Consider the following 57,671-nt stretch of genomic DNA (forward strand, 5'->3'; position numbering starts at 1 on the left):
CCTCTTGGTCAAGGATTTGCCAACGCCGTTGGTATGGCTTTGGCTGAGTTTTTGTTGGCTAAAGAGTTTAATTCCCCTGAATTTAGCATTATTAATCATAGAACATATGTTTTTTTGGGTGATGGTTGCTTGATGGAGGGAGTATCCCATGAAGCAGCTTCTTTGGCCGGTATTTTCGGTTTGAATAAGCTTGTTGCTTTTTGGGATGATAATGGTATTTCTATCGATGGTTCTGTTGATGGATGGTTTATCGAGGATGTTGTAAAACGTTTCGAATCATACGGATGGTTAGTGATTTCAGGTGTTGATGGACATAACTATGAAGATATAGACAAGGCCATCTGTAAAGCACTTCAAGAGCAACATAAGCCTGTTTTGATTTGTTGTCGTACAAAAATAGGTACAGGTAGTCCTAATAAATCAGGGTCAGCAAATGTTCATGGATCACCACTTGGAAAAGATGAGGTTGAGCAGGTTCGTTTACAGTTGTCCTGGCCGTATGAGCCCTTTTTTATCCCAGAAGATATATATAAAGAATGGGATGCAACAGAAAAAGGGTCTAATTACAATTCATCCTGGAAGGAAATTTTTTCAAAGTACCAAGACGTATATCCTGAAAAAATGAAAGAATTGTCTCGACGTTTGCAGGGAGCACTTCCTGATTCGTTTTCAGATTGGGTTGATTCTTTTTTTGCCACCGCTCAGAAAGATGAAAAACAACTCTCAACTCGCAAGGCTAGTAATCTTTTTATTAATGGATGGGTTCATCGCTTGCCAGAAATGATAGGCGGTTCAGCTGATTTAACTCCTTCTAATTTGACAAATTGGTCTGAATCAAAACCAGTGCAGTATCAAACCCCTGGGCGCTATATTCACTACGGAGTGCGAGAGTTTGGTATGGTGGCCATTATGAGTGGCATTTCATTACATGGGGGATACTTGCCATTCGGAGGAACATTCTTAACTTTCTCAGATTATGCAAGAAATGCTATTCGTATGGCGGCTATGATGAACCTTAGGTGTATTTATGTATTTACACATGATTCGATAGGTTTGGGGGAAGATGGTCCCACGCACCAACCGATAGAACATATTGAGTCATTAAGGTTGATTCCAAACATGATGGTGTGGAGACCTTGTGATTATTCAGAAACAGTTGCGGCATGGGCATTTGCTCTTTCCAATCATGGTCCTACTGCTCTTATACTTAGTCGTCAGAATACTCCACCTGTAGCGATGAATTCTTCATATCCTAATTTATGTTGCGGTGCGTACATTTTGTCAGAAGGATCTAAAAAACCAGATGTTATACTTATTGCTACAGGTACGGAGGTGCCTATAGTTTTAGAAGCGCAATCTATTTTGGCAACTCGTCAGATTGTGGCACGAGTTGTTTCTATGCCATCGACAACGGTTTTTGACAGGCAAACAAAGAGTTATCGTGATTTTGTTTTGACACCAGGAATTCCTTGTGTTTCATTGGAGGCAGGAGTGACTCGTGGTTGGTACCGGTATTTTAGTGGCCCTGGGCTTGCGATAGGTATCGATCACTTTGGTGCCTCTGCTCCGTGTCAGATTTTATATGAGGTTTTTGGTTTGACTGCGTTGAGAGTTGCTGATGATGCTTGTGATTTGCTTGATTCAATAGAGAAAAGATTTTGAAAGAGATGAGTTATGAGTAAAATACGAGTTGCTATTAACGGATACGGTCGTATAGGTAGAAATGTATTAAAATCACATTTCGAATACCTTAAGTATCCAGATATTGAAATAGTTGCTGTTAACGATCCATCAGTGCCGTTAGCAGCGGATATATTGACACGGTATGATTCAGTTCATGGAAAGTTTAACAAAGAAGTTTACTGGGCCAGAGATTCAGTTCTTAATGTGGACGGACGAGATATTCAATTTTTTTCTAATCGTGATCCGCTGTTATTGCCTTGGGGAGACTGGGATATAGATGTAGTATTCGAATGTACTGGTCATTTTACTTCCTATGAATTAGCTTCTAAGCATCTTCAATCAGGGGCAAAGAAGGTGTTAATTTCCGCTCCTGCAGGGAAGGATGTAGATGCTACTGTGGTGTTTGGTGTAAATCACAATGTTATCAGGTCTGATCATACTGTTATTTCGTGCGCATCTTGTACAACTAATTGCCTTGCTGCAATGGTTTTTCCAATTAATCAGCAATTTGGTATTAAGTCAGGATTAATGACAACCATACATTCTTATACTAACGACCAGCTTTTGAATGATGGCTCTCACAAAGATTTTCGTCGTGCTCGTGCCGCTGTTATGTCAATGATTCCTACTAAAACAGGTGCTGCCGTTTCAGTAGGGTTAGTTATCCCTGAATTAGATGGAAAGCTAGATGGATGTTCTGTGCGGGTTCCTACCCCAAATGTGTCATTGGTAGATTTAACCTTCGTGTCAGAAGAATATTTGACGGAAGGAAAGATATTTGACTGCATTAAGCAAGCAGCAGATAGCTCTATGTCTTCCGTGTTGAGCTACATTAGTGAGCCCTTGGTGTCAATAGATTTTGTACATGACACATCGTCGTGTATATTCGATTCTGGTCTGACCAAGATAGTTTCTGGAAACTGCGCTAAAATTTTCGGTTGGTATGATAATGAATGGGGATTTTGTAACCGAATGTTGGATACTACCCACTATTGGCTTACGCTATAGCTTAAGCCACGTGCTTACATGCTTGTTGTCTTGGTCGCTGATCTCTATCTTGCGACTTCCAAACTTAGCTGGAGATGGCAACCAGGTAATCGTTCCAGTCCTTAGTAATCCCTGCCTGACAAAATGTACCGTTGATTTTTGCCCTACCTTTACACGAGATGTGATTTCGGAAAATGATTGTTTCGTACACTCCAGTTCATCTATTGCAATGATTTTGTCGCCACTACTAATGCCAGCTGTTATTGCGCTGCTGTTATCAATGACCATGTCTACTATTAGATTTTGGTCTGAAGTAAAGGTTGTTCCCCAGTAAGGTATGGTTTCTTCAGTTTGATCTGCTTGGTATTTGATTCCCATCCTATTGAAAATAGTCTCCCATTCTGCATAGTTATGGTGGTGAATAAGGTTACTAACTACGGAATAGACGTCAATTCCAGTGATATTGTGGATAAAGCTATACCAACTGTTTTCTGATATTTTACAACAGTTGTCAGCGTGATGGTGATTCCACAACTCCCTTAGTACATTGTCCAAACTGTAACGACCGTTCGATTCCAAGATTAAAAAACAGTCGGTATACAGTGCAATTAACTCTCCCTTATCATAATAGCTAACTTGGGAATTAAGCCTGTTTTCTGTTGGACGATAATACTTTGTCCATGCATCAAAGCTTGATTCAGATGCTGTCTGTTGATTGTATCCCTCATAAGATTCAACTGATTGAATCTTATTTGCTATGGATTGAAGATAATGCTTAATAGGCAATAATCCTGATCTAACTAATACTAAATCTCCATAGTATGATGTCAGTCCCTCAAATAACCACAATAGAGAGGTGTATTGCTCTCTATCTAAGTCATATGTCATAAATTCTTTGGGTTTGAAAAATTTTATCCACCACGTGTGGAAGTGTTCGTGGCTACACAATGATAAAAAGTCAATGTAGCTACTACTATCTGATCTATCAACAAGAGTGTTTTGTAAGCTTCTATGGGGGCAAATTAAAGATGTACTTCGACGGTGTTCTAGTCCCCCCATTAGCTTGTCTGAGGCAATTACTAGAAATTGATACTGGTTAACTATCTTTGGTAACGAACCAAAGATATCTTTTTGGGTCGTAATTATTTTGGATAGATCCCTAATTAATGGTTCCGGGTTTATCCGTGTAGTGGGGGTAATAGACATGTGATAGATTTTTTCATCTACTTCCCAAGAGAATCTGCTTAGATTTCCCATTAACATGGGGTGATCAATAAGTTCATCATAATTATCTGCAATCCACGTGTTTTCTTCTTGGTGAGCAGTCATGGCTGTTGCACATTCCCAGTTATCGTTGTGTTTTTTCCATCTAACGATATGAGTACAATTTTCTTGCCGCAATACCCGGACAAAAGCAGCTGGTCCAGATATGTGCGCAAATTGTTCTTCTAATATGCACGTACGAACCGACCAATCCCAAGCATAAATAGTGTATGAAAATACTATTTTATCTTTTGGACAGCAGCTAACGTACCAACTGTTCTTATTTACAAATCGTAATGTTTTCTCTTCACCATTGACTGTTACATGTTTGTTAACAATATGTCTAGAATAGTCTCTTATCATGTATGAACCGGGAGCCCATACAGGAAGACTGAAAGCAGCAATTTTCTCGACAGCATTGCATGTTACTGAAATGCAGATATAATTTTTCTTAGCTTCTGAAAACGAAACTGTGTATTCAACCATTATGAGATCTCATCTAGCCATGCCATTTGTATAACCTCCAAAATTTTTTCGTTGCAATCTCTACCTTCAGGATCAAAGCCATCTAATTCTAAAACCATTTTCCTAAGCCTGGTAAAACTTAGGCTTAGTGGATCAATATCAGGGTAATGTTTGTGTAAAGAAATGGCTATGTCTTCAATATCTGTCCAATTCATAATATATTAGTCCTTGTTCTCCTTAGCATGGTTGATAGTATACCTAGGAATTTCAACAATAATGTTCTTATCGCTTATCATTGCTTGACATGATAAGCGTGAATCCATATCAGTTCCCCAAGCCCTATCCAATAGGTCATCTTCAATTTCACTCGGTGGATTAAGGCTATTTATTCCCTCCCGAACCCATACATGGCAAGTTGTGCATGCGCAGCATTTTTCGCAAGCATGTTCTATTTCTATGTTATTTTTTAACAAAGCGTCACATATCGATATGCCAGGATCAATTTCAAAACACTCGCCTTCCGGGCAAAGATCCTCATGAGGTAATATAATTACTCGCGGCATTGTCTATCCTTGTTCGTATCCATGTTTGTGCTTATGTTTCCTTGGCTATAATGTTCAGTTGTTCAACTTCTTTGGATAATGTGTTTATGTCTATTTCTTCTAAGTCATTTGTATCCAGATAGTTCTTTAATAAATTGCTTTGTGCAGTAATGCGATCAACCAGATCTTTATTTTTTTCAGTTTTGCTTATGTTTTGCAGGAATCTATCAACGGATTGAATCAAGATTTGTGCTTCCATTTTTTTTTCAATCTTGTGTTTGATAATAATATCTTTTTCAATTATCTCAGATGAGATCTTATCTTCACCTGCAGATTCCAGCTCATTAGTCCAGACAGTTTCAAGATGTTCTACATGATCAGAATCTATTGACTCAGCAGTAACTGACAATAATCCATCAACATCGATTTGAAAGATTACCCTTATACGTATAGATCCAGCAATTTTAGGAGGTAACCCATTCAAATTAAATGAACCTATCGTGTGACAGTCTTCTGCACGATTACGTTCACCTTGCAGAACCTTTAAGGTAAATCCCGTCTGGCCATCCTTAAAGGTAGTAAAAATTTCTTCTTTAGTTGTTGGTAAGGGAGTATGTTTGGGTACAATTACCTCCATAAGTCCACCCATGACTTCAATCCCGAGAGAAAGAGGTGTGATGTCTAAAAGAAGAGATTTTTTAGTTTCAGAAGATGCTAGTTGATGAGCCTGTGAAGCAGCTCCTATGGCAACTACGCAGTTAGGATTAACGTCATTCAAAGGATTTTTCCCAAATAAGTTCTTGAGCTCTTTGTAAACAGCCGGCATCATAGTTGCGCCGCCAACTAGTACGATCCCATCTAGATCATCGTATGGTACTCCACTTTGGCGTACCACCGTATTTGATATTGAAATTGTTTTTTGAAGAAGATGGTTAGTAGCTTCCTCGAACTGTTGTCTGCTTATTTTGCCAATTATATTATCTCCAGATGGTGTTAGTAGGGTATATTCTGATTGTGTTTCTGAGGATAACTTTTCCTTTATGGATCGAACCGCTAGACGATAATGAATCCATTCTTTTTGATCTATTTGCTTATGATTACGACACAGAATGTCGAATAAGGTGCGATCAAAATTGTCGCCACCCAAGGTGGGGTTTCCTCCTGTGGCTATGACCTCGAATATATTGTCAGAAAGATGGAGGAGTGATACGTCAAATGTTCCTCCGCCTAGATCATAGATCATAAAGTAGCCATTTTTCTTTTTTTCTAAACCATATGCTATGGCTGCTGCAGTTGGTTCATTAATTAGCCTTAGTACTGGCAATCCAGCGTGATGAGCTGCCAAACGAGTTGCTTGCCTTTGAGTGTTATTAAAGTGAGCTGGTACCGTTATTACAGCTCCCCGTACAGGTTTGTTTAGATGAAACTCGGCTTTTTTCTTTAGTGTTAGAAGAATGTCAGCTGCTATGTCAATGGCCGATTTCTTGCCCGCAGAGGTATTGAACGAAGCGTAAGCTCCAAATTGCTCTTCATTGTAAATAGATTTAATTTCTTGCTTTTGGTCACTACTTAACGGTCCAGTATAGCGTTTGGTTGAGAGAAAAACTCTTTTTTCCGGGTCAGAGATAAATTTTAATGCTTCATGGCCTACAAATGTTTCTTGATCTGTATAACAAACGGCAGAAGGGAGAAGAAGGTTTTTTGCATCGCTGGCGATTACATAAACTCCCCCTGAAGTGCTATAGGTAGCAACTAAAGAATTAGTGGTTCCAAGGTCTATTCCTACGACAGCATACCCGTCAGGGTATGCTAACGAGTCTTCAGGTTCGCTGATTGATATGAGTGATGTCATTTTCTAAGGTCTTTGGGGTAGCATATTGAGATTCTAACTTATTGGGTTTACTGATCAAGTAATTCCGATAACCTTTTTTGAGTCTTGAATAAGAACGACCATTTCATGAAGTTATGGCGTGCGTTTTGCCAATTTTTTGATTTTATGTCTTCGAACAGTGATCTACGAAGATCAAGCTCTTCTTGGTCAATTTCCCTAGATACTTCTTGTTGCTGAGCAACATCACCATGAAATATTTTTTCTTGCTGTTCTATGTGTTTTTCCAAGAAATCAACAGGCACTTGGAGCTCATCTGCTGCAGATGGTAAGGCATCATTTATTGATAATATGTAGTGTACTCTCAAAAAAGGGTCACTAATAACACGATAAGCTTCATTTATATGCGAAGAATACTCTCCCCTTTTATCATCAGAACAAGCACTGTCAGGATGGTGTTCTAGCTGTAGATTATGCCATGCTTTACGTAGATCCTTTATATCAATTTCCGGAGATTCCGGTACCCCAAAAAGCTCAAAGTAATTTTCATCGTTAGACATTGAAGGACTCACCACACCCACAGTAGGATTTGGCATTGGGATTATTAAATTTAAAGCCTTCGTTCAAACCCTCACGAACAAAGTCAATTTCACTCCCATTCAGGTAGTAAATGCTCTTTGCCTGAACAAATATAGCGACATTTCCTATCATCACCTCAGTATCGTCATCACGTTTTTGATCTACATACTCGATCTTGTAAGCATACCCGGAGCAACCCGTTTCCTTAACCCCAAAACGAACACCTATGCCACGACCACGCTTCTCCATGGAGGCCCGAATGTGATTCAAAGCACGATCGGTTAACGATATATCAACCAAATTAGACATAACTAGTCATTTACCACTTTGCTTGACTGCTTGGAGCTATTTTTTTCCTCATAGTTAGCAACAGCCGCACGAATGGCGGCCTCCGCCAGAATGGAACAGTGAATCTTGACTGGCGGCAGGGATAGCTCTTCAGCAATTGACAAATTCTTTATTTTTAATGCTTCGCTTACTGTCTTACCTTTTATCATTTCTGTTACTAATGAAGACGATGCTATGGCAGAACCACAACCAAAGGTTAGGAATTTAGCATCTTCAATGACGTCTCCTGTGCCAACCTTGATTTGCAGCTTCATAACATCACCACAGGATGGAGCACCTACTATTCCGGTCCCCACATCTTTAGTATTTTTGTCAAACGATCCAACATTACGCGGATTTTCATAGTGATCAACGACTTTACTGGAGTACGGCATTTATATATACCTCCATATACTCAAAAACACCTCGTAACACATTCTCCAAGCGTCAACGAAGGGTGACAAATAACCAGTGTTCCTAAAATAACACTAATGAGACGAATCCCAGTCAATAGAGTTAATATCAATACCATTTTTGTACATTTCCCACAACGGGGAGATTGACCTTAGGCGCTCAACAGTTTTTTCTATAGCCGATATAGTATAGTCAACTTCTTCTTCCGTTGTGAAACGACCCGTGGTTATACGTATCGATGAATGTGCTAAATCATCTCCTACTCCTAAAGCCCGCAAAACATAAGAAGGCTCCAAAGAAGATGAGGTACAGGCGGATCCAGATGATACCGCAATGTTTTTTATCCCCATCATGAGCGACTCCCCCTCTACGTAGCCGAAGCTTGCGTTTACGTTGTGGGGGATCCTTTTATCGAGGTCACCATTAATAAATACTCCCTCCATGTTCAAGAAGGCAGTAATCATCTTTTTTTGAAATTTTTGGAGACGCTCTCTTTCATTGGGTGATTCCTGAACTGCTATGCTTGCAGCTTCTCCTATTCCAACTATTTGTGAGACCGGCAAAGTTCCAGATCTCAAACCACGTTCATGGCCACCGCCGTGCATTTGAGGTACTAGACGTACCCTGGGTTCGCGTCGAACATAGAGAACACCAATTCCCTTGGGGCCATAAATTTTGTGTCCAGAAAATGACATGAGGTCAACTTGTAGCTCAGCAAGATTGATCGGAACCCTACCTAATGCTTGCACGGCATCGACATGAAAAATTATGTTGCGCTCTCTACAAATTTTTCCTATTTCAGCAATATCCTGGATAACCCCTATCTCATTGTTTACCATCATGATTGAAACAAGAGAGGTATCTGGCCTAATAGAGCTTTTGAATAGCTCAAGATCAATGACTCCATTTTTCTCTGGTTTTATATACGTTGCCTTAAATCCACCTTTTTCTAGGGCCCGTACGCTATCTAGAACCGCTTTATGTTCAGTTTGGCAAGTTAGAATATGATCTCCACGGCGTTTATAAAATTCTGCCGCCCCTTTTATTGCTAAGTTATTGGACTCGGTAGCCCCGGATGTCCATATGATTTCACGATGGTCTGCACCGATAGACTTAGCAAATTGCTCACGAGCTTCTTCCACAGCAGACTCAGCTACCCACCCATACGAGTGAGATTTACTAGCAGCGTTTCCAAACTTCTCAGTTAGGAATGGCAACATCTTCTCTACAACCCTAGGGTCAATAGGGGTAGTAGCAGAGTAATCCATGTAAATTGGTAACTTCATTGCGGCCCAACTTCCACTATGCGTAATAAGACGGAGCCTATGTTACCCCAAAAAGGTCAAATTCCCAATACTAAATAGTTCTACTAATTAACAAACCAACGTTACCTGTACAGAGGATACTTCGTTTTAGAGGGTTAGGGCACGGGATGCTTAACGTATGTACCTCTGAAACTTGATACCGTTTCTCTGTGCGAAGTGTACCGCTACCCTGTAGCAAATAATTTCTTTGCTACAGGATAGAGTGTTAGGTTGTTACATACTGCTTGATGCCATTTCGATATATCAAAACATTAACGTGTCTACACGGATCATCAGTTGCACTTTCGCTAACTCCTTTTTGTTTTTCAACCAGATCTCGTAATGTTACAGATCTAAGATAATCCAAAATGATATTGTTGAGATTATTCCATAGATCTTGTGTTAGACACTTTTTCTTTTCGGTTAAATTTTCAAAAGATTCTGCCATTGTTGAACCTATAGGTTCATCTACTGCAGTTACTATGTCAGCAACAGTAATCTTATCCATTTGCCGTGCGATTCTGTACCCACCTCCAGGTCCTCGTATGCTCTCAACTAATCCATGTTTGCGCAGCTTTCCGAATAGTTGCTCGAGGTAGGATAAAGATATTCTTTGTCGCTCGCTGATGCCTGCTAGTGTGACTGGACGATCTAATTCTCTCAACGCCAAATCAATCATTGCGGTAACTGCAAAGCGTCCTTTAGTTGTTAATCTCATGTGTCTTAGTCCTTCAATAAAGCGCCAAGACACGCAGCGGAGGGGAGTAGTTACACTTTATTCGTTAGTAATAATTTAGTCAAATAATACTTATACTAAAAGGAGGTTTTTTAAAAAAATATTATTTTATTTTTTAATATGTCATTGATATAAAATGTATTTTTTTTATTAAAAAAAATAATTAACAATGAAAAAAGAATGGTTTTTTATGATTTATTTAACATCCCAAAAAAGGGATTATTGCTTTTAGTATTCAAATACTTACTAAAAAACACAAAAACAACAATTAACCACTTTATACATGAGGTTTTATTAATACCATACCAGATGATATGGAATATATTTTTATCGATATTAATCAAGGACTAATGATTTTTTATAGCGTAATTTATATCAATAATAATTACGAAGGGAAAAGGGTTTTTTAAGTAAAATTTAACCTAAAATAGCTAAAAACACTTTTTTATTACTAAATAAGTTTTTTGAACTAAATCCATTCAAGCAAAATTGGTATTACTATTTTTTCCTGCTTTATTAATTTTAAGATTGATGTATTTTTTTATATTTGTCATTAAAGTAATTACAAAATTAATGTTATTTCATTTCTTACTCTTAGGATAATCAATGTTGGTAAAGTGGATATTGTGCTTTTATTAATATTTTTGTACTAGGAAAAAAGGCTTCTAATTCTTTATCTGAAATAAAAAATTAGAAACCTTACTATTTGTAATGGAAATACAATTAATTTTTATCTGCTAAATCCATCCAGATACAAATGTTATTTTCTTTTTTCATGTTTTTTAGATAGTCTTGATGTTTAAGCTGATCTTCAGGTGATGTTCTTATTAATATTGATTGTCTATTTTTTGAAATTTCACCTTTACTGTTATTGGTAATAGGTGAATGAAGGTCAAAATTTTCCTGACCGCGTGTCATGATTAAATAAACTTGGGCTAATAATTCTGCGTCAATTAGTGCTCCGTGTTTCTTACTGCGTATGCTGTTATCAATTTGGTAGCGCTCGGCTAGTGCATCAAGTGAGTTGCGTTTTCCTGGGTATAGACTGCGTGAAATTGTTAGCGTGTCAATTATGCGCCTGCAGTGGTAAGTTAGCGTTTCTTTATGTTGGCGAATTAATATATCGTTTAAGAATCCTACGTCGAAGGGAGCATTGTGAATTACTAAATCTGACTCCATGATGAAATTAATGAAATCATCAATTATGTCTTCTTCCAGAGGTTTATCTTTTAAAAATTCTAAGGTTATTCCGTGGACGGCTTGTGCTCCTGGGTCTATTTCACGCTTGGGGTTCAAGTAAGAGTGAAAATGTTTTCCAGTTAATTGACGGTTAATAATTTCTACGCCGGCAATTTCAATAATTCTGTGCTGGCGGTGATCTATGCCAGTTGTTTCTGTGTCCAGTACAATAATACGTTGAGACATAGTTTCTATTCCTGTTTTGTTATCCGATCTGATGCTGCTGTTCTTGCTAAATAATCAGCACGTTCATTCAGCTTGTTGCCATTGTGAGCCTTTACCCAATTCCATTCAATTGTCAATTTTTGGTTGAGAATATCGAGTTTCTCCCATAAATTTTTGTTTTTGACATCTTTACGGTTAGACGTGCGCCAGCCATTTTTTTTCCATTGAGTAATCCATTTCGTAATACCAAGTTGCATATACTGAGAATCACTGAATAGCAAAATTTTTTGCGGATAGTAATCTATCGCCTTTTCTAAACCTTCAATGGCAGCAGAGAGCTCCATTTGGTTATTGGTTGTTTGTTCTACAAATCCAAAATACTCAGTTGTTTTTTGTTTATTTACTACTACTATAGCTGCCCAACCGCCAACGCCTGGATTTCCCAAGCATGATCCATCCGTGTAGATTTCAATACATTCAATATGCATATAGTTTTTTCTTTCCAGGTATGATTAGTAGAGGATAATCAATCTTTAATTTTACGTCGGCAAACAGTTGTTAACATGCGGTCAGGGTTTCTGTCGTTTCGCCATCTATTTTTCATAATTAATGTCATTCCAGAAACTTCTTTTATGGCACAAACTATGTATACAGATCCAGCTAAGGGCCACCAACGATTTCCCATTCGTTCCAAGAATTCCAATCTCTCATGTAATCCTCTATTTCCGGTTAATGGTCTGTAACATCCAAAAGAACCCCGTATGATGTGTAGCCCAAACAGGTTCATCCAATCTTTGATTCGGCTAAGAGGTATTCCTAGATCGGTATTGCCACTAATTACTTGATGTATCCCCCAGAAACTCCAAGGATTGAAAACCGTCAGAACTATTGATCCCCCAGGACGCAATGTTCTATGAACCTCCTGTAATATGAATTTAGGTTGAGGTGAAGACTCTAGAATGTGTGGTAATACTACTAAATCAACTGAGTCGGATAGTATGGGTATGCTGTCAAACTGTGCTAAAACTGATGGGGTACCGGTATTGTCCAGGGTAATTTTGTTGATGATACGGCTTTCTTGCAGTAAGCGTGTGTTTTGGCTGGTTCCAATTTGTAATGCTATGTCTCCGAAAATATTACTAACGATCTTGTCTATTTCCGATTGCTCCCACTCTTGTAGCGCTTTTCTACCGAGTGGTTCGCTATTTATTGTGTTTTTTGTATCCTGAGCCATAGGAGTTTCAATCGATGATTGATAATTATTATGTTACAGCTATTTCCGCATTAGGTGATAATTATATATGGACGCTGTATAGTAGTTACTGTGCACTAGTTATTGATCCAGGGGACTCTTTACCTGTAATTGATTTTCTGGAAAAGAAAAAGTTGCATCTCGCGGCTATTTTACTAACTCATCATCATTTTGATCATGTTGGCGGAGTGCCAGAGCTTGTGGAGAGGTATAGTGCCCCTGTATATTGTCCGGCTGATAGTCGTTTTCCCGGCTCTTATGAGCGAGTAGGGGACAGTTTGAGAATACACTACGATGGAGGAATGGATATTTTCCTAAGGGTGATGTTTCTTCCCGGGCATACTAGGTCCCATGTTGCCTACTATTCGTCTCCGTTTTTGTTTTGTGGGGATGTTTTGTTTTCTGGTGGTTGTGGTCGTGTGTTCGAGGGTACTCATCAGCAGATGTTTTCTTCCCTAGATTGTTTGGCAAAATTGCCGGACGAAACGATGGTGTTTTGTGCTCACGAGTATACTCAAAATAACCTTCGTTTTGCCAAAGTTGTGGAACCCAATAATCATCACTTGATTTATAGGATAAAGGAAGTTGATAGTTTGCTTAAATCAGGACAGCCCTCAGTACCATCCAGAATTTTGGATGAAAAATTGACAAATCCTTTTTTGCGATGCAACCTGAATTCTGTGCGTGAGTTTTGTCAACGTATAAGTAGTAATGACTGTGCTACACCTCTTGAGGTTTTTTCTACTCTTAGAGCCTATAAGGATCAGTTTTAGTAGTGACTTTACGGTATATTTATTTTTAAGCCGTTGGTGATAGCCGCTGGGGATATATGCTCCTACCCTTATTTTCTAGCCGAAGTAGTAAACAAATTGCAAATACCAGATGGTTTTCAAGGGTTATTCGCGATACAATGTCGGCGTGCGCTTCTAGTGTTTTGAGGTCTCCGTGTCATTATTTGTTCAAAAATACGGCGGTACGTCTTTGGCTTCGTGCCAGTGCATGAAGGGTGTTGCGTCTCGTATCTCGGATACCGTGGCTAGCGGGCACGATGTGGTTGTGATTGTTTCAGCTATGGCTGTTGAGACAGAGCGTTTTCTGGGTATGGCTCGTCAATTTGCAGATGATCCAGATTCCCGTGAATTAGCTGTTCTTTTGTCTTGTGGCGAGACGATGTCTGCTGCGCTTCTGGCTGGGGCTCTTCGTGAACTGGGATTGAATGCCCGTAGTTATTCTGCTTTTCAGCTAGGTGTCAAAGGCAAGGGGCATTATCTTAATGCTCAGGTGTCATCTATTGATTTGGGTTTGATTCGTCAGAAGATGTCGTCTGGTGAAGTTATTGTCTTGGCTGGATTTCAGGCTATAAATGATGTTGGTGATGTTGTTACTTTAGGTCGAGGCGGTTCTGATTTAAGTGCGGTGGCCCTAGCTGCTTTACTTGGAGCTGATGAATGTCAGATCTACAAGGATGTTGATGGTGTTTTTACGGCTAATCCTCATGTTGTTAATGGTGCAAAATTAATTAGGCATTTGGGTGTAAAGGAAGTTTTGGCTATGGCAGAGTCTGGATCTCGTGTGATTCAACTTCGTGCCGCAGCATGTGCTGATCGTCACCGGGTGAACTTGAGGGTGTTATCAAGTTTTTCTGGGGACAACTTGGGAACTAGAATACATCCTACTTCTCCGATAAGCCCTAGGCAATGGGTGGTAGGTATCTCTTGTTTTGACCAGCAGTCAAAGTGGAATTTTCAGTTTCTCTCCTCAGCCGAGGTAAGTTTTTTACGTTTTCTATCCCATCTTTCTGCAAAGGCTATTTCTTTTCATGCTGCTGTTCAAAACCGCCATTCCGGTGTTGTCAGTTTATTTCTGTTGGTTAACCGGGCAGAGTCATCCTTAGTATCGGCTGCGGTGGATCAATTTTTGAGCGGTGTGTCGTGTAGTGTTGAAGTTGAACACAATTGGGCTAGGCTGTCGGTTATTGGATGTGACCTGGTGTCTCACGTTGATACCCATAATCTTGTCTTATCAATTTTGCTGCAACACAAGATTTCTGCCGATGTGCTTTTGATGACAGAAACACAGATGAGTTTTTTGCTGCCTAGTATGGAAGTCGGTCGTGCCGTAGATATATTGCATGAAACCTTAGAACTATCTAATTGTGGTTGCGAGGAGGAAGCAATAAGTGGCACGTTTTAATACGCGAGTTCCTGCTGTATTGGTTCTTTCCTTGGGAGAGAGTTTTTTAGGTTATTCCTGCGGTTGTTCTGGATACGCGGTTGGTGAGGTTGTTTTTAATACTTCTATGACCGGGTACCAGGAGGTTATTACTGATCCATCTTACTCTAATCAAATGGTTGTTTTTACCACACCACATGTTGGGAGCACTGGTATCAACATGTGGGATAATGAGTCCGATCGTTCTCATTTGTCTGGGGTTATTGTTAGGGATCTTGTTGATTATCCATCTAATTGGCAGAGTTTATCCTCTCTAGAACAGTTTTTGTGCAGTCAAAATGTTGTTGGCATACAATCTATTGATACTAGAGCTTTGACGATATTGCTGCGTAATAAAGGATCTCAGTTTGGGTGTATATATTCAGGGGATGATGCTCATGAGCCAGCTCTAATTGATGATTGTTTGTCTAGAGCTAAAGATTTTAAGGGCTTAGTTGGTGTAGATTTGGTGAAATCGGTTACCTGCAGTAGTCCATTTCAATGGAATAATCATCCATTATGTCGTTTCAAGGATGTTAAGCTTAATTATCGTGTAGTTGTTTTAGACTTTGGAGTTAAGAGAAGTTTGCTTAATGCCTTGGTGTACAGCGGTTGTGATGTAACTGTTGTTCCTGCTTATTCGTCAAAGGAAGAAGTTCTTTCCTACAGGCCCGATGGTATTGTTTTATCTAATGGGCCTGGTGATCCGTCCGGTTGTTATGAAGTTATATCTTTAACTGAGGGTTTGATGGCTTCCGGTGTTCCCTTATTTGGAGTTTGTCTAGGGCATCAAATTCTTGCTTTAGCTAATGGATTGAATATTGTCAAAATGTCATTTGGTCACCATGGGATTAATCATCCAGTTCAGGATGTGATTACTCGGAAAGTTTTTATTAGCAGTCAAAATCATTGTTTTGTTGTTGATGAGGAGTCTGTAAATTTGTCGTCGTGCTGTGATGTGACCCATCGTTCTTTATTTGATAAAACAATCCAAGGTTTGTCGTATCGAAGTTTTCCTGGTATGTCTTTTCAAGGTCATCCTGAGGGTGGGGGTGGGCCTCAGGATTTGTACTGTTTATTCGATAAGTTTGCTCTGATGATGGGTAACTGTAGAGGAAAATTAGGCAATGCCACGTCGAGATGATATTCATTCGATACTTATTATTGGTGCCGGTCCTATCGTCATTGGCCAGGCCTGTGAATTCGATTATTCAGGTGTTCAGGCGTGTAAGGTTCTTAGGAACGAAGGGTACCGGATAATTTTGGTTAATTCAAATCCTGCAACCATTATGACTGATAGTGAAGTGGCAGATGTTACCTATATAGAACCGCTTATTCCTTCGGTGATTGAGAAGATTATCGAGAGGGAACGTCCTGATGCCATATTGCCAACCATGGGGGGGCAGACGGCCTTGAATTGTGCCCTTTTGCTGTCCAAAAGCGGTTGTCTTGATCGCTATGGTACAGAAATGATTGGTGCCAAGTTAGACGTGATTGAGAAAGCGGAAAATAGGCAATTGTTTAAGGCTTGCATGGACAGGATTGGTCTCGAATCTGCTAGATCAGGTATGGCCTATAACATGGAGGATGCGTTGGCGATTCAGGCGGATATAGGATTTCCAGCTGTTATTCGTCCTTCGTTTACTTTAGGTGGTTCGGGGGGTGGTATTGCTTACAATGCTGAGGAATTTGTGGCCCTTAGCGAATTGGGATTATCAGCTAGTCCTGTTCACCAACTACTTATTGAAGAGTCTCTTCTTGGTTGGAAAGAGTTTGAAATGGAGGTTGTCCGTGATTGCCGTGACAACTGCATCATAGTTTGCGCTATTGAGAATATTGATCCCATGGGGATACATACTGGTGACTCCATGACGATAACTCCAGCTCAAACTCTAACTGATACTGAGTATCAGCGCATGAGGCGTGCATCTATAGATGTTTTGAGAGAGATAGGTGTTGATACTGGTGGCTCTAATGTTCAGTTTGCTGTAAATCCTCATGATGGCAGGATGGTAGTCATTGAGATGAATCCACGGGTTTCACGTTCTTCAGCTTTGGCATCTAAGGCAACCGGTTTTCCTATTGCAAAAGTTGCTGCTTTGTTGGCAGTTGGATATACATTGGATGAGCTATCAAACGATGTTACTGGTGGTGAAATTCCTTCTTCTTTTGAACCCTCTTTAGATTATGTTGTCGTAAAGATACCACGATTTTCTTTTGAGAAATTTCCATTGGCTAGTGATCGTCTTACTACGCAGATGAAGTCTGTGGGGGAGGTTATGGCGATTGGTTCAACTTTTGATGAATCTTTTCAGAAGGCTCTTCGTAGTTTGGAGCGCGGGGTGGGTGGTTTCGAGGAGAAAACGCGTGATCCTGATGTTCTGGTGAGGGAACTTGCTGAAACGGGACCGCTTAGAATACTTTACGTTGCCGATGCTTTTCGTGCTCAATTGTCACTGGAAGAAGTGTTCCGGATGACTCGTATTGATCCTTGGTTTTTATCTCGCATAGCAGAGATGGTTCGTATTGAATCAATTACGAAGACTATGTCTTTGGGTGATTTTGGTGCTGATGATATTTTGTTTTTAAAGCAGCGCGGCTTTTCTGATCACAGGATTAGTACTTTGATTGGTTGTTCTGAGCAAGATTTTCGTAATTTACGCCATGAAAAAGGTATACATCCCGTATTCAAACAAGTTGATAGTTGTGCTGCTGAATTTTCTTCTGCTACATCTTACTTATATTCAACTTATCGAGGTCGCGTTGAGTATTGTCCCGTTGATTGTGTTAAGAAGGTTATTATTCTAGGCGGAGGTCCAAATAGAATTGGCCAGGGATTGGAGTTTGACTATTGTTGTGTGTGTGCGGCAATGGCTTTGCGTGCTGCTGGTTATAGCACCTTAATGTTAAATTGTAATCCTGAAACTGTTTCAACAGATTGTGATGTTTCTGACTGTCTGTACTTTGAGCCACTTACTTTAGAAGATATTTTAGAGGTTGTACGTCTAGAAAATCCAGTCGGTGTTATCGTACAGTTCGGGGGGCAGACTCCGCTTAATTTATCCCGTGCTTTGGAAGCTAGTGGTGTTCCTATTTGGGGAACATTGCCGGATATGATTAATTGTGCTGAGGATCGGCAGCGTTCTGGCGAGATGTTGTCTTCATTGGGTTTGCTTCAACCCGAAAATCGTATCGCCAGAAACGCAGAAGAGGCATTTTCTTTAGCAGAAGAGGTTGGGTATCCCCTAGTGTTAAGACCGTCGTATGTTTTGGGGGGGCGTGCTATGGAGATAGTTCATCGTTCCGAAGATTTGCGACGCTATATGAATGAGGCTATTTGTGTCTCCGGTGATTCTCCGATATTGTTAGATAGATTTTTGAGTCACGCTACTGAGGTTGATGTAGATGCCATATCTGATGGTCATGATGTCATTATTGCTGGTGTTGTAGAACATATCGAAGAGGCAGGAATTCACTCTGGGGACTCGTCATGTGTTATGCCCACCAATTCTCTTTCTTTTGATTTAACGTTGGAAATTAAGCGTCAAACTGTGTTATTGGCAAGAGCTTTTCGTATAGTTGGTCTTGTTAACGTTCAGTTTGCTGTACAAAATGGTGATGTGTATGTTTTAGAAGTTAATCCACGTGCTTCTCGTACAGTGCCGTTTGTTTCCAGGGTTACTAATTGTCCCTTGTCAAAAGTGGCTGCGCTTTGTATGTCTGGTGTTTCTCTTCGTGATCAGGGTTTGACTAGTGATCTTGGTGTTCCAGATGGATATTGGTTTGTCAAAGAAGTGGTTTTCCCGTTTTCTAAATTTTTTGGGGTAGATACGATATTAGGTCCAGAGATGAGATCTACTGGCGAGGTTATGGGGGTTGGTAGAAAATTTTCTGAGGCCTTTGCAAAATCGCAGTTGGCTAGTGGTAAAAAGTTGCCATCTTCAGGTGTTGCTTTTATAAGCGTTAAGGACTATGACAAACCACAGGCAGTTCGTATTGCTGCCGCATTGAGGGATATGGGATTTTCGCTCGTAGCTACTTCTGGTACCTCAGATGCTCTTATGGAAGCTAATATTCCAAGTAAGAGGGTCAACAAGGTTAAAGAGGGACGACCTCACGTTGTAGATATGATAAAAAATCGGGAAATAGATTTTATATTGAACACCGTTGATGAGAGACCGTCCTCGATTGCTGACTCCCGTTCCATTAGAACAACTGCGGTGTCCAGGTCTGTGGTGATTTACACAACGATAGAAAGTGCAGCAGCGGCTTGCAAGAGCCTTTACGTATTTGACTCAATAGATGTCTACAGCATACAGAGTGTTCATCGTGTTAACTAAATGTATTCTATTTTCACGATGTCGTATTCTCTTATTCCAGCGGGTGCTTTAACCTCTGCTGTGCTTCCTACCTGTTTCCCGATCACAGCTCGTGCCAGCGGAGAGTTTATGGAAATTTTTCCGTTTTTGAGGTCTGCCTCATCCTCTCCTACTATCTGATACCGTACTTCCTGATCAGTTTCTAAGTCCATCAGTGTGATTGTGGCGCCGAAGACGCAATTTTCACACTCTATCAAGGACGGATCTATAATTTCTGCAAGCGACAACTTTAAACCAATCTCTTGTATTCTTCCCTCAACAAATCCCTGTCTTTCCTTAGCTGCATCATACTCAGCATTTTCTGATAAGTCGCCATGGGCGCGAGACTCTTGCAATGCTATTATTACTGATGGTCGTTCCACAAACTTTAGACGATGCAATTCCTCTTTTAGCTTTTCAGCCCCGTGTTTTGTCATAGGAAATCGTTTCACTACCTTACCCTCACAAGATAAAATTACTACAACCCAGCTATCAATGTTTTGGATTCTTCGTATTGCCTACACAAATTATCCACGAGTTCAGAAACAGTTGGAATATCATTTACAGCTGCAGTTCCATGCCCAGCACTCCAAACGTCTTTCCATGCTTTCTTATCAGCCGATTTATTTTTGCCATCTTTTTCATCTGCTATTTTGCTAAAACCAAAATCCTGTGGCACTTTGGGCATATTATTCGGATCAAGTCCCGCAAGTTCAATCGACTTCCTGAGGTAATTGGCAGGTATTCCAGTAAAATAGGAGCTTAATATTACATCCGCCGTTCCAGAAGAAACAATTTGTTCCTTGTAATCTTGTGGGGCTACTGTGTCCTGTGTTGCTATGAATCTAGTTCCCATGTAAGAGAAGTCAGCACCAAGTATTTTTGCTGCCAAAACATCTCTTCCCGATGATATCGAACCCGCTAGAACTATGATTCCGTCATACCACTGTCTGGTCTCAGCTACGAATGCAAACGGATTTAGTGAGCCACAGTGCCCACCAGATCCTGAGCATACCAGTATTATCCCATCAGCCCCAGCCTCAGCAGCTTTTTCCGCGTGTCGTTTTGAGATTGCGTCATGGAAAACTAGCCCGCCCCAGCTATGAACTTCATGTACAACCTCTTTTGGAGCACGAAGACTAGTTATTACTAGTGGAACTTTGTGATTAGAAATCACTTTTATGTCATGTTCTAGTCTTGTATTGGATGGATCAAGAATTAAATTAACACCGTATGGAGAGATGATCGCATCGGGATTATTTTGCTTTTCCTGCTGGCATGACTCCTCTATTTTGCTACACCACTCTGTCAAAGTTCCTTCCGGACGAGCATTAAGGGAGGGGAACGTTCCAATAACACCAGACAAACATTGCTCAATGACGGTTTTGTAGTTGGATACTATAAACATTGGGGCACAAATTACAGGCAAGCGATAAGAAAATTTAGTTTTTGAATGTGAGCTAATCACGTATTTCTCCCATAAACGGTGTCATTGATAAAAAAGCCGAACCATAAATATTATTTATTAATAATTTTCATTTAACAAGGGTAACACAACGGTAGAGCTATTTCCTTTTACAGATAGACCAATATCAGGCGGCAGGGGAGTTACCACCACATCAACACTTAAGCTTTATAGTAACGACAACGAAAACAACTCCATCCTCATGAGTAAATTTATCCTAAAACTTCAATCTGAACCCGATGCCGATTACTACAACAGTAGCAAACGCGGTACAGAAACGAAGTCCGCACAACATTAAACATGGTACCGTACGGCTTATGATATTGGAATATAAAATTCTAATCTACACCCAGCCCTGCCGTATAGTCCACTAGTTTTTTGCACTCTGTTATTAGATTAACATCAAAAATATTACAACAATAATATTTTTAAGAAAAAATTTTTGTGTTCCTAGTAAATTTTGCCGATCTTATCAGAAGTATGAAATTTATTCTCACAACAATTAACATGCATGTAATTTGTTGGGTAATTTTTATTTATAAATCAATTGTATAATCAAAAAAATAAACTTTTCTTGTCGGGGTATTTATACTGTAATTTTTCACAAAATACGCAAGCATACGTTTATTTTTTATTTACTAATATGTTAATTTTTTAACACTTTATCATGAATAAAGCTGTAGCGCCTAATTGCTGTTTTTCTCATCTGAATTGCTTAAATAGTTTTAATTTGCTCGATAATTATGTGAAATTATTCTTATTGAAATCTCTACTATTAATACTGAGATGACCGCAATTTTATTTTGATAATTTGAATTGATGGATTGCAACCTATTGAGGAAATTTGTTTTTTCTGTTTACTTGCCATTAGATGTTATAAACGGAGATGCCTTGATGCTGGTGTGCACAATCTGTTAACTGTGCACAGAACACTGCTAAGAGGGCGCTTCATGCACAAGTATTTCTCACGGTGGTTTTTTGTGTTAGTGCTGTCCGATAGCGCCATCTTAGTCGTGGATGAAAAACTTATTTGCCTCCATTTTATATTTCTTATGGACTGGCTTTAAACCCATTATAAATGCTCGATTCAGGCTGTTTACCTGTTGATTTAACCACATACAATGGATTATTTTTGATTGCTTGGCAAATGAGCCCAAAGAGTGCCACCCTTTCTCTTGTCTTCGTAGACACGTTTGTAAATAGTTTCGTGACTGATGCGAAATTTACCGTACTCTTTAAGATAAGTAGCAATTTTCTCTGGACTCCATCCCTGTTTTATCTTTGATTGAGCAAACTCCCATGCTTGAGGACTAACGCGTCTACCATTTGAGCAGCTGATCTTTGAGCGCTGACGAGCTTTTTCTTGTGCTTGCTTGGGACGGTAACCACGCTGTCCTTTGTTTCTTTTAATTTCGCGGCTTATTGTTGAAATACTTCTATTCAAATGATGAGCGATTTCGGTTATTGAGCAACCTTTTTGGCTTAACTCATATATCATGAATCGCTCTCTTTCACTGATATGAGAATACTTCATAGTTTTTTCCCCCTTACTACAATCTAGTAGGTAAAATCATGTGATATAAATGTACATTATCTGTTTATCATAATGTTAACTTTTCGAAAAGAAAAAAGATTATATTTTTGTGTATTAAGAAATGACTATGAAGAGATGTTTATATTATTTTTTATACTAAGAAATTATGCTATATCCATATTTGTCAAGACATTCATAAAGTGCTAGTGACATTTTTTGGCAAACAGACGCAATATTTTTCTTCTCAGATGGCAAGGTGTCGATGTTTGTAATAATTTGAATAAGAAGTATTCTTCCTTTGGAAAAGGAGGTGCTTTGAAAATCTTCGACTATATCTGAGGTTCCTACGTCATGAAGATTGTACAGCGCTGCTCTAAACTCTTCTATAACCTCGTTGTATTCTAGGTTATCGTACAAAACTTCTGAAAGAATGGTTTTTCCTAGGGTAGAGTATTCGTTATGAATTTCATTTATTTTCATTGGTAGAGCAGAATTATTGCCTACTTTTTTAATGAACCAGTTTAGGAAAGTTTGACAGTAACGGTATGTGTATTTTTGATTTTTTTTGTTTTGTTTCTCTTCATCATCTTCTAATAAGGACTCTACTTCCATTTTGTGGAATGTACTTATCAGTGTATCTATCCATTTTTGTTGAGATGAAGAAGAGAATAGATGTCGGTACTCGCTTAGTATTCTTATGCTTCTTTCCTTTGTTGATATCTTAAATATGTGTTCCTGTAATCTGGAAAACATATTGTTGGATAGACAGAACAAAATTTCAAAGGAGCACTCTGTTTCTGAAAGAATAGGCTTAGAAAAAGTTGCTGTGCAGCAATTCTCAAGGCTAACTAAGGTTTCTTTGATAAGAGCACAATCAACAATCGACGATTGTCTGTTATTTTGTATACGCAAAGTTGTTTGCACGATCTCCAATAATATCCTGGAAAAAAGCATATGAAAATTCATCAAGGATGATTTTTCGTGGCAATGTTCTTTTTGCGGAGAAACTTCTAACGAATGTTTCCGCAACTGCGAGCACAATGGCCGGTTACAAAGCCTGCGTTCTATAGTCGAGCAGTAGGAAGATTCAAGTTTTGTTGCTAGTTTATTCATCCCATCACGTTGCATAATCATCAATTATTATCCCCTCGATTTTTCCGAACGTGTACCGACTTATTAAGTAAGTAACGAGCCGCATCCATAGCAGTACGGATTGGTATCGATTCTAGAAAAAGAGCAGGAATATGTGTATGCGTATTGAGCCTACTTAGATAGTTCCCTATAGCCACCGAAGAACTCTATCAGCTTTGTCATTGTAGTTACCATAGTGATATACCAGTAGTAGAATTACCCAACGGTTTGTTTGGCTTGATGAAGATACTATTATAGGAGGGCAGCTAGTAGTGCTCGTATGGGTGATATGGTTACCGGACTGTCAAGTATAACCATAGGATTTTTATCGATTTTTTTTAAAAATAAGCGACTAATGTTGCCTATTATATTGATGGGGTTGGGCTCATAATTAGGGTTTCTACGCTTTCGTTGTCTTTCCAACACATCTTGTTTTTTGAGTATATCGTCTATCTCTTGATGAATAAACTCTAGCCACGTGTTTTTTTGGCTGTGTGGGTTGTAAAGAACATTTGAAGAAATGCCAAATTTTTGGCAATTTTCTAGGGATATTGGCAAAATGTTATTGATCCAGTATCCGTAATAGCGAATAAAATGGGTTCTTTGGCACAAGATTCCTTGAGTGTTTGCCTCTAGTAGTTCAGAATGGCCACTGATGCCGAGAAGTTCAGATATTATGGTGAACATGTGCCCACCTAATTTTTGGTGGAATAACAGTGGTGTGTCGACTGTAGTGGTATTTCTAGGTAGAATCATGAGAAATGAGTCCAGTATTTCTTCCAAGTATTCTGCTCTTATGATGATACTTAGTTCACAGTTGTTTTGTAACCGCTTAGTTAAGGGGTGTTGAGATTGGTGATTTGCAAAGCGTTCGATTTCTTTTTTCCACCAAGAGAATTTTGTTTGGATGACGCTTTCGTTTTGAGATGTTCTGATGTATTTGTCCCATTCTCGGATTAATTCGTGGAATTGATTTATGAGTTGTAGTTTGCTCTTTTCAACGCGGCGAAAGGCGTAAAAAAAGTCTGATCCTGATTTCAGTGACGTGCCTAGGCACACGGTTGAGACTTCCATGTAGCTTTTTTGTCCAAGCTTAGATCGGGTGATTTTACCAGAATTAAGTTCTGATTTTGGGCTTGTGCTTTAAATTTAGTGTTTTTCGGTGGATAGTTTTTTATTTTTTTGTTTTGTCTGGGGAAAGAGATTTGCTGGAGCGAAGGTGGCGGAATCGGTAGACGCACTGGATTTAGGTTTCAGCGCCTTAACGGTGTGAGGGTTCGAGTCCCTCCCTTCGCACCACAAGCTATAGAAGTGTTTTGTGGTGGCAGTGAGTCTCAACTATTTTTTGTTTGCTGAGAGGTGTTTTGTGAGTCAAATGCTTCAGGGAGATGATTGTACGGAGGAGGGCAAGGTCAGCGGTGGCGCGTCTTTACTTCTTCAGCGTTCATTTGATCTTTTCTTGGAAGAGAATGTAGTCTTTCCAGCTGTACAAGGGGAACTTGAGAGAATTGCAAAAACATCTAAATGGCCCGGGTTTCGTCCTGGTAAAGTTCCATTGAAGATGGTGGCAAAAAAGCATCAAAGTTCTGTGTTACAGGAGGTTATGCGTTCTTTTTTTAATCATAAACTTCGTCAAAAATTGGACAGTGAGTCTTGGCTCATGTGTCAGCTTATATCTGCCGATGTATCATCACATACACCTGGGAGTGGATGGACTTTTTCAGTGAAAATTGAGATTTTTCCGGAATTGGTGTTCCAGAATTGGACTGAGGTTGCAGGTACTGTTTATACGTGTGAGGTCCAACCGGGTGATGTTGATACTGCTGTGATGCGTCTGCGCAAAGGTATGGCCGATTTTGTAGCCAAAGAGGGTCCAGCTACTGTTGATGATTGTGTTTTCATCAATGGTAAGGTTTGTTTTAGGGATTATGAGTCCGATACCGAAGTTGAAAAACCGTTATCAGTGGCTGTTAGTATCAAGGAAGCTGATCAGCATTTGCAATCCATGTTATTAGGTGCAGAGAAGGATGATGTGCTTGTTTTTAACTGGACTTCTCCTGTTTTATGGAATGGTGTTCCTGCTGGGGTTCCCGTTCGAGTTGATGTTCGTGTGGAAGACGTTAAGTATGTTGATTTGCCGGAGGTGGATCGTTTCTTTTTTGAGAGGTTGGGTTTGCCTATGGACCATCATGAGGAGGAGATGAGGGAGGAAATTTCTGAACTCTTATCTTTTCATGCCGAAAAAATGTTGGCTCAGTGGACCGAGTTGTCTTTTTTTTCTGGGCTTATGGAGAAGGTTAGTATTCAAATTCCTGATTCAATCAAGCAGAGTGTATGCAAGAACTATTTGTCTCATTTGCAGCAGAATCATTTCGCTGCTCGTCGGTTGGGAGCTGTTTCCCGGATAATGGAGCGAAATGATAATGAGGATGTTTTAGACCCCGTTTTTGTTAAATATATTAGTTTTCGCGAAGTAATGACGGTTTTGCTTGTAAAGAACGGTGATTTTAAGGTTTCTGAGGAAGAATTGGATGCTGCGGTTAAGAAAGAGATGGAGTTTAATGCATCTAAGCATCTCTTTAACGATAAGAAAAAAATAGGTTCTTTGGTCGATTTTGTTCGTATGTCTATATTGATGAGAAAAATAGTTTCTTGGCTTTCTGAGCGATGCCACGTTTCTAAGCACGTTCTTGATTTTGAAGAATTATTAAGGATCGAATCTTCAGCTGAGCCAAATTTGGATTGGCGTAACCGCATAGAAGTTGTTACGTTGTGTAGCTGAATCTGAGGAGTTTGGGGTTGTGTCCTGAGGATTGCGGACACTTTGTGGTAAAACGGGAAAATATTTGAGGGTTTTATGCAACTTGTGTCTGATGAGAATCAAATTAGAAGCTTGAATTACGTGCCTATGGTTATAGAGCAGACAGGTAGAGGGGAACGGGCATATGATATCTACTCCAGATTACTGAAAGAGAGAGTTGTTTTTCTAGTTGGTCCTATTGATGCTATGAGCGCTAATTTGGTTGTGGCGCAGTTATTGTTTCTAGAATCAGAGAATCCTGATAAGGATATTTTTCTTTATATTAATTCTCCCGGCGGCAGTGTCACTGCTGGTATGGCTATTTATGACACCATGCAATTTGTTAAACCTGATGTGAGTACTTTGTGTACGGGGCAAGCTGCCAGTATGGGTGCTTTCCTCTTAGCAGCAGGTGCTTCCGGTAAGAGGATTTGTTTACCTAATGCTAGAGTTATGATTCATCAGCCGCTGGGTGGTTTTCAAGGTCAAGCTTCTGATATAGAGATTCATGCAAAAGAGATACTTTACCTTAAGGAACGCTTGAATCGCATACTTTCTGAGCATACAAAGCGGGACATAGAAGTAATCAAAGGGGACACTGATCGTGATTTTTTTATGTCTGCTGATGAAGCTAAGGATTATGGCATAGTTGATAAGATCCTCTTGCGGCGTACAGGGGAAGAGGCATGAAAGGGGCGCTGTATGTCGAAGGAAACGAGTGATCAACAACCTATGTGTTGTTCATTTTGTGGTAAGGATCAGGATGTTGTTAGGAGGCTAATTGCCGGTCCTTCTGTTTTTATATGTGATGAGTGTATTGCTCTCTGCAGTGGTATCGTTCGTGATGGTTTGGCGTCTGGAAACGATCAGGAAGGGGGAGGAATTTTTGTTGAAGATAATTCTTTGCCTACTCCTAGGAAAATTAAGGACTTTCTCGATCTTTACGTTGTTGGTCAGGAAAGGTCAAAGAAGGTTCTTTCCGTGGCTGTTTATAATCACTACAAGCGCTTGCGTTATTCTTCCGGTTCTGATGATGTAGAAATAGCTAAGTCTAATATTTTGTTGATTGGGCCCACCGGTTCTGGAAAAACGCTATTGGCTCAGACTTTGGCGCGTATTTTAAATGTTCCTTTTGCTATTGCTGATGCTACTACTCTAACGGAAGCCGGTTATGTTGGTGAAGATGTCGAGAATGTGATTCAGAAACTTCTGCAGCAGTGTGATTACAATGCTGAGAAGGCTGAACAGGGTATTATTTACGTTGATGAGATTGATAAGATTTCTCGCCGTGCTGATAATCCGTCAATTACGAGAGATGTTTCTGGTGAGGGCGTGCAGCAGGGGTTGTTGAAGTTGATAGAAGGTACGGTTGCATCGGTTCCACCACACGGTGGTCGGAAGCATCCGAACCAAGAGTTCATACATGTTAATACAACTAACATACTTTTTATTTGTGGTGGTTCTTTTGATGGTTTAGAAAAAACGGTATCTGAGCGTCTTGAGCATGCCGGAATAGGATTTTTAGCTCATGTACGTAGCAAGGACGGTAAGTTGGGTCCGTCTTCATCTGAGGTATTGCAGAAAGTTGAATCCCAGGACTTGGTTAAGTTTGGTCTCATCCCAGAGTTTATTGGGCGATTGCCAGTGATTGTTACCTTGGACAACTTAGATAGGGATGCGTTGATTCGTATTTTGACGGTTCCTAAAAATGCACTAGTAAAACAATATCACAAGTTGTTTTCGTTGGAAGGTGTTGAACTTGAGATTACTGACTCCGCTTTGGAAGGTATTGCGGAAAAGGCAGAAAAGTTGAAGATAGGTGCGCGAGGATTGCGCTCTATTCTAGAGGGTATTCTTCTGGATGCTATGTTTGATTTGCCTGATTTGGATAATCTTGAGAAGGTAGTTGTTGATAAGCCGCAGGTGGTTGACTCTGTTTCACCTGTTTTAGTTTACCGTCAAGATGATTCTAAGGAATCTGATGCTACGGTCCAGGATAATTCTGAAAAGTCTACAGTTGCAAATTAGATAGTTCTATATCTGTTTGTTTTTTTGTATGTACTTTTGAAAGAGAGGGAGATGTGTCAGAGGATTTTGTGCAAGATAGCGAAGATGATCAAGGTGATAGTGAGCAGTCGGCATCACAAGATTTTGTTTCTCCAGCTTCTTTGCCGTTGCTTCCATTAAGAGATGTTGTTGTATCTCCGTACATGGTTATTCCTTTGTTCGTTGGTAGATTGCGTTCTATCAAAGCCCTAGAGATGGTCATAGACCGTGATTCTGGTTCTATATTGCTTGTGGCTCAGAAATTGGCACACAAGGATGATCCTCAGGTAGATGATTTGTATGATGTTGGTTGTGTAGCCAATATTTTACAAGTTCTTAAGCTTCCAGATGGCACGGTGAAAGTTTTGGTGGAGGGGTCGCATCGTGTGCGGGTTTGTTCCGTTGAGGAAGTAGACGGCTGTTATGTGGCAGAAGTGGAGCGACTTGAGCTTGTCAATGTTGGTGATGTTGAAGTTGAGGCAATGCGGCGTACAGTTATGGAGCAATTCGAGGCCTATGTTAAGCTCAACAAGAAAATTCCGCCGGAGGTGTTGTCTTCGTTGTCTAATTTGACTGATGTCGGTCGGTTGGCGGATGCTATCACTGTTCATTTGCCTTTAAAGATTGCTAGTAAACAGAAAATTTTGGAACTTAATGATGTTTGCGATCGAGTTGCCTTTCTTTTAAGCCAGCTTGAGGTAGAGTTGGATATTTTGCAGATTGAGAAGCGTATCCGCGGACGTGTAAAGCGCCAGATGGAAAAGAGTCAGCGTGAATATTATTTAAATGAACAGGTTAAGGCTATTCAGAAGGAGTTAGGTGAAGAGGATTGTGTTGATTTTGAAGAAATTGAGAGAAAAATTAATGCGTCTCGCATGCCAAAAGAGGCATCTGAAAAGGTTTTGTCTGAGCTTAAGAAATTGCGCTTGATGAGTCCTATGTCTGCTGAAGCAACGGTAGTAAGGAATTATATTGAAGCTGTTGTTGCCTTACCTTGGAAGAAGAGGAGTCCTACTAATACTGATTTGAAGCTAGCTGAAAAGATGCTAGATGAAGATCATTATGGTTTGGATAAGGTTAAAGAGCGGGTTTTAGAATATCTTGCTGTGCATCAGCGAGTTAGTAAGTCTAAGGCTCCAGTTCTTTGTTTTGTTGGCCCCCCGGGGGTTGGAAAGACTTCTTTGGCTCAGTCCATTGCTCGTGCCATGCGACGTAAGTTTGTTCGTATGGCTTTGGGTGGTGTTCGCGATGAAGCAGAAATTCGCGGTCATAGGCGTACCTATATTGGTTCTATGCCGGGCAAGATCCTGCAGAATATGTCGAGAGTTGGTGTTGCTAACCCTTTATTTCTACTGGATGAAATTGATAAAATAGCAATGGATTATCGCGGAGATCCGTCTTCTGCTTTGCTGGAGGTTCTAGATCCAGAGCAGAATCGTTCTTTTGTGGATCATTACATTGAAGTTGGTTACGATTTATCCGAGGTTATTTTCATAGCTACAGCTAATTCCTTAAACATGCCATCGGCGTTGTTAGACCGTATGGAGGTTGTATATTTGTCTAGCTATACCGAGGAAGAGAAGCTCAACATAGCTCGTAAATATCTGTTTCCGAAGCAGCTTAAAGCCAATGGCTTAGAGGATAAAGAGGTTTCTATTTCTGTTTCTGCTTTGCAAGACATAATTCGCTACTATACTCGTGAGGCTGGTGTAAGGAACTTAGATCGCAGTATTTCCAAGGTTTGTCGTAAGGTTACTAGATCCATATTAGAAAAAAAGGGTAGTAAATTTTTGGTCATGCCTCGCAATTTGGAAAAATATCTGGGTCCGAGGAAATATTTATACGGTGTTGCTAACAATGAGAATCGTATTGGTCAAGTTGCTGGTTTGGCTTGGACAGAATTTGGCGGTGATATTTTGACCATCGAGTGTTTGGTTTATCCTGGAAAGGGTAATATTTTACGGACTGGATCTCTTGGCGATGTAATGAAGGAGTCAGTTGAGGCTGCTCGTTCCTTGGTTCGTGCTCGTGCCCGTCATATGGGCATTGAGGATGGATTTTTTGAGAAGTATGACTTTCACGTACACTTTCCCGAGGGAGCTACCCCTAAGGACGGTCCTTCAGCTGGTATTGCTATTGTTGTTTCCATGATTTCCGCAGCAACTAAGATTCCTGTGCTCTGCAATGTAGCTATGACTGGGGAGGTTACGCTGTGTGGGAGGGTATTGAAGATTGGTGGATTAAAAGAAAAATTGTTAGCTGCCCATCGTGGGGGCATAAAGAGAGTTCTCGTTCCTGAGGAAAATATTAGGGATATTGTTGATATTTCTAAGGAAATTAAGAGTGACATTGAAATTATACTGGTTAAATCAATGGACCATGTGTTGTCTTTGACTCTTGAGACGATGCCTGTTCCTCTCCAAGATAAGGTTTTGGCAGCTAAGCCTGAGTCCCTATCCGTGCCTTTGCCATCAGAAACACCTCATCAGACTATAGTAAAACACTACAATTAAGTGCTATTCGTCAGTTGTTTTTTGCATAATTGACACACTTTTGGTTGTGGCGTTGTTACTCTCCGCTGTTGTTTTTTAATAAGTGTGTCTTATGAGTCGATATTCTTGACATAATTTTTCGGCGCCTTTATAAAACTGAAATAGCTTAATGATAAAAACGTCCTAGGGGGATATTGTGAATAAGTCAGAACTTATAGATGTCATTGCTGCAGAAGCAGAAGTATCAAAAGTTGCTGCTGGTAGGGCCTTGGAGGCTTTGTTGTTGTCGATAAGAACCACTCTCAAGAAGGGTGGTACTGTTACTCTTGTAGGTTTTGGTACGTTTTCTGTGGGGAAACGTGCTGCTCGTACAGGGCGTAATCCTAGAACTGGAGAGACGATAAAGATTAAATCAGCTAAGGTTCCTAAGTTTCGTCCAGGAAAAGCATTGAAGGATGCTATAAATTAGTTGTTCGCTTTCTTGTCGATGATTGGTATAATATCCACGATATTTGGGGTGCTTAGCTCAGTTGGTAGAGCGTCGCTCTTACAAGGCGAATGTCAGCGGTTCGACTCCGTTAGCACCCACCAAAAGTCATTTGTCTAGAGTGGAGCGGTAGTTCAGTTGGTTAGAATACTGGCCTGTCACGCCGGGGGTCGCGGGTTCGAGTCCCGTCCGCTCCGCCAAGCATTGATTCTTGTGTCACTTTTCTAGTTAGTTTTTCATGTTTGATTTTGTTTATCGTAATCGCAGGTTAGTTACTGTGTCGTTGGCATTTGTCGCAATTGCATTTTCCTTCTGGGGGGTTTCTTCTTACTTCTCATTTGGAGGAAAGAGTGAGGGCGTTGTCATTTTGGGCGGTGAAAGTTTAACACGCGACTATTTTGATAATCTCTATCAGCGGCGACAGTTGCAGATGCGTCGTGATTTAGGCAAAGATTATCATCCTGGGACAATGGATAATCCTGAAGTTCGCGGGGTTTTTTTCTTGCAAGTGCTTAAAGAATTGGCGTTTCGCCGTTGGATTTTTGATTACAATTTGACGGTTAGCGATGTTTTTTTGGCCAAAGCTATACTTAGATTGCCGATTTTTTGGGATGATAAGGGAAATTTTTCTAGGAAGTTGTACGATCGGTTTCTTGTTACCCATGCCCTTACCGTTGGTCAGTTTGAAAGTCAGTTTCGCTCTGATATGGCACTTAGCACTGTTTTGGATACTGTAGGCCAGGTTATTTTGTCTCACGACGTTCAAGATCAGATTGTTTCCAATCAGGTGGAAGAGATAAAAATAGCCCATAAAGATATTACGGTAGAAGATAAGTTGAGATCTAAGATTCGTCCTACCGACGAGCAGGTTATTTCGTTTTACAATGATCCTGCTAATAAAGATCTTTTTGTTGAACCTGAGAGATTTAGATTGGAGTACCTAATTTGGGGACCGGATTATGCAAATGTTGTTGTTTCCCAACAAGAAAAAAGAAAATATTACGATTCCAACTACTCGTCATTGTTTGTGTACCCAGCTAGGTACCATGGGTTTCATATTCTGATTGCTGTTCCTAAAAATTCTTCTGTTGCTGATCGTGGTCGCGTACATGATCACGCTAAATATATTTCCTCTCGTGTTGGATTGACTCCATCATTATCCCATTTCAAAGAAATGGCTAAGCTGTTCTCAGATGATAGATCTTCTTCGGAGAGAGGTGGGGATATAGGGTTTTTATCAGACGCAGATTTACCCTCAGATTTGTCTAAAGAGTTGAAGAAGCTTAAAGTTGGGCATCGCTCATCTGCACTTATTGAAACTGCACAAGGGTTTCATATATTGTTCTTAGCAGATATGGAGCCGCGGCGTGTGGATTCTTTTGATACGGTATCGGTTAGAATTGATAATATCTTGCGCAAGCAAAAGGCGGAGTCTTTTGTTCGCGACAACCTATCGTCTTTTATTGATATGGTTGAGTCCAATGTCGACGAGTTGCATACTGTTGCACAACACTGGAAACTTAAACTCCATCATACGGATCTTATTACTGAGGAGGAATTGAAAAAAAATCCCCTTTTTAAAAGTGATCGATTAATTTCTGACCTGCTTTCAGACGATGGTTTGCGTCATCATCGTAACAGCGAAGTAGTTCCACTTGCTGATCACCGCTGGGTTGTTGCCCGTGTTTTGGATTATGTGCCTAAGCACAATAGGGAATTAGAAGACTCTAAGAGCATGATTGTTGATCGTTTGGTTAATGAAATATCTCTCGACAGAGCAGAGAAAAAATCTCTGATGTTGATTAATAAATTGTCTGACAAAAAAAATTCTTTCTCTTCATCCGATGTTTGGTCTGCTCCTTCTAGTGTGTTTGTCTCTGATTCTTCATATTCTTATGGGTTGCCGTATGATACTTATATAAAAATTATTGGGGCCAAGAAAGGTGATATTTTAGGACCAGTAAGATTTAGTAGCGGTTATCGTATATATAAAGTTGTTGATAGAATTAGTCACCATCCAACAGAAAAAGATAGGGAAAAGTCTTATTCCGTGGCTAGTGCTACTCAATCGAGGGTAGAGGTTGCTATGTTGAATGGTTATCTTTTGGATCATTATCGGTTGAGGTTTAAGTATCCTGCTTTTTGGAAAAATTCCAAAGACGACATTTAACCTTTATTTATTGGTATGACTCAGTTCCGAATTGTTTTTGTGCACCGTTGCTATGAATGTTGTTATGGTTTTGGCAGCGTCGGCTATGGTTCCAGACCACTCAAAGCTAAGAGAATTGTTTTTTAATATTTTCATTGAGGGTACGGTTTTTATACTGTTCAATATGCTCCAACCATCCACTAGTGGTGGGTCAGAAATTTGTATCACTGCTTTTTGCGGTTTTATGTTGATCTCACAAATACCAATAGAATTCCCATCTATTCTTAGTTTATGCATTAATATTAGGCGTTCCGTTGCTTCTGGCAGGGGTCCAAAGCGATCTATAATTTCCATCCTAATTTCATCTATGTCATCTTTTTTTTGGCAATCAGATAGTCGCTTGTATAAACCTAGGCGTATTCCAACATCCGGACAGTAGGAGTGAGGCAGCAATATTGGTTTGTAGCAATGAATTTTGCTATTAACTCTTTGATTGCAATTGGTATCGCCGTCGCTTTTTGATGCGCTAAGTTTTTTTACCGTGTCTTGTAACATTTCAGTGAATAGATCAAATCCTACTTGGTGCATTTCTCCTGATTGTGCTTCTCCAAGCAATTCTCCAGCTCCACGAATTTCAAGATCATGACGGGCTAGAAAAAATCCTGCACCTAAATCATCTGCTGATCTGATAGCATTCAGTCGCTTCTGAGCATCAGGGGTGAGCAAAGATTCCTCATTAGGTATTATAAGATAGGCATAAGCTTGGTGATGTGAGCGACCAACTCTACCTCGTATTTGATGCAACTGGGCAAGACCGAATTTATCGGCACGATGAATAATGATAGTGTTGGCATTTGGGTTATCGATACCATTTTCAATGATTGTTGTGCAAAGCAAAATATTGTAGCGATGCATGGAAAAATCACGCATTATATGCTCAAGCTCACCGCTTGGCATTTGTCCATGTGCTACTGCTATACGAGCTTCCGGCACCAACTCCTGCAACCACAATCGCTTATTATTGATGGTACTTACTTCGTTGTAGAGGAAATATACTTGTCCACTTCTTTTAAGCTCGCGAAGTATTGCTTCTTTAATCATAGCTTTGCTGTCAGGAGAGATGATGGTTTTAATAGCAAGACGTCGTTGCGGTGGCGTGCTAATAATGGAAAATGACCTGATACCGTCTAAGCAGAGAGATAAAGTCCTGGGGATTGGAGTTGCAGTCATAGATAGCATGTCTGTGTCTGCACGCCACTCTTTTATAACTTCCTTCTGGCGCACACCGAAACGGTGTTCTTCGTCAATTATTACTAAACCCAAACGACAAAAAGAAACATCCTTTTGCAACAGCCTGTGTGTTCCAATAACAATATCTATAGAGCCATCACTGATTTTACTAATATCTTTAGTGACTTCAGTATTTGATCGAAATCGTGATAACTCTGCGATTTTTATAGGCCATTGGGAAAATCTAGATGAAAAAACTCGATAGTGCTGATTAGCCAGTAATGTTGTTGGGCACAGTAAGGCTACTTGTTTACCAGACATAGTCGCTATAAATGCAGCTCGTAATGCAACCTCTGTTTTTCCAAACCCAACATCACCGCAGATGACTCTGTCCATGGGTTCGTCTTTTTTCAGGTCTTCTATTACCGATTTAGTTGCATCTAGCTGGTCATGTGTTTCTTCAAAATCAAATTCCTCACAAAATTTTTCATAATCTTCCTGCGAACAGGTTAGAGATGATCCCTTTTTTTCTTTGCGACGACTATATATCTCTAATAATTCTACAGCCGTATCATGGGCTTTTTCTCTAGCTTTTGCACAAGTCTTTTCCCATTGGGATGAATTGCCAAGTTTGTTAAGAGGGGCTTTATCACTGTCAGATCCAGTGTAGCGTGACAGAAGGTTTAATTCAGATATAGGAACAAATAGTTTGTCATCATCAGCATAATGAAGTCTGACGAATTCTGCGGGATTATCATCAAATACCATAGTTTCCAGGCCATGATACCTACCAACACCATGTTGTCTGTGGACTACTGGTTGACCTATTTTAAGCTCAGAAAGATCCTTAATCCAAAATTCCCACTCGGAAGTTTTTCTCCTTTTGTTCCATCGTTTGCCCATGCTAGGAAATAGCTCAAGCTCTGTTATTACCATAAACTGATTGGGCAGAAGCCATCCACGTGACAGATTACCAACTAAGATTACAAATTTGTGGTTACTTGTTACTGCTTCGCAAAAAGAGGAAACAACAACTGGTAATGGCATCGAGTTTTGTGACAGTAAATCAAGTAAAACCCCCCTACGACCTACCGATTCGCATACGATAATAATTTTTTCTGAAAAATCCTTACAGGTTTTTTTTAGATGTAGTAGTGGTTCTGGGTTTTTGCTATTTATTGCAACCAGAGGGGCAGTTTTGAACAAACTATTGCTGTTGTCATCTTCGCTAACCGATATCCTTATGTTGTTTCGCGATTGAGCAGATATAAAAAACTCTTCGGAAGTAATATAGATATGTTCTGGTGAAAGTAGAGGGAAGCTAGGGTCATAGTTAAGCGTGCGATAGCGATCGTGAAGTGTCTCCCAAAATTTTTCTATGCCTGCGTTGAGATCACCATGACGGATAATGGTTGTGTCTTCGGACAAGTAGTCTGTAAGTAAGTTTAGCTTGTCATGAAAAAGAGGAAGATAATACTCAACTCCTGCAGGGAAAATACCATTTGAGACATCTTTGTAAAGTGTAAGGTTATAATGCTCCCCGGGTAATATGGAACGAAATTTTTTGCGAAAGCACTGAATTCCTTTTTCATCTGTAGGTATTTCTCGAGCGGGTAATATTCGGATATTAGTAACTGATTCAATGCTTTTTTGCGTGTCAACATCGAAAGATCTTATACTGTCTAATTTATCATCAAAAAAATCAAGGCGATATGGTATTTCTGAGCCCATTGGAAATAGGTCAACTATGCTTCCTCTTATACTGAACTCACCACAACGATATACTTGGCTGACCGCGTTGTATCCAGACTCAGTTATTTGCTTTTTTATTCTTTCGTAAGAGTTATTTTCTCCAGCTTTGAAAATAAACGTACGGCTTGCCATGTACTCTATGGGTATTAATCTCTGTATAGCAGTTGTTACAGGGGTAATTATAATGTCTACCTGGTTTTGATGTAGCAACCACAGTGCTTCAAGACGTTCGGATACTAAATCTTGATGAGGAGAAAAACGCTCATATGGTAATGTTTCCCAATCAGGTAGAATGTGAACCGTCTTTGAGGGGAAGTAAAATTTAATTTCATGAAGCAGACGTCTAGAATCTTCCACCTTCTCGGTTACAATGAGGAGCTTTTTATCCAATTTGCTGATTTGATAACTATCCACGCCCGGAAGGCAATGTTTATCCAGAAGGTTGGATTGGCTCTTCATTACAAAATATCCGTGATTTGCGTTAGATTAGGAGGCGTTTTTCTTCATCAGCGATAGAACTACAGAAGAAGTAGATAACCCGATGAGTATTATAATGGACGACACAGATACGTTCCAGTGTAATAAGGTGCTATACACTGCCAACATTACTAACACTCCTATATTTTCACACATATTTTGTATTGCTATAGATTTTCCTGATCCAGTTAGTAAGTAACCTCTAGCTTGCAAAAGTGCATTCATAGGAACGATGAAGAATCCTACTACTGCGCCAATAACTATTAAATAAGGAATAGCAATTATTACAGACTTTATTAGTACTAATAGACACATAAGAATGCTGGCAATAAATCCAACAAAAGTTATTTTATCAATTTTTTTAAGAGTTACTACTTTGGATGATATTACAGACCCTATTCCTATACCAATCGCAAATACTGACTGTAGGTACGCAGTTTGAGAAATTGAGAAGTTCAAGTTCTTTTCACCCCAAAGAATTAGGAGAAACTGTAGAATAGCGCCAACACCCCAAAATAGCGTTGTTATTGACAGAGACAGTCTTCCTAGCCGATCCTTCCAAAGAGTTTTGACGCTTTCGAAGTAACTAGTGGTTTGTTTCAGATCACCATTTTTGTGACAAGAACTGACTGTTTTGGGGATAAACAAGTTAAATGCCATTGACAATAGGTAGACACAAAACATTATTACTGTGGCAACTTGTGCTGCACTGTTTGTGCCACTAAGTTTGCTTGCTACAGACTTCACCAGGAAGTATTCAGAAAAATTTTTGGATACCAATATTCCACCAGAAATAGACCCCAGTATTATTGATGCTACGGTAAGTGTTTCTACCCAAGCGTTTGCCTTAACCAATAGGTCTTCTCCCACTAGTTCAGCGATAATGCCGTACTTGGCTGGTGAATAACATGCTGCACCTACACCAATGATGGTATATGACAGAAGTACCAGTTGCCAGCTGTTGCTGTTGCTGCTAGCCAAAAGATAGAATAGAACTACGCACCCGGTTGCTTTTATTCCGCTGGTGGCTAGCATAAGCTGATTTTTATATACTTTGTCCGATATCGGTCCAATCCAAGATGCTAGTAGTACGTAAGGGGCAACAAAAAAGAACTTGAGCAATGGTGTTACCCATTCCGGAGATTCGGTTACGCGAAATAAATCTATAATCACCAGCATGATTGCATTATCAGCAAGAGAAGAAAGGAACTGCGTAATCATTAAAAAGTAAAATGCATATCCCATGATGGTGTTCAAATCCCTATAGTATCCAATGATAACAGCCTGTCAGCGAAAATATTAAACCCACAAGACCAATTACAGCCATGCTACACAATAGCAGCTTAGCATAATTGGTTTTTGTGAGCACTAGCTGTTCTCAAGGTGGATATTATGGTGAACACGAAGGAGCATTGGTGCTAACATGTTGTTCTTTTTTATCCGCAGATAGATAATCGTTAGTTACTCTACGAATGAGAGGGATAAAAAACACTATCGATATTATATTCGGGATCGCCATTAGAGCGTTTGTTAGGTCAGAAAACAGCCAAACAATTTTTATATGGCTTACGCTTCCTAGTAGTAGTACTCCGATGGTCATGATCTGTAATACAAAAATTGATTTACCACTGAATAGGAATACCCACGCACGTTCGGTGTAATAGCTCCAAGCTAAAATGGTTGTGAAGGCAAATACAATAATTTCAGCATCAAGTAGATATACTCCATACTCATGCATAGATTGTTCTACCGCATTGCTGAAGAGCTGTATCCCAATATTTCCCGAAGTCCAAGTTCCAGTTACTATTACTACCAAGGCTGTTATTGTGCAGATGAACATCGTGTCTATAAATACCCCCATCATTCCTATCATTCCAGAGTTAACGGCATCATCTGTTTTTCCGGCTGCTTGGGCTATTGCAGCCGTACCAGTTCCAGCCTCGTTACAGAAAACTCCTCTGGCAATACCGTAGCGAATAGAGTTCATAATGGAGGATCCAGCAAATCCACCAATGGCTGCTGTCGGATGGAAAGCGTGTTTGAAAATAAGACAAAATGCTGATGGCACTTCTCGGAAGTGGGTTAGTAGGATAAACAACCCCATTCCTACGTAAGAAACGCACATCCATGGAACCAAATAATGGGCAACTTTACCTATTCGTTTTATTCCTCCCATTGTTATAAATCCAATTAATACTGCTGCTATCGCACCAGATGCTAAGTGCGGAACTGCGAATGTTTGCCACATGGCATCTGAAATGCTGTTGATCTGTGTCATTGTTCCAGTTCCAAGCCCAGATATAATGGTAAAAACAGCAAACATTGTTGCCAGCCACCGCCATTTTTTTCCCATTCCATCAAGAATTACGTACATAGGGCCACCGAAAAACTCTCCATCCTTGTGTCTTCTAAATCTCACAGACAGGAACACCTCAGCGTATTTGGTAGCAATCCCAGTAATGGCAGTGCACCACATCCAAAAAACGCTCCCAGGCCCTCCAATGGCAATAGCACTTGCTACTCCTACTATGTTCCCAGTTCCAACTGTTGAGGCTAGACCCGTCATTAGTGCAGCATAACTGCTTATTTGACCAGGATTTTTTGAGCTACCAGAGTTTCTCCAACTGTGGAATATGGCCCTAAATCCATTGTATATTGACTTAATTGGCATAAACTTGAGGTTTATTTGTAGCGCCAGTCCTGTTCCCAAGAACAGGATAATCATGGGAGCTCCCCAAAAAAAATCGTGAACTATACCAACGTAGTTGACTAGTGGTTGCACTAAAATTACCCCCTTTTTAACGAGTTACTAGTATAGTGTTAATATGTATTGCAACAATTATTGTTTTTTTAAACTTGGTGTATACGACTACCATACATACTTGGTTGTGTTCTAATCATGTATCTAATCGAACGTATACTCTCCCATTGTACCCCCATTAGTGTATGAAGAAAAAGAAAATAACATATCAATGTCAAAATTGTGCTGCAATTGCACATTATTGGCAAGGTAAGTGTTCATCTTGTGGGGAATGGAATTCCTTAGTAGAGTTGATTACTACTATCGATGGACGCCTTTCAACGTCTAATTCTGCTATGCAGCAAAAGATTTGTCGATTATCAGATGTTGAAATAGCTGATGTTCCACGTTGGCTGGTAGGTTGGGATGAATTTGATCGCGTTTTGGGGGGGGGTATTGTTCCCGGTGGGGTTGTTCTAATAGGAGGTGATCCCGGTATAGGTAAATCCACATTACTATTGCAGGTATTGTCTTACATGGTTCCAGATAGACCTGTTTTGTACGTTACTGGTGAAGAATCAACCGATCAAGTTGCACTTAGAGCGAAAAGATTAAACCTTAAGAGCCATGATATGGATTTGCTGGCTGAGACCGATTTGGATGTAATTATTTCTACTGTTGGTTATATAAATCCAAATCCACAAATCATAGTAGTTGATTCAATCCAGACTATGTTTATGAATCATATAAGTTCTGTTCCTGGTTCAGTGTCGCAGGTTAGGGAATGTGCCTATCACTTAGTTAGGTACGCTAAAAAAAACAATGTTTCTGTGATAATGATAGGGCATGTTACCAAGGATGGCTCTATAGCTGGACCGAGAGTTCTAGAGCATATTGTCGATACTGTTCTTTATTTTGAAGGTGATAACCATTCTAACTTTCGTTTGGTTAGATCTTTCAAAAATCGTTTTGGTCCTGTTAATGAGATTGGTGTTTTTGCTATGACAGAAAATGGACTGAAGGGGGTAAGTAATCCTTCGGCGTTATTCTTGTCACAGAGAGATGATCCTGTTTCAGGAACATCAGTTATGGTTATGCAAGAGGCAACTAGGCCACTTTTGGTAGAGATTCAGGCCTTGGTTAATAAATCCTATGGAACTGCGCCTAAGCGATTAACATTGGGTGTTGATAATCATAGATTGTCGATGTTGATGGCGGTTTTGGCTCGTCACGCCGGTGTATTTTTTGCAGAACAGGATGTTTTTGTTAGCGCAGTTGGTGGAGTTAGAGTGATAGAGCCGGCAGCAGATTTGGCTATTTTATTGTCTATTTTTTCATCTATTCGTAATCACGTTTTGCCACCGTCATTAGTTGTTTTTGGTGAAGTTGGGTTAACTGGGGAAGTTCGTGCCGCGCCTCGAGGACAAGATCGTCTTCGTGAAGCTGCTAAGCTAGGATTCAAGGAGGCAATTATTCCCCATGCCAATGCTCCTAAGCAAAATATACAGGGACTACGAGTTCATCCAGTATGTTCTGTTCGTCAAGCTCTATCAATTGTTTTACCGTAGATATGTTTGTTGTAAAACGAGTATGATTTTTGCTGTACTTCTCAATAGGTGGCAAATTAAAACTAATTCATTTTATGATGACGGCCTTTTATAATGATATTTTTGTTACGTATTGCCACCGATTATTGGTGACAATCGCTGATGTATTATCAGGCAATATAGTCGTTGGTTGAAGTTGGTTTTATTGATATAGGAGTGGCTGGTCTACTCTCTGCGTTGGTTCTTCGAATGCGTTCTGCCTGACTTGTGATACTGTTTTTTTTATGTGATTTTCAGAAGCCATGAGTAGGTGCTCTTTTAGTGCCGATAATACTTTATCTTTATCTTCATCCATGAATGATCGGACAAAATCATTTCCTTCAGGTAACAGCAATCCTTCTGTCAAGAGATATTTCCATAGTGAGTTTATACTGCAGTTACTAATAGGATTGACAAAATTTTTAACTTCTTCAGTTGCGGTAGCTACTATTCTGTCTATTATTGACCACTGTCGTGCCAAGAATTCACTGCGGTCTTCATATTTGTAGGAACTTGCGCTTTTAGTACTTTCGTTCATATAAGACTTTTGTTCCCGTACGTAGCACACGAGCGCTTTAGTTTCTGGGAGCGAATAGACAAACTTCTCAACATTCAATAGCGATAGCTCCGTTAGACGAGTTATCTCCCTACAAGAGTTGAAGGACATTACCATTCCCAGGCAATTTCTTAAAAGTAGCTTTCCTATGAAATCAGGGTTTGTCATGAACTTTGCCATATTTTTTGCGCTACTTATTATTTCGTTCGTTGCTACATTTTCTACATTTATATTATAACAGCTGGGCAAATTGCAGTCATCAAATTCAAACTTGCTCGAATTTATGCATGCTTTAGATTTGGCATTTATCTTGTTGCGTACAGCCTTCATTAAGTTTTTATCAATTAGCATAGAGTAGCTTGGATCATTGTTAGTCAACAATAATGGCAATAGGAATAATTTACCTGATGATCTTAATGTCGAATAAATGGCGTCGTCCATCACACTTAGTAAGCAGTGAGACATTTGTGAAGCACTAGTACTGTATCTATTTTGCACGTAATTCCTAAGTTTTTGTAATGTTTCACCATAACTGCAACTATTACTGGAATGAGTGTAGAGCGGTATCTCTACGGAGAGCTTTTTGAGGGTTTTGTTAATGCAACGCATAAATAACCTGATCGGCTCAATGATGGGTATTGTGTCGCTGTTTGGGTCATCAACGGGTGATGATCGCATTGACTCAAGTTTCTTATTTTGTAACGATGGTGGTTTACTGGAAGGACGTTTTTCTCCTTTAAAAAAAGTAGACAATCCTATCCCAACCTTACTTTTTTCAAGTCGATTTTTCAAACACTCTTCTAGATACTTTTCTAAATTTTCATACTTATCACCGCTCAATTTACTAGATGCAGTTGATGGTTGTGTTCCGTTTTTAGTAGACGTGAGTTCTTTAGTAATATTTGTTCGCATATGAAGACAGTCTCTCAGGTGTGGGGTATTAATTTTGGAGAGGTCACTGACTTTGCTACTTTCAACGCTATCTGAATATTTTAATAACTTTATACAAGAACTTGAGCTAGGTTCATTATCTTTGTCATAGGTCGTTCCATCTGTAATCATTGGTACTGTACCCGTACAAAGATTATTTTCTCTATAGGAGATTCTCATTTTCTTACATGGGGTCTCATTACATATTGATTGCAACATCTCTTTTGGGGTTCTGCTTTGTGTGGGCAACTTCAGCAGTGGCGAATTATCACCATTTGCAGTTGTATCAAAGCCCTTTTCATTTGAGCTTGATGGCGTCGGTTGGGCACTTAATGTGTCATCGCAGTGATAGTCATACAATAATTTATATGATTCCCCAATTAAATCAGCAACACTGTCGTTGCATTGGTCTGTCTTGCTAGATGGAATAGGATTCGTTTGTACGATTATGTTACCTGAACCATAATTTCTTGCCTGTTGATCGGTGAGATCTAATACGTTGGCATCGTTGGTCATCGGTTCAAATGCCTTATTGTGGATCACAAATTTTCTCCATAATCATCGTAATTATTACCATAGAACAAAGACCGCAACATATCCCCACATTGATACCATATTTATCTGTACTTGAAAAACGAAAAAGGTCTGGATTTTATGGTTATTTTTAAAATAATCTCATATCATTAAATTGAAATGTAGCTACCCATTAATTTACGTAATATCGGCTCAAATTAGTAAATAATTTTTTCTAGAAGTGTTTATTTTTATCTGAATAAAATTTTCTTTTGTGAAACTTTTGCGTGGTATATAAATATAAAATTACAAGTTGATGTCTTAATCAAAATCACATTTGAACCCCCAATATATCCATATGTATTATAATAGCACCTAGGATAAGAGAAACTTTGGGTAAAAATCATAAATAACGGATCCTAGTGAGTATTGCTGGTCTTTATTGCTAGTATCTAATTAACTATGTGGTAATTTACAACCTTGCGCATTATTGTTATTGTTCGCATGTAGAGGTTATTCCGCCTGTTGCCGCCCGAATTGTATAATTGTTGCTTATTCTTGACTATATAATTTTTTCCCGTTATGTATAATCTCATTTCCTCGTTGGTTGAAAGATTGTTAATTTATGCAGCGTCCTGTACGTAACATTGCCATTATTGCACACGTTGATCATGGAAAAACTACCTTGGTAGATAAGCTATTACAGCAATCTGGTACTTTTGAAGCCCATCAGCAGATTGCTGAACGTGTTATGGATTCTAACGATTTGGAGCGGGAGAGGGGAATTACTATTCTTGCAAAGAATACTGCCGTTGATTACAAGGGAATTCACATAAATATAATTGATACTCCTGGGCATGCTGACTTTGGTGGCGAGGTTGAAAGAGTGTTGTCTATGGTTGATGGTGCTCTGCTGGTAGTTGATGCAGTTGATGGACCTATGCCACAGACTCGTTTTGTAACAAAAAAAGCGTTAATGCTTGGATTGAAGCCTATTGTTGTTGTCAACAAGGTTGATCGCGATTATGCTAATCCTGATCGCGCTGTTGATCAAGTATTTGATTTATTTGACAGATTGGGCGCAACTGAGGATCAGCTGGATTTTTCTGTTATCTATGCTTCTGCTCTTTATGGTTGGTCTGTGGTTGATATCGGGGATGATAGAGAGTCCATGATTCCCCTGTTTGATGCCATTATTGACCAAGTTTCTCCGCCCATTGCCGATATTGATGCCCCACTACAGTTGCAGATTTCTGCACTGGATTATTCTAGTTATGTAGGTCGTATAGGAATAGGTCGTATCCATCGCGGTTCTTTGAGAACAGGTGATCGCGTAGTTGTTTGTAACCGAGACGGAGAGCGATTTAAAACAACTATCTCTGCTATATATGGTTTCCGTGGATTGGATAGAGTCCAACTTGAGGAAGCTTTTGCCGGTGATATCGTGCAGATTGAGGGGGTGGAAGTTCTAACGATCGGTGCTACTATTTGTAGCCAAGAAGTAGTTGATCCGCTTCCTATTTTGTCTGTTGATGAACCTACTCTTCGAATTTCTTTTCTGGTTAATTCGTCTCCTTTTGCTGGAAAAGAGGGTAAGTTTCTGACATCTCGCCAAATTCGTGAGCGTCTGCAACGGGAGTGTTTAACTAATGTAGCTTTGCAGGTCCACGAAACCCCTAATTCAGATGTTTTTGAGGTTTGTGGTCGTGGGGAGTTGCACTTGTCAATTTTGCTTGAGAATATGAGGAGGGAAGGATATGAGATGGCGGTAGGTCGCCCTCAAGTTATTCGTAAGGAAGTTGATTCAGTTTGGCATGAGCCGTTTGAGCGGCTTACATTAGAGATTGATAGCAAAAGCCAAGGGGCAGTTATTCAGGCTTTAGGTTTGCGTGGCGGCGAGCTTGTTGAGTTGATAGTAGTGGAGGATGATAGATTGAGGCTGGAGTATCGCATGCCTGCTCGTGGTTTGATCGGATTTCAGAGTGAGTTTTTAAATTTGACCCGTGGCACTGGAGTAATGAGCCACGTTTTTGACGATTATGCTCCGTCAGTTTCCAATGAGATCGTTTCTCGTACCCAGGGAGTTATTATTTCACAGGAGCAGGGTGTTGCCGTAGCGTACTCGCTGTGGAAACTACAAGAGCGCGGGCGTTTGTTCATAGATCCAGGTGAGCCAGTCTATGAGGGGATGATAATTGGTATTCATAGCAGAGAAAATGATCTGGTTGTTAATCCTATACGTGAAAAGAAATTGACTAATACGCGTGCTGATGGTAAGGATGATCATATAGACTTGGTGCCCCCTATAGAATTGTCGCTTGAAGCTGCGATTGCTTTCATTGCGGAAGATGAGTTGGTGGAAGTCACCCCTAAGAAAATTCGTTTGCGCAAAAGGCACCTTTCTGAATCTGATCGTCGCCGATATGCAAGAAGTGTTGGTCCTTAGGATATGCGCTTAATTACCGTTAGTGCATCTTCTCTTATTGATAATCCTCCCGTGTTGACTTTTTCGTCAATGAGTACACATAGCAGTTTCTGTGTGCGATCTCCGTTTATGCGGCTGGATCCCATGACTGTTCCTGCTTCATCTTGTACTGACAGTATCTGAGTGCCAATTAGTATGTTTTCTTCGGATATTATGTGGCATTGATAGAGGCTTCTTTTGGACTGTCCTTTGTAGTGTGTGCGTGCTATTACTTCTTGTCCTGGGTAGCATCCTTTTTCGAAACTAAGTCCTCTTCCAGACTTTAGTCCAACGGACTGAGGAATTACCTTTTCGTATGTTGAGGGGTGGATCCATACGTATCCGCATTGCCAAAGGTGATCGTTCCAAATGCCGATGGTATTATACGGTAGGTCTGGTCTAGGTTCGTGATCATCAGGAGAAATGTGTAGGGTACCGGTTTCGTTGTAATACAGTACGATATCATTTCCGCTTATTTCCCAGCTATTTGTTTTAATACTTTTATTACGTGGTCCGATAATTGCTGTTAAGCGTGAACCCGCCATTGGTTCAATGGTAATTTTTGCGCGTAGAATATATCTTTTGATATCGTCTAAGAAAGTTTTTTCCATAAGTTGTGGCATAATCATATGCACTCCTATGTTATCTTTCCATATCCACATTATTGTTTTTATTCGTCCTTTGTGATTACACCAGGACGATAGTTGCCACCGATTGGGCATTAATCCCAGGAGGTCATTGGTAAATTGGTTGTGAAGGAACTGGATTGCATCAGGTCCAGTAGCAAAAATGTGAGAAAATTCATTTAGTGGTACTTTTTTGGTGTTTTCATGAGAAATATCAATAAAATCTGTCATCAGTTTCTCCTAAGGGTGATTAGTTTGCCTAAATTAGGTATTGTGTTAGTTTGTTCTGTAGGTTTTATTGGGATTAGTTTAGTCATTTTTTTTTTACTGACATACTGTTTTTTTTCTTTTTACCCAATACCAGATAACATTGTCGGTCATTCTCTGCTGATAAGAAAGTCCATGACTCTTCGTCAGATTGCTAAACAGGCTGATCAAGAAGGATTGGCAGCACCTTTTTGGGTGTGGAGAATTACGGTGCAATTTCATTGTTCTAAGTATTTTTTTTATGCTGGCTACTACGATTTGGTTTATAGAGATTCTGTTTACTCCCTGGTTGAAAGAATTTGTCGCGGTAAATCTAGATTGAGTCAATTTACTATTTTGGAAGGAAGTAGCTGGAACGTTATTAGAAAAAAACTGGATGATGTTTATGATGTCAATCATAGGATACAGCAGATGACTGATAAGGAAATTTTGCTAGCTTTGGGTGATAATGAACACCAATCCTTAGATGGGTTATTATTTCCTGATACTTATTGGTATGCTCCTGGAGAGGATGATCTTTACTTGTTGCAACTTGCCTATAAGGTAATGTTAAAGAAGCTGAACGATATTTGGATGGACAGAGATCGTGATGCTGTTCCATTAAGTCGGCCTTATGAACTTTTGACTGTAGCTTCTTTAATTGAGAAGGAGGTTAAGCTTCCAAATGAAAGATTCCAGGTTGCTAGTGTTTTTTACAATCGCCTAAGAAGCAAGATGTTTTTACAGAGTGATTCAAGTGTTTGTTATGATGGTCGTTGTACTAACAGTGAACAACCTACAGCTCATGATTTATCCAACGTCCATCCACATAATACGTACCGACGCCGAGGGGTTCCTCCTACTCCAATTTGTTTTCCGAGTGAATCGTCATTGATATCTGCTGCGCATCCAAACAAAACCAGTTACTATTATTTCGTTGCTAAGGGTGATGGATCTAGTTATTTTTCTCATTCTCTACTGCAGCACAACAAGGCTGTTCATAGATTCTTGCCTGGAAGAGGTCATGTTACCTAATTTTGTTGAGATTATTGTGTGAAAAAAGGATATTTTATAACATTGGAGGGTCTTGATGGTGTTGGGAAGAGTAGCCAAGCTTCGTGGTTGTCTGATTATCTGAGGCAAAACGGTCGTTCTGTTACCGCTACTCGTGAACCAGGAGGGACTTCTTATGGTGAACAATTGAGATCTTTCTTCCTCAATTTAGATATTTGTGTTGAGGCTGAGCTTTTCCTAATATTTTCTATTCGGATTCAGCATGTTTACGAGAAGATCTTGCCTGCTCTGACCTTGGGTAGAGATGTGGTGTGCGAGCGCTTTATGGATGCTACTTATGCTTACCAAAGTGGTGGGCGGGGCATGTCTTATCAAAGGATTTCTGCTATTGAACAGAATTTATATTTACCTGCTGTTGATTTGACTTTTTTTCTTGATGCCCCTATTGATATTTTGCGAAAACGATTGAATATTAAGCTTTCTGATCGTTTTGAGTTACAGAAAGATGATTTTTTTTCCCGTGTTCGCGATGTTTATCAACGGCGTATTAGTGAGGATCCCTCTCGTTTCGTAGTAGTTGATGCGTCTCAGTCTGTGGATTCTATCCGCCGTATTATGAGTACTGTCCTTGTTGATCGTGGTGTTATACCTTCTACTGTTACGTCGGGGTAGATTATATGCTGGAGGATGGTTATTGGTATGATTTGTGCAATGAACAGTGCTCTGATCCCTATTTCTTATTTCCTTGGCATGTTACCGAATATAAGAGTTTGATGAAGTCATTAAGACTCAAGCCGGTTCAGGTTGTTCTATTGTCAGGGTTAACACTTACTGGTCTTTTTAAATTGGCTCATTTGGTTAGTATTGGGCTGTTGTGCGAGAAAGATGACTGTTCTGTCTATCCTTGTGGATGTTGTGTTGGGTGCCGTTGGGCATCAGCAGACTCTCATCCAGACTTTAGGTGTTTGTTGTCAAGTTCTCACCTACTAGAGTTTTTGCCGTCTTTTGTTGTTTCTTCATATGCTGAAGATAAGAGTAAATCAATGGGCGGTATTTCTGTGGATCGTGTACGAGAGCTGACTCATTTTTTCTCATTGTCTACATATCGTGGTCGTCGAGTCGTTTTTATTGCTCCGGTGGAATCGTTGACTGACAATGCTCTTCAGGCTCTTTTAAAGACCCTAGAGGAGCCAGTGTCTGAAACTACATTCGTTCTTATGAGCTATTCTCCTCATCGTCTTAAAGCCACTCTTTTAAGTCGTTGCCAAATACATTGGCGTGTTCCATCTCCCCGACCGGATGCTATAGAAAAATGGTTGTCAAATTTATCAATACCTACGTCTGTATCGGCATTGCTTTCTTCTTCTGCTGAGTTTATTGTTTACCACCGACCTTTCTATGCCCTGTTACTTATGATTACAGAAACAGGTAATTTGATTATGGAGGTTCGTGATAACTTGTTTCGTCGCCCTCTGGACTTTTGGGTTGTTACTTCATCTTGTAGGGTTATTATGCAGAAATGGGGGAAATTTTTGACCTCTCATCAAGCAGTATCTGTTTTGCTTGATATCCTAGTAGTTATGGTTCATAAGCATCTTGGTGTTTACTGGGGTTCTGATGCCGAGAAGTTGTCGTTGCAGCAAAAAAAGTGTGGATTACTGGCTTGGCTACGCTTTATTGATTGTATCCAGGAAGCACGTTCCTTAATTCATACTGCGTTGAATCAAGAATTAATCCTTGATCATATTATGGTTTATCACCCATTACGTTAGATGTTTGGGGTACACTGTGGAGTTGTGTTTTCGAATAAATCTAAATACTTAAATGGAGTTGAGAATATTATGAACTCACAGCTGGAATCATCCCCTTCTGAGTTTTCTTTAACTACTGGTGGTGGTTATTCTTTGGTCGATTCAGCAAAGAAAGTTGATGCTCCATCCTCATCAGATGAGGAAGAGGGTTCCAACCATTTGTCTCTTGATTTGGATATTTCAGATGGAAGGAAATTGATATCCTCTTTTGTTACGTTTTTCAAGAATGATGGTTTTTTCATCGAAACTGATAAATCTTTTTCTTTGGGTGATGTTGTTAAGTTATCGGTTAAAATGCCTTCAGGTAGTAAGGAACGTTATTCAGTAAACACTAAGGTGGTGTGGATTGTCCCCAAAAATGCTGAGGATCGCCGTACTCAGGGGGTTGGTCTATCGATTGAAGATGATAGTTCTTCTTCCCTTGAATTGCGTGAAAAAATTAATGCATACCTAAGTAAGCGAGTTGATAAGGTAAAGAAATACGCAGTTTTTCCTTTTCCATCGTAAAATTTCTTTCGTGCATTTTGATTAGGGTACGATAGGTATCGCGGTATTTGTGAGAAGGTGAGAGGAATGGTGATTGTCTACTGTACCAACTACGCATAGGGTTATTGTTCGACGAATTCAGCCTGAACGAATTGTGGTTGAGATGGTTGGTCATCACGGGCGTTTTATTCTAGAAGGGGTGGAGAGATCGCTTGTTTGGCCTGGCGATATGTGTTTTGCTGAAAGAGTTTGTTCAAAGTCCGATGTGGTTAAATTTATTAGCCATATTAATTCTACTCAAACCTGTGTATGTTATTTTTCTGAGATCAATAATAAATACTGGGCGATTCCAGAAGAGCGAGATTTATCGGATAGAGTCATAGATGTTTCTGGATTTGTGCTCCGAACCATAAATGATAGGTCACGAGCCAATGTACTTATTAAGTCCTATAAAAAAAAGAAAGGCTACTACGTAGGTGAGGTTATTTCTACTTTTGAGGATAATTTTTTACTATCCCAAGCTATTGAACGTACGATTTCAGTTTTTCAGTTGCCACGGTCTTTTCCTTCATTAGTAGATTCTGATTTGGAACAACTTAAGGTGTTCGTCGATCCTGTGAAGGATCGAGTCGATCTTACTGACTATTCTTTTGTTACTATTGATGGCGACGATGCTAAAGATTTTGATGATGCTGTTTTTGCCGAAAAAAAATCAAACCTGTTCCGGTTAGTAGTTGCCGTTGCTCATGTTTCTTCTTACGTATCCTGGAATAGTGCTATAGATGAAGAAGCTTATCAGCGTGCAACGTCTATGTATTTTCCTTCTACCGTTATTCCCATGCTGCCTCCTACGCTCTCAGAAGACTTGTGTTCTCTGTGTCCGCAGAAGGTAAGATTGGTTTTATGCTGCGATATGATGATAGATTCAAGAATTAACGACCCAATTGTTTCTTATCGTATATATCCAGCAAAGATTAAGTCTTGTCAGAGGTTAACTTATCGATCTGTGCAAAATTGTTGGGATGGTTCCAGTAATGATGTTCTTCCTGAATTATTGCCATTGATGGGTATACTTTTTGATGTGTTCACTATTCTGAAAAATAGTGCGAAGCAAAGGGGGATGTTAAATTTTAATACTCCGGCTGTTTACTTTGAATATGATAATGGCAGAGTGTGTGATGTTTATAACCACACACGTTATGCTTCTGAGGAGATGATAGAGCAATGCATGTTGGCTGCTAATACTTGCGTAGCTAATTTTTTGTCCTTGAAAAATTTGCCTGGATCTGTGTATAGAAATCACGAAGGTGTCTCTAAGGATAGCATGCCTTTGTTGAAGCAATTTTTGTCATTGTTTGGCATGGGATCTTTATTTGACGGGTTAACAACCTCAAAGGGCATGCAGAGGATTCTTGATTCGCTGTCAAATCTTTCCTTGCCACATTTGCAATTATACTTTCTTCGATCGATGCAGCATGCCGTGTATTGCGATAGAAATGAAGGTCATTTCGGACTATCTTTGAAGGAATATACTCATTTTACCTCGCCTATTCGTAGGTATCCTGATTTGCTTGTGCAAAGGGCATTGGATTGCTATCTATACGGGAAGTCAAACATAAAATTTAATTTAACAGAATACCTCGAGCATTGCTCAATGAAGGAAAGAGTTTCTGAGAGTGCTTCTCGCTATATTACCAGCTTTCTGAAGTGTTGCTTCATGGTTTCTCATATTGATAAGAAATTTTCTGGCACTATTTCTTCTGTTACTGAAATGGGTTTATTTGTTTTACTTGATGACTATCCAATTGAAGGATTGGTTCATATTTCTAAACTTGGTAGAGATTATTTTATTTTTGATGCATGTCGATTCAGGCTTATCGGTAATCGTAGTGGTGCTGCATTCTGTTTGGGTGATCGTGTAAATGTTCAGGTAAAGGATGTTGATTTGAGTATGAGAAGAATTTATTTATCATTACTTAATAGAGATAAATTGAAAAAAAAAGTTATTGATAGGGAAGGTAGTTTTAGAGATTAGATTAAAGTAAGAGATAGTATTATAGATTAAATATATTAAATATCTTAAACGAATAACTCACTATTATGTAATCTTTTTGTCATCTGGATATCCTATTGTAGCACAATGGTGATTGTTGTGCCCTAATATGGACAAACTACCAATTATTACATTTTTCATCAAATTGAATCATATTATCATTGCACAGTTGGTTATCTTACATGTTTTTAGGATTTTTGGTGTAGGTGTAATAATTTTGTTAATTTAACGTTATGTCAATGTTGCCGTGAAAAATTGGTATCTATTTGGTATTATTTATTCACTTATGTTTATGTGCATGTATGTTTTTTATTACTACGGGGTGAGGTTTCTGGTGGTACCTTGTGTATTTTGGTTTGTGTTATCAACATCTTAAAATTTAAGATTATTTCTGTTAGGTCTAGGCAGTGTTTGATGTTTCATGATTAATATTCCTCTGGTAACTTTATGCTGGGCTGGTGGTGTGGTGAGCAATTGGTTCATGCCTTGTGTTTTATTAGCAGTTTGTGATCATTTACTCATGGTTGTTTTTTATGTTGTACGACTATTTTGGCACGAATTTATTTGAACGTTTATTTTTGTTTGTAGTCTTTGTTGTATTTTTTGGGATTGTCTATTATAGATGATTTATAGTTAGTCGTTAGGATACATTAAGTGTTTCAGTGATTTTAGTTATAGATATAATGAATATATTTTTATGGCTGCTTTGGTGACTATCTTTTGCGAATTTAGTGTATTTGATGAAGTGAGTCGTGTAGTTAATGTTTAGTTTCTCGTCTTAATAAAATACTGTTGGTACTAAGTGTTGTTAGTGCGTTGATAGATTTTTTTGTTTGCAGTTTGTCTACTCGATAATCATTGTTTTTTCTAATGTCCTTAAGTGTTTTGTATCACATGAGATCGATCATGGTGTAGTAGTGTAGGTGTAGTTTATTCCTTCTGTTTTAACTAAGTAATATTATTTTTACTAAGTAACACGATTTTGTTTTCAGTAACGTTGACTGTGCTATTTTTTATAGAACGTTGATATTTATTGTGTGTTTGCTAATTTACTATCTGGTACTTTGTTATTATGTTAATGAGATATTTTTGAGTAATGTATTATTGATTTTTTTAAATTGGCGTAACTAGTGAGTATTGGTAATTTTATGATTTTTGCATTGATTAACATACGGAGATTTTTTTGTGGCTGCTAAATTTATTGTGTTTTTAACGTGCTTGTAAAGGACATTGTTATTATATCGTCTAGTTAGTTTGTGAGACAATGATTCTTCTTCGGTGTGATAATTTTATTTTAAGCCTTTTCGTTGAGGGGGAGGATCATCTCCGTAGTTTGTTTCAGAGTTTATTTACATGGACATTATTATATATGAGTAATGGTAGATTTAGTTTGAGTGGTGGTTCTGTTGCATCTAGTGCTGCTGCTGAAAGTGGTGATGATAGTGCAGTAGTTGTAAATACTGTTTCAGATGATTCAAATCTTGGTAGCGTGAGATCTGAGTCTGGGTCACTTACTTCATTGGTATCTTCATCTCGTACTGTTCTTCCTGATGGTTATGCTCGATCTTTGTGTTTTGATTCTTGTGCAGATATTGGTACTGACGTCGTAGTCATAGCTAATGATTTTGTAGCTAATTCTAATGAAGGAGTTTCTTGCAGTGAAGTTTCTGCTTCTTCTTGCGGTGAGGCTGCCACTGTTTCTCATGCTGAAAATCCTACCTCTTCTCGTATAGAATCTCCTACTATTTCTTGCACTGAAACCTCTACTACTTCTTGCATGGAAGATACAGCTACCTGTTGTATAGAAGCTCCATCTGCTTCTTGTAGTGAAGGTCAAGGTGGTTCGGATAGTTCATTGCGTACTGGTCGTTCGTCACGTGTTGGTCGTTCGTCACGTGTTGGTCGTTCGTCACGTGTTGGTCGATCAGCACGTTCTGGTCGTTCATCACGTGCTGATCGTTCAAGTCATTTTAATCATTCAATTCCTTCAGGTACTTCTTCCAGCGATAATACATTTCACCCCTGTGGAAATTATGGTTCACATTCTAATTTTTCTAGTGCAAATGCTTCTGGAGTAGGAGGTCCTAGTCCAGTTGGTTCTTTGCCTCATGGTATTTCTATTGATACTTATCGAGAAACGTTGTTGAGGACTCAGCGATTAGCTTGTTTTCAAGTCGTTTCCTATCATCAGATTGTTTACAATTGTCACCGTGCTATAGTTGCTTCTTATGGTTATGGTGATGTTCTTCCTAACTATGGTGAAGTTAATTCTGGTGGTGTAATTGATGCTAGTGGCATTACTAATGTTGCTGCTAATATTTCTGCAATGCCTGCCCCGCATGCTGCAATGTCCGCTCCGCAGGCAATGTCCGCTCCGCAGGCAATGTCCGCTCCGCAGGCAATGCCTGCCCCGCATGCTGCTATGTCCGCTCCGCATGCGATGTTTGCCCCGCATGCAATGCCTGCCCCGCAGGCAATGTTTGTCCCGCAGGCAATGTTTACCCCGCAGGCAATGTTTGCCCCGCAGGCAATGTTTGCCCCGCAGGCAATGCCTGTCCCACGTGCTGTGTTTTCTCCGCGCGCTATGTTTGTCCCGCAGGATATGGCTACTCCGCAGAGGGTGGTTGTTTCTAGCGCAATGAATAAGAATCATGCAACTGATGCCAGTGGTGATAAAAAATAGATTTTGTTGCAGTGTTACGGTTTTTTGTTGTCTTGTTAATAAGTGATAATATTTTTATCTGAAGCTTTATCTGCAGCTGCCGTTATGTTTATTGCGATTTTTTTTCTCGTACTAAACAGTGTGTAGTGCATTATGAACATGATATTAGCAATTAGGGTAATTGTTTATGTGATGTGCTCTCATCTCATGTGAAGATTCTACATAGTTGTGTTTTTTGAGTTGTAACTATTAGGCTATCTTGTGGTGCTGTGTTGGTGAATTAAAATAGCGACTTTATTAATAAGTTATAAATTTAGTCAGTATTCTATATGCTTATGTGGGAGGTTTGATTTGTGTCGAGATTTGTATGGTGCAGGAAGCGATGCTTCGTCCGTTGTTCCCTATACGGATACTGCTGACGATGATTCAGCAGTAGGAGATCTTTCAGCAGTAAGAGATCTTGTTCTTATGATCGAACCAACAACTATAGTTCCTATTATTATACCAAATTTAGGTTGTTTTTCTGGAATTTACTATCCTTCATCTAGCCTTTCTTGGCCCGTGAGTGATTCTTTGTTGAGAACTACGAACTCTTCTGAGTATCTGCAATCTTTATGCGTTCATAGTTATGATGAACGAGAATCTAATACAACTACTGCTGCTAGTGTAATTTTACCAACTTTACCAACTGCACTAATTGCACCAACTGCACCAACTGCACCAACTGCACCAACTGCACCAACTGCACCAACTGCACCAACTGCACCAACTGCACCAACTGCACCAACTGCACCAACTGCACCAACTGCACCAACTGCACCAACTGTTACTAGTGTGGATGCTTCAATTGCTGTTACGTCTGATATTGTTTCTAGAACTGTGTCCAGTGTAAATATTTCATCTGCTGTTTGTGGTGCACGTCGTAGTCTTGTCTCGAGTAGTGGTGTTAGTGTTGTTTCAGAGTCTAGTGTAACTCCGTCCTACCGTACAACTCCGTCTTACCGTACAACTCCGTCTTATCGTACAGCTCCATCTTACCGTACAGCTCCATCTTACCGTACAGCTCCATCTTACCGTACAGCTCCGTCCTACCGTACGCCTCCATCTTATAATACATCTTCGTCTTCTCGTAATTATGATAAACGTGACACTGTTGCAACATTAACCCCAAAAACTACTGCAGTTGCTGCAATTCCTAATAGTGCTTCTACAACTGTGTCTAGTATCAATATTTCATCTGATGTTTGCAGTACACTTAATGATTCAGTTGTAGTTCGTAATTTTTCTTTAGGGAGTGATTTTAGTTCTGTTTCATCTTCTCGTGCCGTTTCGTTTTCTATTTCTGGTGAAATGGATGATACTTTTGTAAGTCCGGTTAGTCCGGAAACGTTTTCCTATGTTGTGCCGTACACATATGATATGACACCATCTGCACCTCTGGCTCCTTATTATGTATTAGATCAATATGCTATGCAAACATTACCTAATTTAGAGACATCTTATTATGGCCTAGGCCAATATGATTATGTAGCATCGTCTAATTATCATTTACCAGATCAGTATGTTGTTGCAGCATCATCTAATTCAGCTGCATCTTATTATAATTTATCAGATCAATATGTTGTTCCGGCATTATCTAATGCAGCGGAGTCTTACTCTCATGGCATGGATCAATATGCCGCGGGGGCGTCAGCTAATTCAGCGGCATCTTATCACCATGTTCTAGCTCCGCATGTTTCTGCATTAGCAGCTAGTTCAGGTGTACCTGAAGCCCATGTATCTTACCAATATGATATGTCCACTTCTGATGCAACCATTGGTTATTGTTACAGGCCAGATTCACATGTTGCCGTATCTTCTACCGACTATTCAATCACTTATAGTGATACTGCAGGCCGCTCATCTGAAAGTGTTCCCCCATATGTTGAGGATCGTTTTTGTTTTTCAGATAAACCTGATAATTATTCAGATAGTAATAGTAATTTTTTGGCTGATAAATTTAAACATTTTGAGTCTCAGGGATTTTTGATTATGGACAAAGATGTGCGTAGTATAAGTAGACTTATTTCAAATTCATTGGATGTATTTTATGTTGATGTTGCATCCATGACATTTAATGTGGAGACAGCTGTTGTTCAGGGTATTGCTACAGGTTCTTCTTCCTGTATTGATCTAGTTAGGTCTAGATTAATAGATTACAGTAGAAAATTTTCTTCTCGCCTAATGGATCTAATTACAAGTACTATGTGGAATCGTATTGGTGTATCTTATTCTTATAGTAAAGAAAAATGCACTGATAGTGATAAGCTACAATTTTTAGAAGAGTTAGTTGATTCTGTTTTTGACCAGCAAATCAAGTATGTAGATGATTTAATTGAAACTATGATTTATCGATTGGGAAAAAAATAGAGTACATAGAAAACTATGTATAGAGTATGGACCTATTAGATTGGATGTATTAGTAATGATATGTGTTGTTGTAGAGGGATGTGTTTTTTTCTTTTGCAGTGTTCTGATGTATTTTTGTCTAGTTAGTTGGTGCCTGTTATTACTTATAGTTAATGGCTTTGTGCTAGGTAATTTTTTGAAATATTTGTTTGCGTGATGCTTAATTTCTAATTGGTAATAGCGATAATTTGTATGCCCCTAGTCAAGGGATGCGTTTTTTATTATAAATAAAATTATAGCATTAGTTCTGCAAGTTTTGTCTGCGATTAACTTAAAGGTATTTAATTTTTGCATAATTATAATTATGAGTATCACATAATTTTTATGTCTGTGAATAAATTAATTTCCGTAATTGTTATATATAAACTAAATAGTGTAAGTTTTACTTAATCTTTAATATGCTGTTAATAAATATAAGGATGGGTTTGTAAATAGGTAAAATATAGTATTTATTTTATGTAATGTGGTATTGATATGATAGACATAATTTAGCTGCATTCAATTTTATGTAAGGTTTGTGCAATTATCTTATGACTATTACTAGTCGTGATGTCACCATTGGAAACTTCATCAAAAAATACCATCATGTATTAATGATTATTATTTGATTATATTAATAA

General features: G+C 39.4%; 45 protein-coding genes and 3 tRNA genes (1 of these 48 only partly in view). 25 read left to right on the top strand and 23 right to left on the bottom strand.

Going from position 1 to position 57,671, the window contains the following annotated elements; translation table 11 throughout:
• A protein-coding gene (gene tkt / locus Arg41_RS03820; RefSeq protein WP_092490489.1) for a transketolase crosses the window boundary here: on the top strand, positions 1-1,662 show its 3' portion. It extends 339 nt beyond the left edge of the window; 1,662 of the gene's 2,001 nt are visible here — the last part of the coding sequence; its start codon lies off the left edge, out of view; the stop codon is at positions 1,660-1,662.
• 12 nt (positions 1,663-1,674) lie between these two features.
• Positions 1,675-2,691: a type I glyceraldehyde-3-phosphate dehydrogenase gene (gene gap / locus Arg41_RS03825; RefSeq protein ID WP_092343399.1), complete on the top strand. Its 1,017-nt coding sequence runs from the start codon at positions 1,675-1,677 to the stop codon at positions 2,689-2,691.
• Here gap and Arg41_RS03830 read toward each other — a convergent pair.
• The 12 genes from Arg41_RS03830 to Arg41_RS03885 all read right to left on the bottom strand — a co-directional run bounded on the left by Arg41_RS03830 (position 2,686) and on the right by Arg41_RS03885 (position 12,766).
• The gene (locus tag Arg41_RS03830) at positions 2,686-4,419 is read right to left on the bottom strand and encodes a M61 family metallopeptidase (protein ID WP_092343400.1); all 1,734 of its coding nucleotides are present in this window, start codon (positions 4,417-4,419) and stop codon (positions 2,686-2,688) included. The genes gap and Arg41_RS03830 overlap by 6 nt on opposite strands.
• Positions 4,419-4,613 (bottom strand): Fe-S cluster assembly protein IscX, encoded by a 195-nt coding sequence (gene iscX / locus Arg41_RS03835; protein WP_092343401.1) that lies wholly within the window; start codon positions 4,611-4,613, stop codon positions 4,419-4,421. The genes Arg41_RS03830 and iscX overlap by 1 nt, the downstream gene beginning before the upstream one ends.
• Before the next feature lie 6 nt (positions 4,614-4,619).
• Positions 4,620-4,961, bottom strand: a complete 342-nt coding sequence (gene fdx, locus Arg41_RS03840; protein WP_092343402.1) for an ISC system 2Fe-2S type ferredoxin — start codon at positions 4,959-4,961, stop codon at positions 4,620-4,622.
• Between the two features lie 31 nt (positions 4,962-4,992).
• A complete protein-coding gene (locus Arg41_RS03845; RefSeq protein WP_092490490.1) occupies positions 4,993-6,792 on the bottom strand; it encodes an Hsp70 family protein in 1,800 nt (599 codons plus the stop codon).
• Positions 6,793-6,839: 47 nt separating this feature from the next.
• Positions 6,840-7,328: a Fe-S protein assembly co-chaperone HscB gene (gene hscB / locus Arg41_RS03850; protein ID WP_157722263.1), complete on the bottom strand. Its 489-nt coding sequence runs from the start codon at positions 7,326-7,328 to the stop codon at positions 6,840-6,842.
• Positions 7,321-7,656, bottom strand: coding sequence for a HesB/IscA family protein (locus tag Arg41_RS03855; protein ID WP_092343405.1), 336 nt, complete (start codon positions 7,654-7,656; stop codon positions 7,321-7,323). Before Arg41_RS03855 ends, hscB begins: the two co-directional genes overlap by 8 nt.
• Before the next feature lie 2 nt (positions 7,657-7,658).
• Positions 7,659-8,069 carry a Fe-S cluster assembly scaffold IscU gene (gene iscU / locus Arg41_RS03860; protein ID WP_092343406.1) on the bottom strand — a complete coding sequence of 137 codons (411 nt, stop codon included), beginning with the start codon at positions 8,067-8,069 and terminating at the stop codon, positions 7,659-7,661.
• A 93-nt stretch (positions 8,070-8,162) separates the two neighbouring features.
• Entirely contained in the window at positions 8,163-9,374 is a 1,212-nt protein-coding gene (locus Arg41_RS03865) for an IscS subfamily cysteine desulfurase (RefSeq protein ID WP_092343407.1), read from the bottom strand.
• Positions 9,375-9,618: 244 nt separating this feature from the next.
• Positions 9,619-10,110, bottom strand: a complete 492-nt coding sequence (locus Arg41_RS03870; protein ID WP_092343408.1) for an Rrf2 family transcriptional regulator — start codon at positions 10,108-10,110, stop codon at positions 9,619-9,621.
• 741 nt (positions 10,111-10,851) lie between these two features.
• Entirely contained in the window at positions 10,852-11,553 is a 702-nt protein-coding gene (gene dnaQ / locus Arg41_RS03875; RefSeq protein ID WP_092343217.1) for a DNA polymerase III subunit epsilon, read from the bottom strand.
• Positions 11,554-11,558: 5 nt separating this feature from the next.
• Complete coding sequence (rnhA, locus tag Arg41_RS03880; protein ID WP_092343218.1) at positions 11,559-12,020, bottom strand: ribonuclease HI; 462 nt, start codon at positions 12,018-12,020, stop codon at positions 11,559-11,561.
• Between the two features lie 38 nt (positions 12,021-12,058).
• Positions 12,059-12,766 (bottom strand): class I SAM-dependent methyltransferase, encoded by a 708-nt coding sequence (locus tag Arg41_RS03885; protein ID WP_092343219.1) that lies wholly within the window; start codon positions 12,764-12,766, stop codon positions 12,059-12,061.
• 14 nt (positions 12,767-12,780) lie between these two features.
• On the opposite strand from Arg41_RS03885, the gene gloB reads away from it, so the two are divergent.
• The 5 genes from gloB to carB are packed head-to-tail and all read left to right on the top strand — an operon-like array spanning position 12,781 to position 19,335.
• The gene (gene gloB, locus Arg41_RS03890) at positions 12,781-13,557 is read left to right on the top strand and encodes a hydroxyacylglutathione hydrolase (protein WP_092343220.1); all 777 of its coding nucleotides are present in this window, start codon (positions 12,781-12,783) and stop codon (positions 13,555-13,557) included.
• Positions 13,558-13,613: 56 nt separating this feature from the next.
• Positions 13,614-13,787, top strand: a complete 174-nt coding sequence (locus Arg41_RS08325) for a hypothetical protein (RefSeq protein ID WP_242641393.1) — start codon at positions 13,614-13,616, stop codon at positions 13,785-13,787.
• Complete coding sequence (locus tag Arg41_RS03895) at positions 13,766-14,977, top strand: aspartate kinase (protein WP_242641394.1); 1,212 nt, start codon at positions 13,766-13,768, stop codon at positions 14,975-14,977. The genes Arg41_RS08325 and Arg41_RS03895 overlap by 22 nt, the downstream gene beginning before the upstream one ends.
• On the top strand, positions 14,964-16,139 hold the full coding sequence (gene carA, locus Arg41_RS03900) for a glutamine-hydrolyzing carbamoyl-phosphate synthase small subunit (RefSeq protein WP_092343222.1): 1,176 nt from the start codon (positions 14,964-14,966) through the stop codon (positions 16,137-16,139). The genes Arg41_RS03895 and carA overlap by 14 nt, the downstream gene beginning before the upstream one ends.
• Complete coding sequence (gene carB / locus Arg41_RS03905) at positions 16,123-19,335, top strand: carbamoyl-phosphate synthase large subunit (RefSeq protein WP_092343223.1); 3,213 nt, start codon at positions 16,123-16,125, stop codon at positions 19,333-19,335. The genes carA and carB overlap by 17 nt, the downstream gene beginning before the upstream one ends.
• Here the strand turns inward: carB and greA are convergent.
• The 6 genes from greA to Arg41_RS03930 form a co-directional block, all read right to left on the bottom strand.
• On the bottom strand, positions 19,332-19,790 hold the full coding sequence (gene greA / locus Arg41_RS03910; RefSeq protein ID WP_420885862.1) for a transcription elongation factor GreA: 459 nt from the start codon (positions 19,788-19,790) through the stop codon (positions 19,332-19,334). The genes carB and greA overlap by 4 nt on opposite strands.
• A gap of 41 nt (positions 19,791-19,831) precedes the next feature.
• The gene (locus Arg41_RS03915; protein ID WP_092343244.1) at positions 19,832-20,761 is read right to left on the bottom strand and encodes an NAD(P)H-dependent flavin oxidoreductase; all 930 of its coding nucleotides are present in this window, start codon (positions 20,759-20,761) and stop codon (positions 19,832-19,834) included.
• Positions 20,762-21,944: 1,183 nt separating this feature from the next.
• Positions 21,945-22,352, bottom strand: coding sequence for a helix-turn-helix domain-containing protein (locus tag Arg41_RS03920; RefSeq protein ID WP_092343225.1), 408 nt, complete (start codon positions 22,350-22,352; stop codon positions 21,945-21,947).
• Between the two features lie 156 nt (positions 22,353-22,508).
• Positions 22,509-23,486: a hypothetical protein gene (locus Arg41_RS03925; protein ID WP_092343226.1), complete on the bottom strand. Its 978-nt coding sequence runs from the start codon at positions 23,484-23,486 to the stop codon at positions 22,509-22,511.
• Entirely contained in the window at positions 23,486-23,641 is a 156-nt protein-coding gene (locus tag Arg41_RS08150) for a hypothetical protein (RefSeq protein WP_172792663.1), read from the bottom strand. Before Arg41_RS08150 ends, Arg41_RS03925 begins: the two co-directional genes overlap by 1 nt.
• A gap of 94 nt (positions 23,642-23,735) precedes the next feature.
• Positions 23,736-24,557 carry a squalene/phytoene synthase family protein gene (locus Arg41_RS03930; RefSeq protein WP_139057308.1) on the bottom strand — a complete coding sequence of 274 codons (822 nt, stop codon included), beginning with the start codon at positions 24,555-24,557 and terminating at the stop codon, positions 23,736-23,738.
• Positions 24,558-24,696: 139 nt separating this feature from the next.
• Here Arg41_RS03930 and Arg41_RS03940 point away from each other — a divergent pair.
• The 9 genes from Arg41_RS03940 (at position 24,697) to Arg41_RS03980 (ending at position 33,478) form a co-directional block, all read left to right on the top strand.
• Positions 24,697-24,782, top strand: a tRNA-Leu gene (locus Arg41_RS03940).
• Positions 24,783-24,858: 76 nt separating this feature from the next.
• Complete coding sequence (locus Arg41_RS03945; RefSeq protein WP_242641434.1) at positions 24,859-26,265, top strand: trigger factor; 1,407 nt, start codon at positions 24,859-24,861, stop codon at positions 26,263-26,265.
• A gap of 84 nt (positions 26,266-26,349) precedes the next feature.
• Complete coding sequence (clpP, locus tag Arg41_RS03950; protein WP_278183668.1) at positions 26,350-26,973, top strand: ATP-dependent Clp endopeptidase proteolytic subunit ClpP; 624 nt, start codon at positions 26,350-26,352, stop codon at positions 26,971-26,973.
• Positions 26,974-26,985: 12 nt separating this feature from the next.
• Positions 26,986-28,311, top strand: a complete 1,326-nt coding sequence (clpX, locus tag Arg41_RS03955) for an ATP-dependent Clp protease ATP-binding subunit ClpX (protein ID WP_092343230.1) — start codon at positions 26,986-26,988, stop codon at positions 28,309-28,311.
• Positions 28,312-28,457: 146 nt separating this feature from the next.
• Complete coding sequence (gene lon / locus Arg41_RS03960) at positions 28,458-30,842, top strand: endopeptidase La (protein WP_278183680.1); 2,385 nt, start codon at positions 28,458-28,460, stop codon at positions 30,840-30,842.
• Positions 30,843-31,017: 175 nt separating this feature from the next.
• Positions 31,018-31,290: an HU family DNA-binding protein gene (locus Arg41_RS03965; RefSeq protein WP_092343231.1), complete on the top strand. Its 273-nt coding sequence runs from the start codon at positions 31,018-31,020 to the stop codon at positions 31,288-31,290.
• A 46-nt stretch (positions 31,291-31,336) separates the two neighbouring features.
• Positions 31,337-31,412 (top strand) — tRNA-Val (locus tag Arg41_RS03970).
• Positions 31,413-31,431: 19 nt separating this feature from the next.
• Positions 31,432-31,508: transfer RNA gene (locus tag Arg41_RS03975), tRNA-Asp, on the top strand.
• 38 nt (positions 31,509-31,546) lie between these two features.
• Positions 31,547-33,478, top strand: coding sequence for a peptidylprolyl isomerase (locus tag Arg41_RS03980; RefSeq protein WP_092343232.1), 1,932 nt, complete (start codon positions 31,547-31,549; stop codon positions 33,476-33,478).
• 3 nt (positions 33,479-33,481) lie between these two features.
• On the opposite strand, the gene mfd is transcribed toward Arg41_RS03980, so the two are convergent.
• The 3 genes from mfd to Arg41_RS03995 all read right to left on the bottom strand — a co-directional run bounded on the left by mfd (position 33,482) and on the right by Arg41_RS03995 (position 39,698).
• Positions 33,482-36,898, bottom strand: coding sequence for a transcription-repair coupling factor (gene mfd / locus Arg41_RS03985; protein WP_092343233.1), 3,417 nt, complete (start codon positions 36,896-36,898; stop codon positions 33,482-33,484).
• 27 nt (positions 36,899-36,925) lie between these two features.
• Positions 36,926-38,161, bottom strand: a complete 1,236-nt coding sequence (gene lplT / locus Arg41_RS03990; RefSeq protein ID WP_092343234.1) for a lysophospholipid transporter LplT — start codon at positions 38,159-38,161, stop codon at positions 36,926-36,928.
• Between the two features lie 145 nt (positions 38,162-38,306).
• Positions 38,307-39,698 carry an alanine/glycine:cation symporter family protein gene (locus Arg41_RS03995; RefSeq protein ID WP_242641396.1) on the bottom strand — a complete coding sequence of 464 codons (1,392 nt, stop codon included), beginning with the start codon at positions 39,696-39,698 and terminating at the stop codon, positions 38,307-38,309.
• A gap of 164 nt (positions 39,699-39,862) precedes the next feature.
• Between Arg41_RS03995 and radA the strand changes: the two genes are divergently transcribed.
• Positions 39,863-41,224: a DNA repair protein RadA gene (radA, locus tag Arg41_RS04000; RefSeq protein WP_092343235.1), complete on the top strand. Its 1,362-nt coding sequence runs from the start codon at positions 39,863-39,865 to the stop codon at positions 41,222-41,224.
• 181 nt (positions 41,225-41,405) lie between these two features.
• Here the strand turns inward: radA and Arg41_RS04005 are convergent, their stop codons facing one another.
• A complete protein-coding gene (locus tag Arg41_RS04005) occupies positions 41,406-43,271 on the bottom strand; it encodes a hypothetical protein (RefSeq protein ID WP_092343236.1) in 1,866 nt (621 codons plus the stop codon).
• Positions 43,272-43,866: 595 nt separating this feature from the next.
• Between Arg41_RS04005 and typA the strand changes: the two genes are divergently transcribed.
• A complete protein-coding gene (gene typA, locus Arg41_RS04010; RefSeq protein ID WP_092343237.1) occupies positions 43,867-45,687 on the top strand; it encodes a translational GTPase TypA in 1,821 nt (606 codons plus the stop codon).
• On the opposite strand, the gene ygfZ is transcribed toward typA, so the two are convergent.
• Positions 45,684-46,562, bottom strand: coding sequence for a CAF17-like 4Fe-4S cluster assembly/insertion protein YgfZ (gene ygfZ, locus Arg41_RS04015; RefSeq protein WP_092343238.1), 879 nt, complete (start codon positions 46,560-46,562; stop codon positions 45,684-45,686). The genes typA and ygfZ overlap by 4 nt on opposite strands.
• On the opposite strand from ygfZ, the gene mltG reads away from it, so the two are divergent.
• The 7 genes from mltG to Arg41_RS08330 all read left to right on the top strand — a co-directional run bounded on the left by mltG (position 46,536) and on the right by Arg41_RS08330 (position 57,012).
• Positions 46,536-47,612, top strand: coding sequence for an endolytic transglycosylase MltG (mltG, locus tag Arg41_RS04020; RefSeq protein WP_092343239.1), 1,077 nt, complete (start codon positions 46,536-46,538; stop codon positions 47,610-47,612). The two genes, ygfZ and mltG, sit on opposite strands and share 27 nt — an antisense overlap.
• 18 nt (positions 47,613-47,630) lie before the next feature.
• Entirely contained in the window at positions 47,631-48,263 is a 633-nt protein-coding gene (gene tmk, locus Arg41_RS04025; protein WP_092343240.1) for a dTMP kinase, read from the top strand.
• Positions 48,264-48,268: 5 nt separating this feature from the next.
• Entirely contained in the window at positions 48,269-49,363 is a 1,095-nt protein-coding gene (locus Arg41_RS04030; protein WP_092343241.1) for a DNA polymerase III delta subunit-related protein, read from the top strand.
• 24 nt (positions 49,364-49,387) lie between these two features.
• Positions 49,388-49,909, top strand: a complete 522-nt coding sequence (locus Arg41_RS04035) for a PilZ domain-containing protein (protein ID WP_157722264.1) — start codon at positions 49,388-49,390, stop codon at positions 49,907-49,909.
• A 73-nt stretch (positions 49,910-49,982) separates the two neighbouring features.
• On the top strand, positions 49,983-51,923 hold the full coding sequence (locus Arg41_RS04040; RefSeq protein WP_092343243.1) for a ribonuclease R family protein: 1,941 nt from the start codon (positions 49,983-49,985) through the stop codon (positions 51,921-51,923).
• A gap of 1,387 nt (positions 51,924-53,310) precedes the next feature.
• Entirely contained in the window at positions 53,311-54,624 is a 1,314-nt protein-coding gene (locus Arg41_RS04045) for a hypothetical protein (protein WP_092490493.1), read from the top strand.
• A gap of 330 nt (positions 54,625-54,954) precedes the next feature.
• Positions 54,955-57,012, top strand: a complete 2,058-nt coding sequence (locus Arg41_RS08330; protein WP_092490494.1) for a hypothetical protein — start codon at positions 54,955-54,957, stop codon at positions 57,010-57,012.
• Positions 57,013-57,671: the final 659 nt, after the last annotated feature.

Origin of the sequence: Candidatus Ichthyocystis hellenicum, assembly GCF_001460935.1 — a bacterium.
Taxonomy (GTDB): domain Bacteria; phylum Pseudomonadota; class Gammaproteobacteria; order Burkholderiales; family 2013Ark19i; genus Ichthyocystis; species Ichthyocystis hellenicum.

Excerpts from the sequence above, each read along its gene's own strand:
- Arg41_RS03845 (WP_092490490.1), bottom strand. The coding sequence starts at position 6,792 with ATGACATCACTCATATCAATCAGCGAACCTGAAGACTCGTTAGCATAC.
- radA (WP_092343235.1), top strand. The coding sequence starts at position 39,863 with ATGAAGAAAAAGAAAATAACATATCAATGTCAAAATTGTGCTGCAATT.
- lplT (WP_092343234.1), bottom strand. The coding sequence starts at position 38,161 with ATGGGATATGCATTTTACTTTTTAATGATTACGCAGTTCCTTTCTTCT.
- Arg41_RS03885 (WP_092343219.1), bottom strand. The coding sequence starts at position 12,766 with ATGGCTCAGGATACAAAAAACACAATAAATAGCGAACCACTCGGTAGA.
- Arg41_RS03830 (WP_092343400.1), bottom strand. The coding sequence starts at position 4,419 with ATGGTTGAATACACAGTTTCGTTTTCAGAAGCTAAGAAAAATTATATC.
- dnaQ (WP_092343217.1), bottom strand. The coding sequence starts at position 11,553 with ATGTCTCAACGTATTATTGTACTGGACACAGAAACAACTGGCATAGAT.
- Arg41_RS08325 (WP_242641393.1), top strand. The coding sequence starts at position 13,614 with ATGCTCCTACCCTTATTTTCTAGCCGAAGTAGTAAACAAATTGCAAAT.
- Arg41_RS04030 (WP_092343241.1), top strand. The coding sequence starts at position 48,269 with ATGCTGGAGGATGGTTATTGGTATGATTTGTGCAATGAACAGTGCTCT.
- mltG (WP_092343239.1), top strand. The coding sequence starts at position 46,536 with ATGAGAAATATCAATAAAATCTGTCATCAGTTTCTCCTAAGGGTGATT.
- hscB (WP_157722263.1), bottom strand. The coding sequence starts at position 7,328 with ATGTCTAACGATGAAAATTACTTTGAGCTTTTTGGGGTACCGGAATCT.
- Arg41_RS03855 (WP_092343405.1), bottom strand. The coding sequence starts at position 7,656 with ATGTCTAATTTGGTTGATATATCGTTAACCGATCGTGCTTTGAATCAC.
- Arg41_RS03865 (WP_092343407.1), bottom strand. The coding sequence starts at position 9,374 with ATGAAGTTACCAATTTACATGGATTACTCTGCTACTACCCCTATTGAC.
- Arg41_RS03915 (WP_092343244.1), bottom strand. The coding sequence starts at position 20,761 with ATGTTTATAGTATCCAACTACAAAACCGTCATTGAGCAATGTTTGTCT.
- ygfZ (WP_092343238.1), bottom strand. The coding sequence starts at position 46,562 with ATGACAGATTTTATTGATATTTCTCATGAAAACACCAAAAAAGTACCA.
- Arg41_RS03925 (WP_092343226.1), bottom strand. The coding sequence starts at position 23,486 with ATGATTATGCAACGTGATGGGATGAATAAACTAGCAACAAAACTTGAA.
- Arg41_RS03945 (WP_242641434.1), top strand. The coding sequence starts at position 24,859 with ATGCTTCAGGGAGATGATTGTACGGAGGAGGGCAAGGTCAGCGGTGGC.
- iscX (WP_092343401.1), bottom strand. The coding sequence starts at position 4,613 with ATGAATTGGACAGATATTGAAGACATAGCCATTTCTTTACACAAACAT.
- Arg41_RS04045 (WP_092490493.1), top strand. The coding sequence starts at position 53,311 with ATGAGTAATGGTAGATTTAGTTTGAGTGGTGGTTCTGTTGCATCTAGT.
- gloB (WP_092343220.1), top strand. The coding sequence starts at position 12,781 with ATGATTGATAATTATTATGTTACAGCTATTTCCGCATTAGGTGATAAT.
- fdx (WP_092343402.1), bottom strand. The coding sequence starts at position 4,961 with ATGCCGCGAGTAATTATATTACCTCATGAGGATCTTTGCCCGGAAGGC.
- typA (WP_092343237.1), top strand. The coding sequence starts at position 43,867 with ATGCAGCGTCCTGTACGTAACATTGCCATTATTGCACACGTTGATCAT.
- Arg41_RS03920 (WP_092343225.1), bottom strand. The coding sequence starts at position 22,352 with ATGAAGTATTCTCATATCAGTGAAAGAGAGCGATTCATGATATATGAG.
- carB (WP_092343223.1), top strand. The coding sequence starts at position 16,123 with ATGCCACGTCGAGATGATATTCATTCGATACTTATTATTGGTGCCGGT.
- Arg41_RS03870 (WP_092343408.1), bottom strand. The coding sequence starts at position 10,110 with ATGAGATTAACAACTAAAGGACGCTTTGCAGTTACCGCAATGATTGAT.
- iscU (WP_092343406.1), bottom strand. The coding sequence starts at position 8,069 with ATGCCGTACTCCAGTAAAGTCGTTGATCACTATGAAAATCCGCGTAAT.
- mfd (WP_092343233.1), bottom strand. The coding sequence starts at position 36,898 with ATGAAGAGCCAATCCAACCTTCTGGATAAACATTGCCTTCCGGGCGTG.
- clpX (WP_092343230.1), top strand. The coding sequence starts at position 26,986 with ATGTCGAAGGAAACGAGTGATCAACAACCTATGTGTTGTTCATTTTGT.
- Arg41_RS03980 (WP_092343232.1), top strand. The coding sequence starts at position 31,547 with ATGTTTGATTTTGTTTATCGTAATCGCAGGTTAGTTACTGTGTCGTTG.
- Arg41_RS03930 (WP_139057308.1), bottom strand. The coding sequence starts at position 24,557 with ATGGAAGTCTCAACCGTGTGCCTAGGCACGTCACTGAAATCAGGATCA.
- rnhA (WP_092343218.1), bottom strand. The coding sequence starts at position 12,020 with ATGCATATTGAATGTATTGAAATCTACACGGATGGATCATGCTTGGGA.
- greA (WP_420885862.1), bottom strand. The coding sequence starts at position 19,790 with ATGACAAAACACGGGGCTGAAAAGCTAAAAGAGGAATTGCATCGTCTA.
- gap (WP_092343399.1), top strand. The coding sequence starts at position 1,675 with ATGAGTAAAATACGAGTTGCTATTAACGGATACGGTCGTATAGGTAGA.